Annotated in this window: 45 protein-coding genes; 22 read left to right on the top strand and 23 right to left on the bottom strand. The window is 58.1% G+C overall.

What is annotated here, in order from left to right:
* Positions 1-183: 183 nt before the first annotated feature.
* Both DW937_RS13180 and DW937_RS13175 read right to left on the bottom strand, forming a co-directional pair.
* Complete coding sequence (locus DW937_RS13180; protein WP_120121261.1) at positions 184-2,079, bottom strand: nucleoside-diphosphate sugar epimerase/dehydratase; 1,896 nt, start codon at positions 2,077-2,079, stop codon at positions 184-186.
* A 162-nt stretch (positions 2,080-2,241) separates the two neighbouring features.
* Positions 2,242-3,813 (bottom strand): oligosaccharide flippase family protein, encoded by a 1,572-nt coding sequence (locus DW937_RS13175; RefSeq protein WP_120121259.1) that lies wholly within the window; start codon positions 3,811-3,813, stop codon positions 2,242-2,244.
* A gap of 193 nt (positions 3,814-4,006) precedes the next feature.
* Between DW937_RS13175 and DW937_RS13170 the strand changes: the two genes are divergently transcribed.
* The 5 genes from DW937_RS13170 to DW937_RS13150 all read left to right on the top strand — a co-directional run bounded on the left by DW937_RS13170 (position 4,007) and on the right by DW937_RS13150 (position 14,594).
* Complete coding sequence (locus DW937_RS13170) at positions 4,007-4,840, top strand: Mrp/NBP35 family ATP-binding protein (protein WP_165852939.1); 834 nt, start codon at positions 4,007-4,009, stop codon at positions 4,838-4,840.
* Positions 4,841-5,267: 427 nt separating this feature from the next.
* Positions 5,268-6,620 carry an NADP-specific glutamate dehydrogenase gene (gene gdhA / locus DW937_RS13165; RefSeq protein WP_120121257.1) on the top strand — a complete coding sequence of 451 codons (1,353 nt, stop codon included), beginning with the start codon at positions 5,268-5,270 and terminating at the stop codon, positions 6,618-6,620.
* Positions 6,621-6,733: 113 nt separating this feature from the next.
* Positions 6,734-8,314, top strand: coding sequence for a hydroxylamine reductase (gene hcp, locus DW937_RS13160; protein ID WP_165852938.1), 1,581 nt, complete (start codon positions 6,734-6,736; stop codon positions 8,312-8,314).
* A gap of 252 nt (positions 8,315-8,566) precedes the next feature.
* A complete protein-coding gene (gltB, locus tag DW937_RS13155; protein ID WP_243111484.1) occupies positions 8,567-13,102 on the top strand; it encodes a glutamate synthase large subunit in 4,536 nt (1,511 codons plus the stop codon).
* Between the two features lie 13 nt (positions 13,103-13,115).
* Positions 13,116-14,594 carry a glutamate synthase subunit beta gene (locus tag DW937_RS13150; protein WP_118528835.1) on the top strand — a complete coding sequence of 493 codons (1,479 nt, stop codon included), beginning with the start codon at positions 13,116-13,118 and terminating at the stop codon, positions 14,592-14,594.
* Between the two features lie 76 nt (positions 14,595-14,670).
* Here DW937_RS13150 and DW937_RS13145 read toward each other — a convergent pair whose 3' ends face one another.
* The 18 genes from DW937_RS13145 to DW937_RS13060 all read right to left on the bottom strand — a co-directional run bounded on the left by DW937_RS13145 (position 14,671) and on the right by DW937_RS13060 (position 38,087).
* Positions 14,671-16,386 carry a PASTA domain-containing protein gene (locus tag DW937_RS13145; RefSeq protein ID WP_120121250.1) on the bottom strand — a complete coding sequence of 572 codons (1,716 nt, stop codon included), beginning with the start codon at positions 16,384-16,386 and terminating at the stop codon, positions 14,671-14,673.
* Positions 16,387-16,396: 10 nt separating this feature from the next.
* Positions 16,397-17,620 (bottom strand): U32 family peptidase, encoded by a 1,224-nt coding sequence (locus DW937_RS13140; protein ID WP_005941481.1) that lies wholly within the window; start codon positions 17,618-17,620, stop codon positions 16,397-16,399.
* 14 nt (positions 17,621-17,634) lie between these two features.
* Positions 17,635-18,774, bottom strand: a complete 1,140-nt coding sequence (gene mltG / locus DW937_RS13135) for an endolytic transglycosylase MltG (RefSeq protein ID WP_120121248.1) — start codon at positions 18,772-18,774, stop codon at positions 17,635-17,637.
* Between the two features lie 18 nt (positions 18,775-18,792).
* Positions 18,793-19,608, bottom strand: a complete 816-nt coding sequence (locus tag DW937_RS13130; protein ID WP_120121247.1) for a hypothetical protein — start codon at positions 19,606-19,608, stop codon at positions 18,793-18,795.
* A gap of 28 nt (positions 19,609-19,636) precedes the next feature.
* Positions 19,637-20,308 carry a deoxynucleoside kinase gene (locus DW937_RS13125; RefSeq protein WP_120121245.1) on the bottom strand — a complete coding sequence of 224 codons (672 nt, stop codon included), beginning with the start codon at positions 20,306-20,308 and terminating at the stop codon, positions 19,637-19,639.
* The gene (gene thyX / locus DW937_RS13120; protein ID WP_005941474.1) at positions 20,305-21,084 is read right to left on the bottom strand and encodes an FAD-dependent thymidylate synthase; all 780 of its coding nucleotides are present in this window, start codon (positions 21,082-21,084) and stop codon (positions 20,305-20,307) included. The genes DW937_RS13125 and thyX overlap by 4 nt, the downstream gene beginning before the upstream one ends.
* 7 nt (positions 21,085-21,091) lie before the next feature.
* On the bottom strand, positions 21,092-23,770 hold the full coding sequence (locus DW937_RS13115) for a UvrD-helicase domain-containing protein (protein WP_120121243.1): 2,679 nt from the start codon (positions 23,768-23,770) through the stop codon (positions 21,092-21,094).
* Positions 23,771-24,172: 402 nt separating this feature from the next.
* Positions 24,173-25,381 (bottom strand): sodium ion-translocating decarboxylase subunit beta, encoded by a 1,209-nt coding sequence (locus DW937_RS13110; RefSeq protein ID WP_120121241.1) that lies wholly within the window; start codon positions 25,379-25,381, stop codon positions 24,173-24,175.
* A gap of 15 nt (positions 25,382-25,396) precedes the next feature.
* Entirely contained in the window at positions 25,397-25,756 is a 360-nt protein-coding gene (locus DW937_RS13105) for an OadG family transporter subunit (RefSeq protein ID WP_005941465.1), read from the bottom strand.
* A gap of 163 nt (positions 25,757-25,919) precedes the next feature.
* Positions 25,920-26,945: a rod shape-determining protein gene (locus tag DW937_RS13100; protein WP_097775429.1), complete on the bottom strand. Its 1,026-nt coding sequence runs from the start codon at positions 26,943-26,945 to the stop codon at positions 25,920-25,922.
* 351 nt (positions 26,946-27,296) lie between these two features.
* Positions 27,297-29,519: an ATP-dependent RecD-like DNA helicase gene (locus tag DW937_RS13095; RefSeq protein WP_005941454.1), complete on the bottom strand. Its 2,223-nt coding sequence runs from the start codon at positions 29,517-29,519 to the stop codon at positions 27,297-27,299.
* 499 nt (positions 29,520-30,018) lie between these two features.
* Entirely contained in the window at positions 30,019-31,392 is a 1,374-nt protein-coding gene (locus DW937_RS13090) for an MATE family efflux transporter (protein WP_120121239.1), read from the bottom strand.
* A 191-nt stretch (positions 31,393-31,583) separates the two neighbouring features.
* Positions 31,584-32,366 carry an amino acid ABC transporter ATP-binding protein gene (locus DW937_RS13085; protein WP_120121237.1) on the bottom strand — a complete coding sequence of 261 codons (783 nt, stop codon included), beginning with the start codon at positions 32,364-32,366 and terminating at the stop codon, positions 31,584-31,586.
* Between the two features lie 21 nt (positions 32,367-32,387).
* On the bottom strand, positions 32,388-33,032 hold the full coding sequence (locus DW937_RS13080; RefSeq protein ID WP_005938622.1) for an amino acid ABC transporter permease: 645 nt from the start codon (positions 33,030-33,032) through the stop codon (positions 32,388-32,390).
* 170 nt (positions 33,033-33,202) lie between these two features.
* Positions 33,203-34,042: a transporter substrate-binding domain-containing protein gene (locus DW937_RS13075; protein ID WP_005938948.1), complete on the bottom strand. Its 840-nt coding sequence runs from the start codon at positions 34,040-34,042 to the stop codon at positions 33,203-33,205.
* Positions 34,043-34,273: 231 nt separating this feature from the next.
* Complete coding sequence (locus DW937_RS13070; RefSeq protein WP_120121234.1) at positions 34,274-35,308, bottom strand: hypothetical protein; 1,035 nt, start codon at positions 35,306-35,308, stop codon at positions 34,274-34,276.
* Between the two features lie 261 nt (positions 35,309-35,569).
* Positions 35,570-37,111 carry a cardiolipin synthase gene (gene cls / locus DW937_RS13065; RefSeq protein WP_120121232.1) on the bottom strand — a complete coding sequence of 514 codons (1,542 nt, stop codon included), beginning with the start codon at positions 37,109-37,111 and terminating at the stop codon, positions 35,570-35,572.
* 133 nt (positions 37,112-37,244) lie between these two features.
* Positions 37,245-38,087, bottom strand: coding sequence for a DegV family protein (locus DW937_RS13060; RefSeq protein WP_118528807.1), 843 nt, complete (start codon positions 38,085-38,087; stop codon positions 37,245-37,247).
* Positions 38,088-38,353: 266 nt separating this feature from the next.
* Between DW937_RS13060 and DW937_RS13055 the strand changes: the two genes are divergently transcribed.
* Positions 38,354-38,902, top strand: a complete 549-nt coding sequence (locus DW937_RS13055; RefSeq protein ID WP_005938962.1) for a DUF1836 domain-containing protein — start codon at positions 38,354-38,356, stop codon at positions 38,900-38,902.
* A 64-nt stretch (positions 38,903-38,966) separates the two neighbouring features.
* On the opposite strand, the gene prfB is transcribed toward DW937_RS13055, so the two are convergent.
* Positions 38,967-40,088: a peptide chain release factor 2 gene (prfB, locus tag DW937_RS13050; protein WP_097775423.1), complete on the bottom strand. Its 1,122-nt coding sequence runs from the start codon at positions 40,086-40,088 to the stop codon at positions 38,967-38,969.
* Positions 40,089-40,304: 216 nt separating this feature from the next.
* Between prfB and DW937_RS13045 the strand changes: the two genes are divergently transcribed.
* Both DW937_RS13045 and DW937_RS13040 read left to right on the top strand, forming a co-directional pair.
* Positions 40,305-41,279: an RING finger protein gene (locus tag DW937_RS13045; protein ID WP_118528805.1), complete on the top strand. Its 975-nt coding sequence runs from the start codon at positions 40,305-40,307 to the stop codon at positions 41,277-41,279.
* 80 nt (positions 41,280-41,359) lie between these two features.
* Positions 41,360-42,235: a UTP--glucose-1-phosphate uridylyltransferase gene (locus DW937_RS13040; RefSeq protein WP_097777715.1), complete on the top strand. Its 876-nt coding sequence runs from the start codon at positions 41,360-41,362 to the stop codon at positions 42,233-42,235.
* Positions 42,236-42,292: 57 nt separating this feature from the next.
* On the opposite strand, the gene DW937_RS13035 is transcribed toward DW937_RS13040, so the two are convergent.
* Positions 42,293-43,489 carry a cation:proton antiporter gene (locus DW937_RS13035; RefSeq protein WP_120121230.1) on the bottom strand — a complete coding sequence of 399 codons (1,197 nt, stop codon included), beginning with the start codon at positions 43,487-43,489 and terminating at the stop codon, positions 42,293-42,295.
* A 329-nt stretch (positions 43,490-43,818) separates the two neighbouring features.
* On the opposite strand from DW937_RS13035, the gene rpsF reads away from it, so the two are divergent.
* The 11 genes from rpsF to DW937_RS12980 all read left to right on the top strand — a co-directional run bounded on the left by rpsF (position 43,819) and on the right by DW937_RS12980 (position 52,999).
* Positions 43,819-44,103: a 30S ribosomal protein S6 gene (gene rpsF / locus DW937_RS13030; protein ID WP_005938979.1), complete on the top strand. Its 285-nt coding sequence runs from the start codon at positions 43,819-43,821 to the stop codon at positions 44,101-44,103.
* Between the two features lie 30 nt (positions 44,104-44,133).
* Positions 44,134-44,616: a single-stranded DNA-binding protein gene (gene ssb / locus DW937_RS13025; protein WP_118528801.1), complete on the top strand. Its 483-nt coding sequence runs from the start codon at positions 44,134-44,136 to the stop codon at positions 44,614-44,616.
* Positions 44,617-44,662: 46 nt separating this feature from the next.
* Entirely contained in the window at positions 44,663-44,920 is a 258-nt protein-coding gene (gene rpsR, locus DW937_RS13020; RefSeq protein ID WP_015538096.1) for a 30S ribosomal protein S18, read from the top strand.
* A gap of 155 nt (positions 44,921-45,075) precedes the next feature.
* The gene (locus DW937_RS13015; protein WP_120121228.1) at positions 45,076-45,792 is read left to right on the top strand and encodes a hypothetical protein; all 717 of its coding nucleotides are present in this window, start codon (positions 45,076-45,078) and stop codon (positions 45,790-45,792) included.
* A gap of 354 nt (positions 45,793-46,146) precedes the next feature.
* Positions 46,147-47,154, top strand: coding sequence for a LacI family DNA-binding transcriptional regulator (locus DW937_RS13010; RefSeq protein ID WP_120121226.1), 1,008 nt, complete (start codon positions 46,147-46,149; stop codon positions 47,152-47,154).
* 71 nt (positions 47,155-47,225) lie between these two features.
* Positions 47,226-48,566 carry an ABC transporter substrate-binding protein gene (locus DW937_RS13005; protein WP_118528795.1) on the top strand — a complete coding sequence of 447 codons (1,341 nt, stop codon included), beginning with the start codon at positions 47,226-47,228 and terminating at the stop codon, positions 48,564-48,566.
* Between the two features lie 104 nt (positions 48,567-48,670).
* Positions 48,671-49,522, top strand: coding sequence for a sugar ABC transporter permease (locus DW937_RS13000; RefSeq protein WP_118528793.1), 852 nt, complete (start codon positions 48,671-48,673; stop codon positions 49,520-49,522).
* On the top strand, positions 49,522-50,364 hold the full coding sequence (locus tag DW937_RS12995) for a carbohydrate ABC transporter permease (protein ID WP_120020175.1): 843 nt from the start codon (positions 49,522-49,524) through the stop codon (positions 50,362-50,364). Before DW937_RS13000 ends, DW937_RS12995 begins: the two co-directional genes overlap by 1 nt.
* A 15-nt stretch (positions 50,365-50,379) precedes the next feature.
* Complete coding sequence (gene malQ / locus DW937_RS12990; RefSeq protein WP_120121224.1) at positions 50,380-51,843, top strand: 4-alpha-glucanotransferase; 1,464 nt, start codon at positions 50,380-50,382, stop codon at positions 51,841-51,843.
* Between the two features lie 281 nt (positions 51,844-52,124).
* On the top strand, positions 52,125-52,583 hold the full coding sequence (locus DW937_RS12985) for a hypothetical protein (protein ID WP_097777666.1): 459 nt from the start codon (positions 52,125-52,127) through the stop codon (positions 52,581-52,583).
* 47 nt (positions 52,584-52,630) lie between these two features.
* Positions 52,631-52,999 (top strand): hypothetical protein, encoded by a 369-nt coding sequence (locus DW937_RS12980; RefSeq protein ID WP_120121223.1) that lies wholly within the window; start codon positions 52,631-52,633, stop codon positions 52,997-52,999.
* Positions 53,000-53,065: 66 nt separating this feature from the next.
* Here DW937_RS12980 and DW937_RS12975 read toward each other — a convergent pair whose 3' ends face one another.
* Positions 53,066-54,358 (bottom strand): galactokinase family protein, encoded by a 1,293-nt coding sequence (locus DW937_RS12975; RefSeq protein WP_120121221.1) that lies wholly within the window; start codon positions 54,356-54,358, stop codon positions 53,066-53,068.
* 230 nt (positions 54,359-54,588) lie between these two features.
* Between DW937_RS12975 and DW937_RS12970 the strand changes: the two genes are divergently transcribed.
* The 3 genes from DW937_RS12970 to DW937_RS15240 all read left to right on the top strand — a co-directional run.
* Positions 54,589-55,449, top strand: a complete 861-nt coding sequence (locus DW937_RS12970; protein WP_005939008.1) for an AraC family transcriptional regulator — start codon at positions 54,589-54,591, stop codon at positions 55,447-55,449.
* A 12-nt stretch (positions 55,450-55,461) separates the two neighbouring features.
* On the top strand, positions 55,462-56,835 hold the full coding sequence (gene rlmD / locus DW937_RS12965; RefSeq protein WP_120121219.1) for a 23S rRNA (uracil(1939)-C(5))-methyltransferase RlmD: 1,374 nt from the start codon (positions 55,462-55,464) through the stop codon (positions 56,833-56,835).
* A 227-nt stretch (positions 56,836-57,062) separates the two neighbouring features.
* On the top strand, positions 57,063-57,671 hold a 609-nt coding region (locus tag DW937_RS15240), incomplete at its 3' end, for a DUF6017 domain-containing protein (protein WP_243111483.1).

Here is a 57,671-nt window from a genome sequence, read left to right as displayed (position 1 = left end):
TTTTTGTCGCTTGCGCGACATCTGTTCCTCTCTTTGTCACCTGTGGTGACATTTCTCCCCGGCGCGGGGAGAATCTGTCCCGGCCGGGGGAAGTCTTTCTTAATGAGGGAGACTGAGGGAGGCTTTGCCGCACGGACAGGCTCCCTCTTTGAGGGGGCTGTCTGCGCAGCAGACTGGGGGAGTTTACAGCTTCAGATTCTGGCGGGTGGGGGTAAAGGTGGGGATCATCTTTGCCAGCTGCTGCACCACGCCCTCGTCGTTGTGCTCTGCCGCAGCGGCAAGCTCCTGCAGCTGCCCGTAGAACTCGGCCAGATCGATGCTGCGCGGCGAAGCCACAAAAATTTTATTGTGCTGGGTGCGGCGCATCTTATCCTGTTCCTCGTCCATCATCAGCTCTTCGTAGAGCTTCTCGCCCGGACGCAGACCCACAATCTTGATCTCCATATTCACGCCCGGCTCATAGCCGTAAAAGCGGATGAGCTGCTTTGCAAGATCCATGATCTTGACCGGCTCGCCCATGTCCAGCACATAGATATTGCCGCTTTCGGCCAGCGCACCGGCCTGCAGCACCAGCTGGGCCGCTTCCGGAATGGTCATAAAGTAACGCTCAATGTTGGGATCCGTCAGGGTGACAGGCCCGCCTTTTTTGATTTGAGCCTCAAACAGCGGAATGACGCTGCCGTGGCTGCCCAGCACATTGCCAAAACGCACAGCCACACACTTCATATCCGTGTTGCCTGCAAAGGTCTGGATGAGCATTTCGCAGATGCGCTTGGTACAGCCCATCACGCTGGTGGGGTTCACGGCCTTATCGGTGGAAAGCTGCACGAACCGCTCCACATCGTGTTCGCTGGCGCTCACCAGCAGATTTTTGGTGCCCAGAACATTGTTCTTGACCGCTTCTGCAGGGCTGACTTCCATCAGCGGCACATGCTTGTGTGCTGCCGCATGGAACACCACAGTGGGATGATATGTTTCAAAAACCTCATCCAGACGCTTTTTATCGCGGATGGAGCCAATGAGCACCGTTACCGGGATATCCCGGCCGTACTTCTGCTGCAGCTCCATCAAAAGCTCATAGGCGCAGTTCTCGTAGATATCAAAAATAAGCAGCTTGCCGGGCTTGAAGCGCATCACCTGACGGCACAGTTCGCTGCCGATGGAGCCGCCGCCGCCCGTGACCAGAACGGTCTTGCCGGTGAGGTAGCCGGAGATCTGATTGGTATCCAGAGTCACCTCATCGCGGGAAAGGAAGTCCGCCGGGTTCAACTCGCGGAAGGCTCCCTGCTGCGGTGTACCGCTGCCCACCAGCTGCGGGTCACTAAGCAGCTGCACCGCACAATGGGTGCTGACGCACAGGTCGATGACATGGTTCAGCTTGCTGCCCTTCAGGGTAGGAATGGCGATGATGATGCTGTGGATGCCGTAGCGCTTGCACAGGTCCGGGATCTCTTCCAGCGTGCCCTTCACCGGCACCCCGTGGATGGTCTGGTTGAGTTTTGTGGGATCATCGTCCACCGCCACCACCGCGTGGCCGTATTCCTTATTGGACTTGCACACGTTGATGGCCCATGCACCGGCCTCCCCTGCACCCACGATCATCACGGGCCGGTTGGGGTCCTTGCTTGCAGCGCCGCGCAGCCTTTCGCCCAGCGGATGGTTCAAAAACAGCCGCCATGCCAGACGGCTGCCGCCCACCAGCAGGAAGATGAGCACCGCCGCCATACAGTTGGCGGAGTTGAACAGCACTCCGTGGATGCACAGCCGGTTGACAAAGTACACAATGACGGTTGGTACGCCGATCATTCCGGCAAGGCGGATCAGATCGCGCTCACCGGCGTACTTCCACAGAACGGAGTACAACCCGCCTGCCAGAAAGCAGATAATATATACCGCCACGATCCACGGCAGGTTTGCGTACAGAATGGCACGGTTGTGGGGCCACCATGTGGCTTCCACTGCACCGTCTGCACGCAGCAGCAGCGCAAAATAAAAGCTGAATGCAACAATGGCTGCATCCAGCAGCACAAGCAACGCCCGGCGCGCAAGCACCTGCGGCGTGTTCTTTTTATCTTTCACAAAAAAGTCCTCTTTTTGCACACGGCGTAAAACGCCGCTGTTTTTGTCGGAAGGAGCTTCCGGCGTTCCGTCCTGCCCGGCGCACCGGACAGCCCTATCTTTATATTATACTCAGAACACTGCAGAATGTCCAGAAAATTTGAATCCGCTGCCAAACTCCCTCTATTTTTTCGGTCTGCCGGGCCGGTGCGCAGCCCAGAGCGCGGCTGCTTCCTCTCCAAGGCCCAGCGGCCATGCCGCCAGCAGGAACACTCCTGTGGTAGCGCAGCCGCCTACGCCCAACGCGGCCAGCTGCAAAGGCAGCCGAGCCGCAAACCCATCCGCAAGCAGCTTCCGCAACGCCATGCCAGCCGCCGCGGCCAGCACAGCTGCCAGTGCCGGTGCACCCAGCCAGCGGCGGAATGCATGCTGCGTGCCGCTGGAAAACAGCAGATGCCCGGTGTTGGCCGCGCAGGTGTACAGGCTGGAAAGCAGGATCACTGCCAAAAAGCCCTTCATGCCAAAGCGCGGCAGCAGCGCCACCACCCCGCCAATGCGCAGGATGGAATCCCACACGCTGTAGCGGAAGGCCGCCTTCTGCTCCCCTATCCCTTTCATGGCACCGTCCACCATGCTTTCCAGATACATCAGCGGCATGGCAGGAGCCAGCGTTTCCAGATAAAATCCGGCATCCGTACTTTGGTACAAAAGCTGTGCCAGCGGCCGTCCCCACACCCAGAACAGCACCCCTGCCAGCGCGGAAAAATAGCCGGTGAGCCGCAGCATCCGGTTCAAAAGTGCGTTGAGCCGTTCGGTTTGGCCCAGAATATGAGCCTGCGTGATCTCCGGCATCAGCAGCACCGAAAGACTGCCCAGCAGGCCAAATGGGAACGTAAGCAGCGGCAGAGCCATGCCTTTCAGTTCTCCGTACTGCTCCAGCGCGGTGGTGCGTCCGCCCGCGTTGATCAGATAGACCGCAAGGCAGGCGGGCACCAGCATGTTCTCTGCGGTATGCAGAGCGCTTGCCAGCACCCGCCCGCCCTCCACCGGCCACAGGATCTCCCACAGACGGCGGGCAGGGTCTGCCGGGCGGACGGCTTTTTGCCCCGCAAAGGCACTGCGGGCATCCCGCCGGTAAAAGACCAGCATGCACAGCGCCGACACCGCTTCGCTGACGGCGGTAGCTCCCAGCACCAGCATACAGCGCACGCCCACCGCAAGGCCCTCGGTGCGGGTAAGCGCCAGTGCCACCAGCGCGATGCGCACCGTCTGCTCCGTAAGCTGGCTGAACACATTGGGAGCTACATGCCGTCGGGCGATGAAAAAACCGCGCAGCACCGCCGAGACCGCCATCCATGGCATTCCCAGCGCTGAAACGCGCAAAGCGCCGGCAGCGCGGACATCGCCAAGCCAGCACCGGGCCGAAAGATCCGCTGTTGCCAGCTGCAGTGCGGCGGCAAACAGCCCCAGCACAAGCCCCGCCGCCAGCAGATGCCGCAGCATCCCCCGGGCCGCACCGCGGGCAGCGTCCGGGCCGCTGAGCTCCTCGGTCATGAGCCGGGTAGCTGCCACCGAGATGCCCGCCGTTGCCAGCGTGACGAACAGTGAATACACCGCCAGCACCAGCTGGTAAAGGCCCATCCCCTCGCCGCCCAGCTCGTTTGCCAGCCAGATGCGCAGGCCCATGCCGGCCAGCCGCAGCACCACGTCTGAGCCGGTAAGCAGCGCTGCATTTTTTAAATAGCTCTGCCGCATGGCACACACCCTCCTGACGGTCACAGTCTCCCTTTTCAGCCTATGCATCTGCGCTCTGAAAAAGACGAGCGGCGCGGCGGGTTGTTTCCCGCGCACTTTTATGGTATAGTAAAGGGGCGGCCTTTGCAGCCGTATTCTGATCAAGGAGGAAGCACACGGCAAACGCCCCGCGCCCGCCGTGCGCAAAAAGAGAATGAGCGAAGAATGCACCCATGACTGCTCCAGCTGCGGAGCAGCATGTTCTTCCCGCGATGCAGCGCCCAAGCATGACGCACCCAACCCCAACAGCAGCGTCAAAAAGGTCATCGGCGTTGTGTCCGGCAAAGGCGGCGTTGGCAAGAGCATGACCAGCGCCCTGCTGGCCTGCGCCATGGCACGCCGCGGCTACCACTGTGGCATTCTGGATGCCGACATCACCGGCCCTTCCATCCCCAAGCTCTTCGGCATCCATGGCCGCGCCATGGCCGACGACAAGGGCTGCTGGCCCATCCAGAGCCGCATGGGCATTGATGTTATGAGCATCAACCTGCTGGTGGAAAATGAGGAAGACCCCGTTGTGTGGCGCGGCCCGGTCATTGCCGGTGCTGTCAAGCAGTTCTGGACCGATGTGGTCTGGAAGGACGTGGACTTTCTGTTCGTGGACATGCCCCCGGGAACCGGTGATGTGCCCCTGACCGTGTTCCAGAGCCTGCCGGTGGACGGCATTGTTGTGGTGGCAAGCCCGCAGGAGCTGGTGAGCATGATCGTTGCCAAGGCCGTGAACATGGCTGAAATGATGAAGGTGCCCATGCTGGGCATCGTGGAGAACATGAGCTACATCGTCTGTCCCGACTGCGGCAAGCACATCAATGTGTTCGGCGAGAGCCATGTGGATGAGGTGGCTGCAAAGCATGGCCTGCCCGTGCTGGCCAAGTGTCCCATCGACCCGAAGCTGGCCGAGCTGTCGGACGCCGGTCTCATCGAGACCTACGGCGGCGAATTTTTGGAAGGTGCCGCAGATGCCTGCGAAAAGCTGCTGAAAAAGTAAAAATCGTTTCTCTGCCCTGTGCCGTTTGCGTGGTGCAGGGCTTTTTGGTTGCAGAAAATATGGCTTTCTGCGCCTGCAGAATGCAGCAAAATGGAGAAAAGACGTTCTTTTCCGTATTTCTTTTGTTCTGCCAGCGCTTTAAAAAACAAGGTTCTGTGCAGTTTTTTTCTTTTATTTTTCGTTTTGTGAAGCCGCCGCAACTTTTCATCTGTTTTTTTGAAGCATTTTCTGCTTTCTCTCTATTGTCAAACCCACAGAAATGCTTTATAATAATAAAGCGGTCTGCAGCCATAAGCTGGCCGGTGTGTAAGAATGGAAATCCGGGATCGTCCCATAGCGTTTTAGCAGCGCGTCCGCTGTGCGGTGTGCCGGGCGGTTTCGTCTTTTTCAAATTTTATAGAGTAATTGGGAAAAGGAGTATTCTACTATGCTGACGAATGAATACCTGAAGCGCGTTTACGAAGGTCTGGAAAAGCGCAATGCCAACGAGCCTGAGTTCCTGCAGGCTGTGCGCGAGGTTCTGGAGAGCATCCAGCCCGTTGTGGAGAAGCACCCCGAGTACGAGAAGGCCGGCCTGATCGAGCGCATGGTCGAGCCGGAGCGCATCATCACCTTCCGTGTGCCTTGGGTAGACGATCAGGGCAAGGTTCAGGTGAACCGCGGCTACCGTGTGCAGTTCAACAGCGCCATCGGCCCCTACAAGGGCGGCCTGCGCTTCCATCCCTCTGTCAATCAGGGCATCCTGAAGTTCCTCGGCTTTGAGCAGATCTTCAAGAACAGCCTGACCACCCTGCCCATGGGCGGCGGCAAGGGCGGCTCTGACTTTGATCCCCACGGCAAGAGCGACATGGAAGTGATGCGCTTCTGCCAGAGCTTCATGACCGAGCTGTACCGTCACATCGGCCAGTTCGTGGACTGCCCCGCCGGTGATATCGGTGTCGGCGGCCGCGAGGTCGGCTATATGTTCGGCCAGTACAAGCGCCTGACCAACAGCTTCCAGGGCGGCATGCTCACCGGCAAGGGCCTGACCTTTGGCGGCTCTCTGGCCCGTACCGAGGCTACCGGCTACGGCCTGTGCTACTTCACCGCTGAAGCTCTGAAGTGCATGCGCAACGACAGCTTTGAGGGCAAGACCGTGGTCATCTCCGGTTCCGGCAATGTTGCGATCTACGCCTGCGAGAAGGCTACCCAGCTGGGTGCCAAGGTCGTGACCATGTCCGACTCCAACGGCTATGTCTACGATCCCAACGGTATCGATCTGGCTTACGTCAAGGACCTGAAGGAAGTGCGCCGCGGCCGTATCAAGGAGTACGCCGAGACCCACGCAGGTGCAACCTATGTGGCAGACTGCACTAAGGTCTGGACTGTCCCCTGCGACATCGCCCTGCCCTGCGCAACCCAGAACGAGATCAACAAGGAGTCCGCTGAGGCTCTGGTGAAGGGCGGCTGCACTGTCGTGTGCGAGGGTGCCAACATGCCCAGCACCCCGGAGGCCATCGAGGTCTACCTGTCCAACGGCATCCTGTACGGACCTGCAAAGGCTTCCAACGCAGGCGGCGTGGCCACCTCCGGTCTGGAGATGAGCCAGAACTCTGAGCGTCTGAGCTGGAGCTTTGAGGAAGTGGATGCCAAGCTGAAGGGCATCATGGAGGGCATCTTCCATGCTTCCTACGATGCATCTGTGGCTGCCGGTTCCGAGGGCAACCTGATGGTCGGTGCAAACTGCGCCGGCTTCCTGAAGGTCGCTACCGCCATGATGGCTCAGGGCATCACCTACTAAGTCATACCGCATCGTCTAAGAGCCGCGCCCGCAGGGGTGCGGCTCTTTTTTGGTATAACCCCGCCCCGCTCTGCCCACACTGGCAGTATCTTATGGCAGAAAGGGAGTTTTGTATGGACGAGCAGATGTTTTGTTTTCAGTGTGAGCAGGCGGCGGGCTGCACCGCCTGCACCGGCGCAGCGGGGGTGTGCGGCAAGTCGGCCGAGACAGCCGCCGCACAGGACCGGCTCACCGGGGCGCTCATCGCGTTTGCCGGGCAGCTCATCGCGGCGGGGCGCGGCCCGACCCCGGAACAGGCCCGGCTGCTGATGCAGGGGCTGTTCACCACCATTACCAACGTGAACTTTGACACCGCCGCCGTGGACGCACTGACCCGCCGGGTGCACGACGCCAGCCCCGGCACCGGCCCGGACTACGACATGCAGGCCCTCTGGCGGGAACCGGACGCCGACCGGCGCAGCCTGAAATGCTTTGTGCTGTTCAGCCTGCGGGGCATGGCCGCCTACAACTACCACGCCCGAGTGCTGGGCCGCATCGACCCGGAGCTGGACCGGTTCTTCTGTACCGCCCTGCAGGCCGTGGGCGACCCCGGCCAGACCACCGACGCCCTGTGGCAGCTGGTGCAGGCCACAGGAGAAGCCAGCTACCGCTGCATGGAGCTGCTGGACGCGGCCAACACCGGCGCGTTTGGCGATCCGGAACCGGTGCAGGTGCCCCTGACCATTGAAAAGGGGCCGTTCATCGTGATTTCCGGCCACGACCTCTACGACGCACAGCAGCTGCTGGAACAGACCGCAGGCCGGGGCGTCAACGTCTACACCCACTCGGAGATGCTGCCCGCCCACGGCTACCCGGAGCTGAAGCGCCGCTACCCCCACCTCAAGGGCAACTTTGGCACCGCATGGCAGAACCAGCAGCGGGAGTTCGAGGACATCCCCGCGCCCATCCTGTTCACCACCAACTGCATCATGCCCCTGCGCGCCAGCTACGCCGACCGGGTGTTCACCACCTCGGTGGTGGCTTACCCCGGCGTGCCCCACATCGACGAAGGACGCGACTTTTCCCCGGTGATCGAAAAGGCGCTGGAGCTGGGCGGCTACGCGCAGGACACCCTCCTGCCCGGCCTGAACGGCGGCTCCACGGTGACCACCGGTTTTGCCCGCACCGCCGTGCTGCAGCACGCGGACGAGATCGTGCAGGCGGTGCGGGACGGTAAGCTGCGGCACTTCTTTCTGGTGGGCGGCTGCGACGGCACCCGGCCCAGCCGCCGCTACTACACCGAGTTTGCCCGCCTTACCCCGCCCGACACCATCCTGCTGACCCTGGCCTGCGGCAAGTTCCGCCTGAACGACCTGCCCCTTGGCACCGTGCCGGGCACCGGCCTGCCCCGCATCCTGGACGTGGGCCAGTGCAACGACGCCTACAGCGCCATCCGCATCGCATTGGCGCTGGCCGACGCCTTTGGCTGCGGCGTCAACGACCTGCCCCTCTCGCTGGTGCTGTGCTGGTTTGAGCAGAAGGCCGTGTGCATCCTCATCGCGCTGCTGGCGCTGGGCATCCGGAACATCCGGCTGGGGCCTACCCTGCCCCCGTTCCTCTCGCCGGGGGTGGTGCGCACCCTGCAGGAACGGTACGGTCTCAAGCCCATTGCCACCCCGGAAGCCGACCTGCAGGCCATTCTGGGCAGACATTGAGCCTGCACTGTTCTCACTATAGCTACAACTGACCGCCATACGCGGCGTTTCGCACAAGAAGCAGTGGAAAGCCGCTGTTATATTTGGTGCAGCTGTCACTTGAAGATTCTTCACGGCTCGCTATAATAATAAGTACCGGAACAAAGGCGTTCCGCAAGGGTAAAGTATGCCCTTGCGGGGCGCTTTTTCTTTTTTGTCAAAATGCGGAGGGTGCCGCACCGGTGAGGATTTTAGATAAGGATGGGAAAGTCTATGGAAAACTTTACAGAGCAGAAAAACACCCTTGGTCTGTACGATCCACAGTTTGAGCACGATGCCTGCGGCATTGGCGCTGTGGTGGATATCAAGGGCCGCAAAAGCCATCAGACCGTGGACGATGCACTGGCCATTGTGGAACGGTTGGAGCACCGTGCCGGCAAGGATGCCGAGGGCAAGACCGGCGACGGTGTGGGCATTTTGCTGCAGATCAGCCACAAGTTCTTCTCCAAGGTTGCTGAAGAGCTGAACATCAGCCTTGGCAACGAGCGCGAGTACGGCGTAGGCATGTTCTTCTTCCCCCAGAGCGAACACCTGCGTGCGCAGGCCATGAAGCTGTTCGAGGTGGTCACCCGCAAGGAAGGCCTCGAATTTCTGGCATGGCGCAAGGTTCCCGTGAACCCGGATGCCGTGGGCCAGAAAGCCCGCGACTGTATGCCTGCTATCTGGCAGTGCTTCATCAAAAAGCCCGCCAAGGTGAGCAAGGGCATCGATTTTGACCGCAAGCTGTACATTGTGCGCCGCGTGTTCGAGCAGGCCAGCAACGGCACTTATGTGCCCAGCCTGTCCAGCCGCACCATCGTGTACAAGGGCATGTTCCTTGTGCACGACCTGCGCCTGTTCTATACCGACCTGCAGGACGAGGATTATGAATCCGCTATCGGCATGGTGCACAGCCGCTTCTCCACCAACACCAACCCCAGCTGGATGCGCGCACACCCCAACCGCTTCATCCTGCACAACGGCGAGATCAACACCATCAAGGGCAACACGGATGCCATGCTGGCCCGTGAAGAGAGCATCTCCAGCTCCATCATGCAGGACGACATGAACAAGATCCTGCCCATCATCAACACTTCCGGCTCCGACTCCGCCATGTTGGATAACGCGCTGGAATTCATGGTGATGAACGGCATGGATCTGCCTCTGGCCGTGATGATCACCATTCCCGAGCCGTGGGAGAACAACAAGAACATCAGCCAGAAAAAGCGCGATTTCTACCAGTATTATGCCACCATGCTGGAGCCTTGGGATGGCCCCGCTGCCATCCTCTTCTCGGACGGCGACGTGATGGGCGCTGTGCTGGACCGCAACGGTCTGCGCCCCAGCCGCTATTACATCACCAAGGACGGCCGCATGATCCTGTCCTCCGAGGTGGGTGTGCTGGAATGCGAGCCGGATAATATTTTGGTCAAGGATCGTCTGCGCCCCGGCAAAATGCTGTTGGTGGACACCGTGAAGGGCGAAGTGGTGGACGACGAAAAGCTCAAGGAGTTCTACGCCAGCCGTGAGCCTTACGGCGAGTGGATCGACCGCAACCTTGTGGAGCTGGCCAGACTAAAAATTCCCAACGTGAAGGTGGAAAGCTATACCGGCGACCAGCTCACCCGCCTGCAGAAGGTGTTCGGCTACAAGTATGAGGATGTGAACACCATGATCCTCTCCATGGCACGGGCAGGCGCAGAGCCTTCCGGCGCTATGGGCACCGACACCCCGCTTGCTGTGCTGAGCAACCAGCATCCGCCGCTGTTCAATTACTTCAAGCAGCGCTTTGCGCAGGTCACCAACCCGCCCATCGATGCCATCCGCGAAAAGGTGGTCACTTCCACCAGCGTGTATATTGGCGCACACGGCAACCTGCTGGAGGACAAGCCCGAGAACTGCAAGGTTCTCAAGGTGCACAACCCCATCCTGACCAGCACCGACCTGCTCAAGATCAAATACATGAACGTGCCCGGCTTCAAGGTAGCCACGGTGTCCATCAACTACTATAAGAATACCAGTCTGGAAAAGGCCATCGACCGTGTATTTCTGGAGGTCGACCGTGCCTACAAGGATGGTGCAAACATCATCATCCTTTCTGACCGCGATGTGGATGAATATCACGTGACCATTCCCAGCCTGCTGGCAGTGTCCGCGGTTTCGCAGTACCTGATCCGCACCAAGAAGAGCACCGCACTGGCCCTGATCCTGGAAAGTGCAGAGCCGCGCGAGGTGCACCACTTTGCCGCTCTGCTGGGCTACGGTGCCTGCGCCATCAACCCCTATCTGGCACATGAGACCATCGGCCAGCTCATCGACGAAGGCCTGCTGGACAAAGATTACTATGCAGCCGTGGAGGACTACGACAACGCCATCCTCAGCGGCATTGTGAAGATCGCCTCCAAGATGGGCATTTCCACCATCCAGAGCTACCAGAGCAGCCAGATCTTTGAGGCTGTGGGCATCTCCAAGGATGTCATCGACAAATACTTCACCGGCACGGTGAGCCGTGTGGGCGGCATTACCCTTTCGGACATTCAGGCCGATGTGGAAGCCCAGCACAACGCAGCCTTCGACCCGCTGGGTCTGGACATCAACATGGAGCTGGCCGACAGCGGCGCACACAAGTTCCGCAGCGGCAAGGAAGAACACCTGTTCAACCCCCAGACCATCCACCTGTTCCAGAAAGCCTGCTGGACGAACGACTACTCGGCTTTCAAGCAGTTCACCAGCACCGTGGACAATATGGGTGCTGACGGCGTGCATCTGCGCAGCCTGCTGGACTTCAACTACGCTCCTGACGGCGGCATCCCGCTGGAAGAGGTGGAGCCGGTAAGCTCCATCGTCAAGCGGTTCAAGGGTGCAGCCATGAGCTACGGTGCCCTGAGCAGTGAAGCCCATGAGACCATTGCCATTGCCCTGAACCGTCTGGGCGGCCGCAGCAACACCGGCGAGGGCGGCGAACCCGAAGAGCGCTACCACAGCGAGAGCAATTCCAAGATCAAGCAGGTGGCTTCCGCACGCTTTGGTGTGACGAGCAAATACCTCGTTTCTGCGGAAGAGATCCAGATCAAGCTGGCACAGGGTGCAAAGCCCGGTGAGGGCGGCAACCTGCCCGGTGCCAAGGTATATCCGTGGATCGCAAAGACCCGCCACAGCACCACCGGTGTGGGCCTGATCTCTCCCCCGCCGCACCACGATATCTACTCCATCGAGGACCTTGCAGAGCTGATCTACGACCTGAAGAACGCCAACCGCAGCGCCAACATCAATGTCAAGCTGGTCAGTGAGGCCGGCGTTGGCACCATTGCGGCCGGTGTTGCCAAGGGCGGCGCACAGGTCATTCTGGTGTCCGGCTACGACGGCGGCACCGGTGCAGCACCGCGTACTTCCATCAAGCACGCTGGCCTGCCGTGGGAGCTGGGCATCGCCGAGACCCATCAGACCCTGATCCTGAACGGCCTGCGCACCCGCGTGCGCATCGAGAGCGACTCCAAGCTGCTCTCCGGCCGCGATGTTGCCATCAGCTGTATGCTGGGCGCAGAGGAGTTCGGCTTCGGCACTACCCTGCTGATGGCCGAGGGCTGCGTGATGATGCGTGTGTGCAATCTGGATACCTGCCCCATGGGCATCTGCACCCAGAACCCGGAGCTGCGCAAGAACTTCAAGGGCAAGCCGGAATACATCATCAACTACCTCACCTTTGTGGCCGAGGAGCTGCGCGAGTACATGGCAAAGCTGGGCGTGCGCACCATCGATGAACTGGTGGGCCGCACCGACCTGCTCAAGGTCAAGCCTGCCGCACCCGGCAGCCGCGCTTCCAAGATGGATCTCGACTGCATCCTGCACAACCCTGCCATCGAGAACAGCAATGTTCACTTCGTGAAGGAGGATACCTACGACTTCCATCTGGAAAACACCCTCGATATGAAGGTGCTGATGAAGAAGTTCAAGCTCAGCAGCAAGAATGCCCAGAGCGTGACGCTGGATGTCTCCAACACCGACCGCGCCTTTGGTGCCATCTTTGGCAGCGAGATCACCCGCAAATACGGCAACAGCCTGCCGGATGATGTTTACACCGCCCACTGTGTGGGTGCAGGCGGCCAGAGCTTTGGTGCGTTCATCCCGGGCGGCCTGACGCTGGACCTTGTGGGCGACTGCAACGACTACATGGGCAAAGGCCTTTCCGGCGGCAAGATCGTCGTGCGCCCGCCCAAGGACATCACCTTTAAGCCGGAAGAGAACATTATCACCGGCAACGTGGCCCTGTACGGTGCTACCAGCGGCAAGGCGTTCATTTCCGGCGTGGCCGGTGAGCGCTTCGCCGTGCGCAACAGCGGTGCCACCGCCGTTGTGGAGGGCGTTGGCGACCACGGCTGCGAGTACATGACCGGCGGCACGGTGGTGGTTCTGGGCCAGACCGGCAAGAACTTTGCAGCCGGTATGACCGGCGGCATCGCCTACGTGCTGGACGAGAACTGGGACTTCTACCAGCGCGTGAACAAGGAGACCGTCAGCCTGGAGCCTGTGGAGCACAAGTACGATGTTGCCACCCTGAAAGAGCTGATCCGCGAACATGTGGAGGCCACCGGCTCTCCCCGCGGCAAAGAGATCCTCGACAACTTCAGCGAATTCCTGCCCAAGTTCAAGAAAGTTCTGCCCTACGATTATGACCGTATGCTGCGTGTGATCGCATCCGTTGAGGAGCGCGGTCTGGACGGCGAACAGGCACAGATCGAAGCATTCTACACGGTGCAGAAGAAGAAGTAAGGAGGGCAGCGTTATGGGTAAGACAACTGGATTTATCGACTATACGCGCAAAACCAGCACGGATGTTCCGCCGCTGGAACGCATTGAAAACTTTAACGAATTTCACGTCTGGCTCTCCCGCGAGGAGCAGCAGACGCAGGCAGCACGCTGCATGGACTGCGGTGTTCCCTTCTGTCAGGCCGGCATGATGATCGGCGGCATGGCCTCCGGCTGCCCGCTGAACAATCTCATCCCGGAGTGGAACGACCTTGTTTATCATGGCAAGTGGGAGCTGGCCATGCATCGGCTGATGGCCACCAACCGTTTTCCGGAGTTCACCAGCCGGGTGTGCCCTGCCCTGTGTGAAGCGGCCTGCACCTGCGGCGATGTGACCGGCAGCAGCGTGACCGTGCGCGAGAACGAGCACGCCATTATCGAAACGGCTTACGCCAAGGGCTGGCTGCACGCCGCACCGCCGCCCTCCCGCACCGGCAAGAGCGTAGCTGTGGTGGGCAGCGGCCCCTCCGGCCTTTCGGTGGCTGAATACCTGAACAAGCGCGGCCACGCCGTGACTGTGTTCGAGCGTGCAGACCGCGTGGGCGGCCTGCTGATGTACGGCATCCCCAACATGAAGCTGGACAAATCCGTCATCGAGCGCCGCATCAAGATCATGCAGGCTGAGGGCGTGGAGTTCCGCACCAACATGGATGTGGGCGGGGCGGTTGCCGCCGAAGAGCTGCTGAACGGCTACGATGCCGTGGTGCTGTGCTGCGGTGCCAAGAAGGCCCGCGACCTGAATGTGCCCGGCCGCGATGCAAACGGCGTGCACTTTGCCGTGGACTACCTGACCAGCGTGACCAGAAGTCTGCTGGACAGCCAGTTCGCGGACGGCAAGGCCATCGATACCAAGGGCAAGAATGTTCTGGTGATCGGCGGCGGTGATACCGGCAACGACTGTCAGGGCACGGCCCTGCGGCAGGGCTGCACCGATCTGGTGGCACTGGAAATGATGCCGCAGCCGCCCAAGGAGCGTGCAGCCTCCAACCCGTGGCCGGAGTGGCCCCGTGTGCTGAAGGTGGACTACGGCCAGACCGAGTGCCTTGCAAAGTTTGGAAAGGACCCGCGCGTGTACCAGACCACCGTGAAGGAATTTTTGAAGGATGATGCAGGCAATCTGACCGGTGCTATCATCTCCTACCTGAAGCCGGAACGGAACCCCGAGACCGGCCGTACCAGCATGGTGCCCACCGGTGAAGAATTTACCTACAACTGCCAGCTGGCGTTCATCGCCGCAGGCTTTACCGGCTGCGAAAGCTACGTGGCCGATGCATTTGGCGTGGAGCTGACCGCACGCGGCAACGTGGCAGACCACAGCTTCAAGACCAACGTGGAAAAGGTGTTCGTTTGCGGCGATATGCGCCGCGGCCAGAGCCTTGTGGTGTGGGGCCTGCGCGAAGGCCGCGACTGCGCCGCCGAGGTAGACCGCTACCTGATGGGCTACACCAACCTCTAACTAAGCTATTCTCTTTCCTATCCTAAACAAGCAGAAGCGGGGGCCTTTGCAAGGCTCCCGCTTCTGCTTTTGTTTTTTAGTCTGTATTGTATTCCGGTTCCGTGGGGGTAGGATCTGTTGTTTCCGGAGGGGCCGGCTCTGTCGTGGTGGGTTCGGTAGCGGCGGGTTCCTCCGGTGTTACCGTGATTTGCACACTGGGGTCTGCCGCAATATACACGGTGATCACCGTGCCCACTTCCACCTTGGTGCCCGGCTCCTCGCTGGTACGCACCACGCAGCCGGATGCATAGGAGCCATCGTTCACCACCATAAAGCAGCTGGCCACAAGGCCCCGGGCTTCCAGTTCCTTTACCGCGCCATCCTGCGTAAAGCCGATGATATTGGGCATCTCGGCCATCTGCGGGCCTTTGCTCACCACCAGCCGTATGGTCTCCCCTGCCTTGAGCACAGTGTCCGCGCTCGGCTCCTGCTGGATGATCTGGCCCGCCGGGGCGGTATCGCTGTATTCCTCGGTGACGTAGAACAGATACATACTGGTATATTCCCGGTTGTTCTGCACCTGCGTGTAGTCCATGCCAATAAAGTTCGGCACAAGGTTCTGCGGCACCATCACCTCGCTGCTGGCCGGTTCCGACTCCGCAGCCGACGCAGCAGGCTGGTGAATGTGCTGGCTCAGCACGCTCCACAGCGTGAGCAGAATGAGGATGGACAGCAGGATCACGATGCCTGCCAGCAGCGCTTTTAAGCTGAGCAGATGCTCCTTGCGTTCCGGCTCCGGCGGGGCTGTGCGCACCGGAGTCTCCGGCTTCATGGTGCGGGTCAGCTCGGCGGTGTATTCCTTGGAAGAAAGGGCCTGATACAGCTGCGGCACGGTCTGGATGCGCTCCATGGGCCGCAGGCGCAGGCCCAGCTGCAGCACCTGCGAGACGTACAGCGGCAGGCTGCCGTTCACCGATTTTGCGCGTGGGTTGGAGTCTGCCACCATGCGCTGCGCTGCAGGCACCGGGGCCTGCCCGCACACCATGCGGTAGAACACGGCCGCAAGGCTGTATTCATCGGTATAGCGGCCCTCGAACTCTGCGGTGGAATACTGCTCCGGGGCGGAATAGCCTTCGTACAGCTGTTCGTGCAGGCCGCTGCCCGCCGTGCGCAGGCCCACCGTGGCATAGCCTGCCAGACGGCAGCGGTCGTTTTCCATCACGCGGATGTTCTCCGGGCAGATACCGCGGTGCACCAGACCGATCTTGTGCATGGCGGCTACGCCTTCAAACACCGGCTGCAGCATGGTGCAGGCATCGTCCGGGCGGATGGTGCCGGGGTGGTTTTCCAGCCACTGATCCAGCGGGGTGCCGCCCAGATTTTCCAGAATGGCGTAAACGCTGTTATTGGCTTCCACCACATCCAGCACGGCTTCCAGACCATTGGCCGGAGTGATGCGCTGGATGGAGCGGTACAGGTCCGCAAAATCCATGCGGGTGGTCTTGAACAGCACCTCACTGCCGGTCTTGGGCCGCAGGGTGCTTTCTGCCGTGCGCTCCGCCGTGAGGGTAATGGGCAGATATTCCTTGATGGTCACCCGGAAACGGCCCAGATTCTCTGCGCCGCGGTAGAGGATGCCCTCGCCGTCGATGCTCAGCATTTCCCCTACGGTGTAGCGCCCGGCCAGCACGGTGCCCACCGGCAGGGTGCCGCCGGGGTTGCGCCCGGCAAAGCTTTTGCCGCAGTGCGGGCAGCTTTGTGCTGCTCCGGGCAGCGGCTGCAGGCAGTATGGACACAGGCGTGTTGCTTCCATTGTGGTCTCCTTATACCGTTTTGCGCCGCAGCAGGCTCATGGGCGGCAGCTCCGGCGTGGGAATGGTGTATTTTTCCATGGCATGCGGGGTGCTCTCCACCCGTTCACCGGCTTCGTTTTCGATCCACTCAGGGTTCAGCGGAATGCTGCGGCCATCCGGGCAGAGGGCTTCCAGAGTGTCGCCCAGGCTCCACTTGCCGCGCTGCTGGCAGGAGGCAACGCCGTTCTCCCAGCCGTCTACCGTGCCCACAAACTCCCACTCGCGGATGTAAGTAGCGCTGTCGGTGGCCTGTCTGGCCTGCTCGCGGCCAAAGTAGAAGCCCGGCGAGTAATGGCGGTGGCTGGTACGGGTAAGCTCCTCGTACACTTCAGCAGGCAGCTCAAAGTTGTCGTTGAGCGGGTCGGCCAGATAAGCGTCCAGCGCCCTGCGGTAGGCGGCGGTAACGCTTGCCACATAGTAGAAGGTCTTGGCACGGCCCTCGATCTTCAGGCTGTCCACACCTGCCTTGCAGATCAGATCAAGGAACGGCGCGGTGCACATATCATTGGCGTTGAGGATGTAGCTGCCGTTCTCGTTCTCGCCGATCTCGTACAGCTGTCCCGGACGGGTCTCCTCGCTGAGATAGTATTTCCAGCGGCAGGGCTGGGCGCACTGGCCGCGGTTCGCGTCGCGGCCCGCCATGTAGTTGGAAAGCAGGCATCGGCCCGAAACGCTCATGCACATAGCACCGTGCACAAAGGCTTCGATCTCCAGCTCCGGCGGTGTTTTATCGCGCAGGATCGCAATATCCTGCAGGGTCATCTCACGGGCCAGCACCACGCGCTTTGCGCCCATGTTGTAGGCAGCGCGGGCCGCAGCCCAGTTGGTGATGCCTGTCTGGGTGGACATGTGCACATCGATGTCCGGTGCAAAGGTCTTGCAGGCATCCAGCACACCAAGGTCTGCCACGATAAAGGCATCCACACCGGCCTTGGCTGCTTCCTTAATGGCCTCGGGCAGGCGGTCGGCTTCCTCGTTGGTGGGCAGGGTGTTCATGGTCAGGTAGACCTTGCGGCCGCGGGCGTGAGCGTAGATGACACCCTCGGCCAGCTGTTCCGGCGTAAAGTTGGCCGGAGCAGACCGCATTCCAAATTCAGGCAGGCCGCAGTAAACGGCATCGGCACCGTAGTTGATGGCATAGCGCAGGCGTTCCAGATCGCCTGCCGGGGCCAGCAGTTCCGGGATTTGCAGCATAGTTCAAATTCCTCTCATTTTTCCGTATTCACAGTTTTGTTCACTTGTGCTGCCTTCTGGCAGTTTGCGTTGTGTTCGCTCAGGGTGCGGGCATAATAATAGCTGCCCTTGAGGTCGGTCACAAAAAAATAGGCATCCTTGGCTTCCTCATTGGGCTGGGGGGCCAGCGCTGCCTTGATGGCCGCAATGCCGGGGTTCGAGATCGGCCCAGCAGGCAGACCCTTGCAGCTGTAGGTATCATACGCAGCCACGATATTTCCCGGGATATTATCCCAGCCGCCATAGTAGGGTGCCACCCAGTTCCAGAGGTAATTGTTGTCACTGTCGCTCTGGATATAGCTGGAGGTGTTGCTCTGCAGGCGCGGGTAGGGTGAATCCGCAGCCAGACGGTTGCGGAACACCTGTGCCACGTTTGAGTCCTGACTGTTGCCTGCTTCCTCCTGCACAAAGGATGCCAGTGTGATCAGCTGGGGCAGGGTCATATCCTGCTTTTTAAGTTCTGCATACATCTCATCGGTGATCTGTGCATCGAACTGGGCATAGAAGGTGGCTACATAGTTGTGCACGGTGTCATCCTTTAAAAATTCGTAGGTCTCCGGGAAGAGATAGCCCTCGCACTTCATAAAGCGGTCCGGCGCGTCGGCATCGTCCGGCACGTGCTGCCAGAAGGTGTATTCGCTGAAATCGCCCTCGTTGGCTTCCTTCAGGAAATCCTCGGCGCTGCACAACCCGGCGGCTTCCATCTTCTGGGCAATGGCAATGGCCGTGGTTCCCTCTGGGATGGTCACGCGCACCGTTTCGGCCTTGGCGTAGGTGGACAGGACCGCAATAATGGCATCGTAAGAACAGGCGCTCTTCTGCAGGGTAAAATCGCCATACTGCAGCTTTGATGCCGCGCCCTTTTGCCCCACATACCAGCGGAACAGATAGGCCGAGCGGATCACACCCGCATCCTTGAGCTTTTGCGCAATGACGGAAACGCCGCTGCCCTGCGGGATGCTCACCGTTACCTCCGTGCCGGGTCTGCCATTGCCGCTGATCTCGTTGTGCGCAAACAGCAGCGCCCCGCCAACGGCCAGCGCCAGCAGTACCACCAGCACCAGCAGGATCTTCCCTACACCGCCTTTTTTGCGGGTGTTTTTTTCGTGTGCCATAAGCACCTTCCTTTTATCTTAGTTTTCCAGCATCAGGCGCATGTAGCTTTCGGCTACATCAAAGGGTTCAGCATCAAAGCGGATCATGCCGTAGTCCTGCCGGGTGCCCTCGCCGAGGAACAGCGGCTGGGATGCGCCCACGGTAATGACCGCCTTTTCCACGATGACTTCCTTTTCGCGGGCGGCTTCCATCAGTACTTCGGCGGCGCGGTCATTGTCGGCCTGCAGCTCCACAAAGTAAAGCGTATCCTCCTTGCGGAAATAAATACCATAGCCGTGGGCGCTGGAAACGATGGTGGCACCGGAGGAGTACAAATCTCCCAGCACCACGGCCATGCGTTCCGGGGTCAGCTGCACGGTATCGGGCCAGAAGCGCTCCCGCAGCTCACACAGCTTTTTGGCGGTGACGGAGTCAAACTCCGCCTGACTCCACAGGTTGCGCTCCACCTCGCGCGGCAGGCAGCGCAGGGCGAAGGCCCATGCAAAGCCCTTATCCTGCAGCAGTGCGGCCTGCTCCGGGCTGGTGGGCACTGCCACCGTAAACCCTGCGCCGCGCAGCTTCTGCTGGGCACACAGATAGTCCACAAGGCCCGCCAGAATCAGGCTGCCCTCGCCGCACAGACCGTACAGGTAGGTGCCGCTGCGGCCCTGCAGCGTGACCGGCACAGCCAGCACCACCGCAGCGATCTCGTCATTTTCCTCGGCCACATAGACGTTCTGCTCGCCTGCAAACTGCTCAATGGCCTTTTTGGCAAATTCTTCTGATTCATTGCGCTGGCTCTGCCATAAAACCAGCACTGCCGGTTTATCTTCCGGCTGCATCAAACGATACATCTGTCAGGATGCCCCCTCTTATCGAAAATTATGTCAGCTGCTTCAACACGATCTCCTGCACTTCGGCCTGAATGTCTTCGATGCTGCGCATGTTGTCCCCGCTGGTGCAATGCACGACGGCCCAGCCAAGGTGCGCGGCACAATACTCGGCGGCGCGGCGGCTGCGGGCAAGATACTCGGTGTCCTTCTCATGCACATCCTTCCTGCTCTCGTCGCCGTGGTAACGCTGGGTCATAAGCTTCTGGCTCACGGCGGGGTCTACCTGTAAGTAGATCACCTCATCCGGCGCAGGCAGGCCCAGCAGATGGAATTCAAAATCAAACAGCCAGCCGAGAAAACTCTCCCACTGCTCCGGCGGCAGCTTGGAGCACTGGTGCACCGCGTTGGAGGTGGTGTAGCGGTCGGCAATGATGATGCCGCCATTCTCGTAAAAACTGCCCCAGTCCTTTTTGTAGCTGGCATAGCGGTCCACCGCATAAAAGCTGGAGGCTGCATAGGCGTTTACATCGTCCGGGTGCTGGCCGAACTGCCCTGCCAGATACATTTTTACAAGGGCGCTGGAGTCGCTCTCATAATTCGGGAAGGTGATCTCCCGCACAGAAAAGCCCTGCTCCTTTAAATATGCTGCCAGCAGCTTTGCCTGCGTGGCCTTGCCGCTGCCGTCCAACCCTTCCAGTACGATCAGTTTTCCCTTGCTCATGCTTCGGCACCTTCTTTGATCGCGGCATATTTTGCACGCACCTCGGCGGTTTTGCCGCAGCACATCCTGCCTTCCGGGCAGGGGCCGGATACACAGGCCGGGCCGGACTTTGCAAAGATATGCGGTGCCACCGGGTACACCAGCTCGAACATCTTTTCGGCCAGCTCCCGGATCTCCCACTGGGCGCGGCTGCAGCAGCGCAGGTGGAAAAAGTTCTGCAGGCTGCGGGCATTCATGGTGACCACCATCTTGGTCTCGCAGGCGTTGGGCAGTACAAAGCGGGCATCCTCGTTGGCCTGCTTGCTGGCCTTGGCGCGGGCCTGCTTTTCCGGCATTCCTTCAGCCATCAGGCGGGCGGTGTGGCCTTCTTCCAGCTTGTGGGCAAGGTCGAGGTAGCGCTTTGCGTCCTCTTCCATGCTGGCAAGGAAAGCTTCCTTTGCTTCCGGGATGGCTTCGATCTCGGGCGGTACCACATAGCGGAAATCGTCCAGCCGCACATAGCGCTGGCTCTGCACACTGAAGGATGCAATGCGGTGGCGGGTGATCTGCGCCAGCAAAGTGCGGCTGACCCCCTCAATGCCAAAGGTGAAGCTGGCATGTTCAATGGGGCTGGCATGGCCCAGATCGCTGAGCATGGTCAGGAACTTCGCGGTCTTTTCCTCGGTCAGGCCGTCCAGCAGGTCGGTGATGTGCGCATCGGAATAGCAGAGCTTTGCCGCTGCAGCCACCACTTTTTCCGGTTCCGGGGTATGTGCGATCAAACGAACAGTCATCATAAGTGTGTTATTCCTCCGCAGTGATTTTGGTCAGGGGCGCAAAATTGGCCATGGTCTTTTTGATGCCCACCTTTTCAAAGTTGATCTCCACGATCTGATCTCCGGCGGCAGGCTTCACAGCCACTACCTGACCGCGTCCGAACACCTTGTGCTCCACAAGATCGCCCGGCTCATAGTGTTTTGCGCCTTTTGCAGCGGTTTTTGCTGCCGGTGTGCCTGTAAAGTTGATTTGCTTTGCAGATTTTTTCTGCGCTGTTCCGTCAGAATATGCAGAACTATAACCAGAACCATATCCAGTACCTGCGCCGCTGCGGCCATAGCCGGAACCGTATCCGCTCTGGCTCTGGCCCCGGTTTGCATAGGCCGAGCCAAAGCCGCGGCCCTCGCCCGCGTTGTATTCGCGGTTCAGGTAGCCGCTGCGATTGCTATAGCCGCTTCCGTAACCGCCCGAACCGTACCCACTGGCGCTGCGGCCCCATCCGGACGGCCCGGAGTAACCGGACGCACCACCGGGCACCGTATCACGATAGCTGTCGCCCCAGCCGCCAAAGCGGGAGCGCTGTTCCAGTACCGGGCTGCGGGTCTCCTCGATATACTCCGGCTCGATCTCTCGCAAAAAACGGCTCGGCTCGTTGCGCTGGGTGCGGCCATACAGCATCCGGGAAACGCTGTTGGAGATGTACAGCTCCTTCTTGGCGCGGGTGATGCCCACGTAGGCAAGGCGGCGCTCCTCTTCCAGATCAGCTTCGGAATACTTGCTCATCTCGCTGGGGAACACGCCCTCCTCCATGCCAATCAGGAACACATACGGAAATTCCAGACCCTTGGCGGAGTGGATGGTCATGAGCACCACCTGATCGGCGCTCTCGTTATAGCTGTCGATATCGCTGATGAGGGCGATATCTTCCAGATAGCCTTCCAGCGTGGCTTCCTCACCGTGCTGGTCGCAGTAGTTCTTGACGTTGTTGACCAGCTGACCAAGGTTCTGCAGGCGGTCAGCCGCATCCTCGTGGCCCTTGGCTGCATCGGCTTCCAGCATGGCCTTATAGCCGGTCAGCTCGATCACATCGGCTGCAAACTCGTCCAGCGTGCGGGTCTCCAAAGAATCCTGCAAGCGCTGATAGATCTGCCAGAACTTGAGCAGCGGCATTACGGCGCGGCTGAGCTTTGCATATTGGTCGGCATGGCCGATGATGTCCAGCATGCTCACGCCCTCCTGCGTGGCCAGATCGGCAATGACCTCCACGGTGGTGGCACCGATCTTGCGGGCAGGCTCGTTGATGATGCGGCGCAGGCGCACATCATCGCGGGGGTTCGCCACGATGGACATGTAGGAATGGATATCCTTGACCTCTTTGCGGTCGTTGAAGCGCTGGCCGCCCACGATCTTGTGGGGGATGCCTGCACGGGTAAAGTAGCTTTCGATGGGGGCCGATTGGGCGTTCATTCGGTAGAGGATGGCGTGGTCGGCCAGATGTCCGCCCTCTTTCAGGTGCTGGCCGATCACATCCGCGATGTGGCTGGCCTCGTCCTGCTCGTTCTCGGCGGTGTACACCTGCACCTTATCGCCCTCGCCATTGCTGGTCCACAGGGTCTTGCCCTTGCGCTCGGTGTTGTGCTGAATGACACAGTTCGCAGCGTTCAGGATATTGGACGTAGAGCGGTAGTTTTGTTCCAGACGGATGGTCTTGGTGCCCGGGTAAATGCGCTCGAAATTAAGGATGTTCTCAATGGTAGCGCCGCGGAAGCGGTAGATGCTCTGGTCATCATCGCCCACCACGCAGATGTTCTTTTCCGGGCCGGTGAGCAGGCTCACCAGACGGAACTGCGCCACACTGGTGTCCTGATACTCGTCCACCAGCAGATAGCGGTATTTGTTCTGGTAGAAATCCCGCACATCCTTGTGCTCGGCCAGCAGCTGCACAGTCTGGTAGATCAGGTCGTCAAAGTCGAATGCTCCGGCTTCCTTCAGGCGCTTTTCGTAGGCCGCGTAGATGCGGGCCGTCAGCGCGCCTTTGGTATCCTTTGCGGGGCTGGCAAGGGCCTGTTCCGGGCTGACCAGCTGATCCTTCCATCGGCTCATCTGGTTGATTGCAGCCTTGATGGGCAGGAACTTATCGTCCACATTCAGGTCTTTGTAGACAGCCTTCATCACGCGCTGGGAATCATCGGTATCGTAGATAGTAAAACTGCGCGGATAGCCGATCTCCTCCGCCCAGCGGCGCAGGATGCGTACACAGGCCGAGTGGAAGGTGGAAGCGAACACTTCGTCGCCCTCCTCGCCGCCCAGCATCCGGCGCAGACGCTCCTTCAGCTCTCCTGCTGCCTTGTTGGTAAAGGTAATGGCCATCACGTTCCAGCTGCGCACAGCGTTCTGGCGCAGCATCCCGTCCAGCCAGCTGGGGGCGGCAGTGCCGGTCATGATGGCGTTGCGCAGAGCCTTGATATCGTCCTCCGTGGCCGGACGCGGTGTCTGTTTGGAGCCGTGGGCCGAGCCGAACCGGATGAGGTTTGCAATGCGGTTTACCAGCACGGTGGTCTTGCCGCTGCCTGCACCAGCAAGGATGAGCAGCGGGCCATCGGTGGTGAACACTGCCTGCCGCTGCATATCGTTCAGGCGGCCAAACTGTTTTTCAATATAGGTATCGCGCAGAGCGCAGAATTCCTGTGTGAGATCTGTTGCCATGGTTTCCCCTGTTCCTTTTATGTTTATACTATCAAAGTACAGTATACCACATTTCAAAACGATTGAGAATAGCCGCCGCGTTCGCTCTGGCTATTTTCAGCGGAAAAAATATTTTTATAATTTATAACTCCGAAAAGCCTGCGGGCTTTTCGGAGTTACTTTTTCACGAAAGAGGTCGTAGAGAAAAATTGCATCTGATAAAACAGCAGCCGTTTTTCGTTACGGCCTTTTTGTGAAAATGTGTTTGGAGCAGCCCGCAGGCTGCGACAAACACGAAATAAATAATATAATTTCCTTACTTTATGCCCAAAGCAAACGCGGCGGGCATTTCAAATCGTAAAACAAAAACCGCCCGGCAGCTCTTGCGAACCGACGGGCGGAAAAATGCTTTTCAGAAAGCGCTTAGCTGAAAATGTTGATCAGGATACCAGCAGCAACGGCAGAGCCGATAACACCGGCCACGTTGGGGCCCATTGCGTGCATCAGCAGGAAGTTGGAGGGATTCTCGCTCTGGCCAACCTTCTGGGAAACGCGAGCGGCCATAGGCACAGCGGAAACGCCTGCGGAACCGATCAGCGGGTTCACCTGACCACCGGTCAGCTTGTACATCACCTTGCCGCACAGCACACCGGCAGCAGTGCCGAAGGAGAATGCGATCAGGCCCAGCACGATGATGAACAGGGTGCGGGTGTTCAGGAAGGTATTTGCAGAGGTGGTGCAGCCAACGGACAGTGCCAGGAAGATGGTGATAATGTTCATCAGCTCATTGCCGGCAGTCTTCTGGATGCGATCCACAACGCCGCACTCCTTCATCAGGTTGCCCAGCATCAGCATACCCACCAGAACGGCGGCATCCGGAACGATCAGGGAAACGATGATGGTGACCATGATGGGGAAGATGACCCTCTCGGTCTTGGAGACGGTGCGCAACTGCTTCATCACGACGGTACGTTCCTTCTTGGTGGTCAGTGCCTTCATGATGGGCGGCTGGATCACGGGCACCAGAGCCATGTAGCTGTATGCTGCAACGGCGATGGAGCCAAGCAGCTCAGGAGCCAGACGGGAGGTAACGAAGATAGCGGTAGGACCGTCTGCACCGCCGATGATGGCGATAGCAGCGGACTGCTTCTGGGTGAAGTCCACCAGACCGGTAGCGGTCAGCAGGCGAGCGCCCATGTAAGTACCGAAGATGCCGAACTGAGCGGCAGCGCCCAGCAGCAGGCTCTTGGGGTTGGAGATCAGGGGTGCGAAGTCGGTCATGGTGCCGATGCCCAGGAAGATCAGCGGCGGGTAGATGCCCAGCTTAACGCCCATGTAGAGCATATCGGCCAGACCACCGTTGTTCAGGATCTCCACCCACATGGGGTGTTCCAGACCGTCACCGACGAAATATTGCATGTGGATAATGCCGCTGCCGGGCAGGTTTGCCAGGATCATACCGAATGCCATGGGCAGCAGGATCAGCGGCTCAAACTCTTTGACGATGGCCAGGTACAGCAAAAAGCAGCCCACGCAGATCATGATCGCGTACAGGTAGCCGCCCGGCTCACCAAACTGCGCAAAGCCGGAGCTTTGGAAAATACCGACCAGAGTATCAATAAACTGTGTCATGCTCTTCCTCCTCTGTTAAAACGGTGCGGTGGTGTCGTTTACACCCGCATTGCCCCAGCCGTTCTTACTGCGGCGCACAGCCTTGAGGGTGTACTTGCCGTTGCCCATTGCATGGATTGCTGCCATAATGGCGGCGATCACATCACCGGGAATGCCCTCTTCCACCTGAGGAGCGGGAGCAGCTGCGGCCTGCTGCACAGGTGCAGCGGGCTGTGCAGCGGGAGCCTTGGCGGCTTCCTTGGCAGCCTTCTTCTTTGCGTTCATCGAATCGAAGATCTTGCCTTCCAGCGTGATAATCGCCATCAGCAGGATAAGGATCAAGAACACCAGTACGATGCCGGTAATGGTAACGACCACGTCAAAACCTAAATCCATGGTTTTCCTCCTGTTTCTTGTATACTGCGTCCGATACAAGATCGTCAGCAGAAAATCAATTTGGGTACATTATACCTTATTTTCCAATTTATTTCAACAAAAATAGATATTTTTTCTTTTTGGCGCTTTTGTTCAGATTCATGGATAAATGGTGCAGCTTTGATTATCTGCGGCCAATGCGGGGCGTTGCATCCAAAAAGCCGGTTTCCAGCTTGTCGTTCAGGCCAAGGCTCATGGCAGTGCCCAGTGCCACACAGTTGACGGGATCGGGCGAAACCGTCACCTCCACCTTCAGCTCTTCGCTCAGGTATTCGGTAAGGCCATGCAGCTGTGCACCGCCGCCGGTCAGCATGACACCATTGCGGAAGATATCGCCTGCCAGTTCCGGAGGGGTCTTTTCCAGCACCTGATGGGCTGCGGTGCCGATCTGCTCGCTGAGCATCATGACCGGTTCGTACAGGTCGTCAGTGGAAACATTCACACGCACCGGCAGACCGGTGAGCAGGCTGCGGCCCTTGATCTCCATGGTCTCGTGGAAATCAGTCTTCTGGGGGCAGCAGGCCACGTTCTTTTTCAGCTCTTCGGCGGTGCGCTGGCCAATGGCAACGCTGTACTTGTTGCGCACGAACTTGAGGATCTCCTCGTCGTAGTGGTTGCCTGCCACGCGTACGCTGGTGGCCTTGACCTTGCCGCCCAGAGAAAGCACTGCGATATCGGTGGTGCCGCCGCCGATATCAATGATCATGCGGCCCTCCGGCTGGGTGATGTCGATGCCCGAGCCAAGGGCAGCGGCAATGGGTTCGTCGATCAGGTACACCTGACGGGCACCAGCGGCCACCACAGCCTCCACTACGGCATCACTCTCAATGCCAGTAATAGCGGCGGGCACACAGACGGCCACGCGGGGCTTGACCATGTGGGAGCTGTACACCTGCTTGACAAAACGGCAGATCAGCTCACGGGTCATGGTATGGTCACTGATCACACCGTCCTTCAGCGGGAAGATGGCAGAAATATAGTTCGGGGTGCGGCCCACCATAGCAAGGGCCTTATCGCCTGCTTCCAGCACGGTCTTCTTGCGGGTATCCATTGCCACAACGCTGGGCTGGTTGAGCACAACGCCCTTGCCCTCCTGCGCAATGATAATGGTAGTGGTACCAAGATCGATACCGATATCGTTCTGTGCCATAAGTTCTTTTTCCTTTCTCTGGTTCCTCTATCGAAACAACGGCCTGTTGATGCAGGCCGGAAATCATACCAGTCTACAGTATAGCATAGTTGCCGTAAAAAGTATACCGGTTTTGAACTCCTTCCGTCTGCTCACTTTGTTCGCATCCACCTGTTCCCCTTTTTGTCACTTACGTGACATCTGTTCCTCTCTTTGTCACCTGTGGTGACATTTCTCCCCGGTGCGGGGAGAATCTGTCCCGGCCGGGGGAAGTCTGTCTCCCGGAGGGAGGCTTTGGCAGTGCAGAAAGCTTTTCCTCTTCGCCAGAGGCTCCCTCTCCGAGGGAGCTGTCACCGAAGGTGACGGAAGGAATTATTCTGCTTCCGTCTGTTCCGGCGGCAGCTCTGCCTGCAAAAGATAGGCAAGGCCGCTGTAGCGCAGGTTCTGGCGGATGTTGCCCATCATACGGTTCACAACGTCCCTGCGGCCCGCCACGATGCACAGCTTCCGTGCACGGGTAACGCCGGTGTAGAACAGGTTGCGGTAGCACAGCCGCGGCGGCACCTGCGCCACCGGCAGGATCACCGCCGGGAACTCGCTGCCCTGACTTTTGTGTACCGTGATGGCATAGGCGATCTCCAGCTCGTTGAGGTTTTCTGCCGGGTAGACCAGCCGCTTGTCATCCATACGCACCACCATGGAGCGATCCCGCGTGTTGATGCTCTCCACAATGCCGATGTCGCCATTGTAGGCACCCACGCCCTGCTCCCCGCCAATGCGGTTCCAGATGATCTCGTAATTATTGCGCACCTGCATCACCTTATCGCCCACGCGGAACACCCGGGCGGCGCTTTGCAGCTGGGGCTTGCCCGTCTGTTCCGGGTTCAGCAGGTTCTGCAGTTCCACATTCAGTGCCTGTGTGCCGGTAGGGCCAAGCTTGGTGGGGCACAGCACCTGAATGTCCCGGATCGGATCGAAGCCGTAGCTGCGCGGCAGGCGGGTGGTGACCAGATCACACACCAACCGCTGGGCCGCATCGCCGTCCGATTCCAAAAAGAAGAAGTCGTCGGTCTTACCGCCCTTCTGCAGCGGTTCACCTGAGATGATGTGGTGGGCGTTCTCCACGATCAGGCTGCGCTTTGCCTGCCGGAAGATCTCGTTCAGGCACACGGTGGGCACCAGCCCGGAGCGGATGATCTCGCCCAGAATATTGCCGGGGCCGACGCTGGGCAGCTGGTCGGCATCCCCTACCATGATAATGCGGCAGCTGTAGCGCAGCGCTGCGATCAGGGCCTGAAACAGCTTCACATCCACCATGCTCATTTCGTCCAGAATGACCACATCGCACTTGAGCAGGTTCTTGTCGTTGTGGATAAAGCTGACCACGCCGCCGGTGTAATCCACCTCCAAAAGACGGTGGATGGTGCTGGCCTTGCGGCCGGTCAGCTCACTCAGCCGTTTAGCCGCGCGGCCGGTGGGCGCACACAGGGCCACCCGTTCCGCCTGATCTTCCAGCAGCTGCAGAATGGCGTTGACGGTGGTGGTCTTGCCGGTGCCGGGGCCGCCGGTGAGTACAAGGCAGTTCTCGGTCATGGCTTTGCGGATGGCTTCCTTCTGCAGGGGCGCATAGGCAAAGCCCTGCGTCAGTTCCAGAATTTGAATGTTTTTATCCAGCCCGTGGGCGGTATTCTTGCCCCGTTTTGTCAGCATGGCAAGCCGGGCGGCAATGTCCTCCTCGGCTTCCAGCAGGTCGGGCAGATAAATATACGGTGTGCCGTCAAACAGCTTCACCCGCAGTTCTTCGGTGCGGATGCACTCGTCCAGCGCAGCAGCCAGCTTTTCCGGCGGCTGATGGATAAAATTGGATGCCGTTTCCAGCAGCTGGGTGCGCGGCAGGCAGGTGTGGCCGTTGCCCGCGTTGTGGCGCAGGGTGCGCAGCAGGGCCGCTTCCAGCCGCTGGGCGCAGTCGCCTTCCATGTGGTAATACTGGGCAATGCTGTCCGCGTGGCGGAAATCCAGCTGCAGCGGTTCGCCGCAGAGCAGATAGGGATTTGCCGCAATGGCCTGCATGGCCCCGGGGCCGAAGGTGCGGAACACCTCCATCGCGCGGCGCGGGCTGATCTCGAACTGCGCCAGATAGGCGATCAGCTCCCGCATCCCAAACATCCGCTTGAACTCCTGCTGGATGCGGTCGGCTTTGTCCGCCGAGATGCCGGGCACCTGCGTGAGCCGGGCCGGGTCGTTGGCGATCACCTCAAGCGCTTCGGCACCGAACAGGTCGATGATCTTATCCGCCGTCTTGGCCCCGATGTACGGCAGCGACCGGCTGGCAAGGAAGGCGTACACCGCTTCCAGATCCTTTGGCATGTCGGTCTCGCACTCCTGTGCGTGGAACTGGCGGCCATAGGTGGCGTGGTTCTCGTAGCGGCCGCGGCAGACCACGCTTTCGCCCGCGTGCAGTTCACCCACAATGCCGCACACCACTGTGACCACACCGCCGCCGGACACCTCGAACACCATATAGCCGTTGTCGGTGTTCTCGTAGATGATGTCCTCCACGGTGCCCTCGATCTGTTCCAGCTGCTGCTCTGCCATGCGCTCACCTCCTGCCAAATTACACAATTATAAGTAGTATAACGCTTTTGGCGGGATTTGTAAATCATCCGGGCAGACTGCAGTGCAGCCCTACCGTGGAGAAATATGTGCGCAAGTTCAAAATTATAAGCATACATACGTTCTATTTTGATTGTTTATCAGGTTGCGCAAGTTCTACTTCGTGCGCAAGTTCAAACTTATGCAGCCTTTGGAACTTACGCAGCTTGCCGAAGTCACTTTTTAATCGTTGTATCGTTTAAAAGTTTAAACTTGCTCAGATAACGCTCCTACAGTAGCACCTGATAAAGTTCCCTGAAACCAAGGGCTGTGGGCTGGGAGTTTCTCCAGCGAATGTCCGGGAAGTGGGGCCCCGTGCGTAAGCACAGGGGCGGAACCGTGGGTTCCGGGCTGTTCGCGGAGAAAGCTCCCAGCACGCGGCCTACCCTACAGCCCGAACATCAAAAAAGCTCCCCTTTGCAGGAGAGCTTGCGAACATTCTTTAAGCGTTTGCGGTGCGGGCATCGTGTTCCTTCTCGATATCCTTTTCCTTCTGCAGGCGTTTGCGCACCACAAAGTAGGCCGGAATGAGGAAGAAGCAGGCAAAGAACCATGCCACCGGGCTTGCGATGCAGGCCGCAAAGTAGCCCCACAGCGGCACGAACCAGAAGCCCACCATAGCGCGGGCCACCATCTCGGCCACACCGGCAAACATGGCAAGGCCGGAGAAGCCCAGGCCCTGAATGGTGTAGCGGTAGATAATGAGCACCGCCAGCGGGATGTAGAATACGCTGTTCCAGAAGATGAAGCTCTGGGCATTGGCCATGATGGCGGTCTCGCTGGCATCCAGGAACAGGCCGATGAGCAGCTTATCCGTCACGCGCAGGATGAGGAAGGACGCAATGCTGTATACGCAGCCGATGCCGAGGGCGGTGTTCACGCCGCGGTCCACACGGCCAAGGTCTTTTGCGCCCATGTTCTGGCTGGTGTAGGTGGTCATGGCGGTGCCGATGCTTTCCAGCGGCACACTCAGGAACTGTGCGGCCTTGCTGCCTGCGGTCTGTGCAGCCACGATGTCGCTGCCAAGGCCGTTCACGGCACCCTGCAGCACCACGCTGCCAATGGCCGTAATGCTGCACTGCAGGCCCATGGGAATGCCCATGCTGCACAGCTTTGCGCAGTGGGCCAGGCTGAAGCGGCCCTCTTCCCTGCTCCAGCGCAGCTCCGGGTAGTGGCGCAGGATGTACAAAAGACTGCCCAGACCCGCCACAGCCTGACTGAACACGGTAGCAAAGGCTGCACCGAACGCGCCCATATGGAACACGATGATGCACACCAGATCCAGCCCGATGTTCAAAAAGCTTGCCACCAGCAGGAAATACAGCGGGCGCTTGCTGTCGCCCAGCGCACGCATCAGCGCGCTGGTAACATTATAAAGCAGGGTGAACGGGATGCCCCAGAAGATGGTGCGGATGTAGATATCCGCAAGGTCGATGATGTTTTCCGGGGTGTTCGTCCACACCAGCACCGAGCGGGTCAGCGCCACAGTAACAATGGTCAGCACCACGGCAAAGAAGATGGAAAGCCACACGGTGTTGGCAGTGTAGCGGCGCATCTCCTTGTAGTCCTTTGCGCCGAAAGTCCACGAGATGGGGATGGAAAAACCGCAGGCGATGCCGTTCACAAAGCCCAGCACCAGATAGTTCAAACCGCCCACGCTGCCTACCGCCGCCAGCGCTTCCACGCCCACAAAGCGGCCCACGATGATGGTATCGGCCAGATTGTAGAACTGCTGGAACAGGCTGCCCAGCATCAGCGGCACCGCAAACGCAAGGATCAGCTTGAGCGGACTGCCTTGGGTCATATCCTTTGTCATCGTATAAAAACCTCCTGCCACACTGGGAACCGGCTTGATGTCGTGATTTTTGCCGTGAAAAACGCCCTGCCGGAAAGGGCAGGACGTTGGTTTCATTCATGAATGGTATTATAGCGGACAGCCACGGGTTTTACAAGATTTGCATTGCATCAACATTTCCAAATTTTTGCCGCAAGAATTGGTGATTTTGCTTATTCTCCGTAATGCGAAAGGAACTGTTTGGTGCGCTCCTCCTGCGGGTGCTCAATGAGCTGCTTGGCAGGGCCTTCCTCCACCACCACGCCGCCATCCATGAACATGATGCGGTCGGCCACGTCACGGGCAAAGTGCATCTCGTGGGTGACGATAATCATGGTGGTCTTGCGATCAGCAAGGTCACGCAGAACTTTCAGCACCTCGCCGGTCAGCTCCGGGTCGAGGGCCGAGGTCGGCTCGTCGAAGCAGAGAATGTCCGGGTGCAGAGCCAGTGCGCGGGCAATGGCCACGCGCTGCTGCTGACCGCCGGAAAGCTGGTGCGGGTAGTGGCCTGCCCGGGCAGAAAGGCCCATCTGGGCCAGAAGTTCCTGTGCCTGCTGCTCCAGCTCGGCATGGATGGCCTTTTTGTTGGCCTTGTAGTCCGGGCACTCCTTCGCCAGCAGTTCACCCGCCAGCATTACGTTCTGCAGGGCGGTGTACTGCGGGAAGAGGTTGAAGTTCTGGAATACCAGACCAAAGTGCAGCCGCTTTTTGCGGATCTCGCTCTCGCGCTGGGTGGCGGGGTCGGCAGCGTCCCACATGGTCTCGCCGTTCACCTTGATGATGCCGGTGTCCGGCCGTTCCAGAAAGTTCAGGCAGCGCAGCAGGGTGGTCTTACCGGAGCCGGACGAGCCGATGATCGCCAGCGCTTCGCCCTGTTCCAGCGTGAGTGAGATATCCTTGAGTACTTTGGTATCGCCAAAGTTTTTGCCGATGCCGGAGGCTTCAAGCAGTGCCATGATCTAATTTCCTCCCTTTCATCAGCGGAAATAATCCAGTTTCTTTTCGGCCCAGCCAAACAGCAGGGTAAGTGCACCCACGAACACCAGGAAGAAGATGGCAGTGGAGAACAGCGGCCAGATCAAGCCCTTTGCACTGTACTCCTTGGCCATCATGATGATCTCCTTGTTGGCAATGGTGTTTGCCAGCGAGGTATCCTTGACGAGGGTGATCACCTCATTGCCCATGGGGGCCAGAATGCGCTTGACCACCTGCAGCAGCGTCACCTTGAAAAAGATCTGGGTCTTGGTCATGCCCAGCACCTGACCGGCCTCGGTCTGGCCCTTGGGAACGGCTTCGATGCCGCCGCGGTAGATCTCGGAGAAGTAGCAGGCGTAATTGATGGCAAAAGCCACCACCGCCGCCACCATGCGTCCGCCGGAGCCGGAGGGCCACGGGTTATTCATGCCCAGCAGGCCGGGGCCAAGGTAGATCACGATGATCTGCAGCATCAGCGGCGTGCCGCGGATGACCCACACAAAGGTCTTTACCGCGCCGGAAAGCGGCTTGCACCGGCTCATGGAGCCGAAAGCCACCACCAGACCCAGCGGCAGCGCAAACAGCAGGGTCAGAGCGAACAGCTCACAGTTGAGCAGAAACGCGCCGGAAAGGCGACTCAGAATCACAGACACAAGAACACACCCATCAATCCGTTTTTTGAACTCCTTCCGTCACCTTCGGTGACAGCTCCCTCAATGAGGGAGCCTCACGCATATCGGCAACAAAAAGCCTCCCTCACCGAGGGAGGTGGCATCGCGCAGCGATGACGGAAGGAGTAATTACATTCTTATAGAACTCAGTCGGCCAGAGCCAGATCGTACTTGTCGGCCAGAGCCTGCATGGTGCCGTCAGCCTTCAGCTCATCAAAGGCGGCATCCACAGCTGCGGCGGCATCGCTGCCCTTGCGGAAGGCCACGCCGTACTCTTCAGCGTTCAGCTCGTCCACGATCTTCAGGCTTGCATAGTCGGTGCCCTCACCGATCATGGCGTTGGCCAGAGTCAGATCCAGCACAGCGGCATCAGCAGTGCCTGCGGCAACTTCCATCAGGCAGTCGGTCTGCACGCTCTTGGAGACGTAATCGGCCTGTGCAAGGTTCTCGTCGCCCTCAATGGCGGCTTCACCGGCAGAGCCAGCCTCGGCAACCACGGTCTTGCCCACCAGATCCGCAGTGGAGCTGTAGTCGGTGCCGTCCTTCACGACCACGACCTGTGCGTTCTTGGCGTAGGCCTTGGTGGTGGCGGTGTTGGCCATGATGTCATCGGTCAGGGTCATACCGTTCCAGATGCAGTCGATGCTCTTGGCATCCAGCTCCACCACCTTGGTATCCCAGTTGATCTCCACGAACTCCGGCTCGACTCCCAGCTTTTCGCACACGGCAGTTGCCAGCTCGGTATCAAAACCGGTAAAGTTGCCGTCGGCATCGGTGTAGTTCATCGGCTCATAGACGGTGTAGCCAATGACCATCTTGCCCTTTTCCTTGATGTAGTCCAGATCGCTGGCTGCGGTCTCGGAGGCGGCTGCGCTCCCGGAGGCAGAGGCAGAAGATGCCACGGTGGAAGTGGATGCGGCACCGCCGCAGGCGGCAAGGCTCAGTGCCATGGCACCAGCCAGAAAAGCAGAGACAAGACGTTTCATAAAAGGCTCCTCCCTTTTTTGTTTCCCAAATGTGTTCCCTCTCGGTTTAGCATTTTATCATGCTAAAGTGTTAAACTGTGACTATAGAATAGCGCGTTTGCAGCCATTTGGCAAGAGGAAATGCAAAAGTTAGTGCAGTTCGTCTTTTTCAAGGCTTTTCTGCGCCAATTCTTTGGTCTGGTTGCACAAAGAAAAGAGGAAAAGCTTTGCGCCTTTCCTCTTTTCTCCGCTTTACTCTTCCGCAAACGCCGCCAGCGCAGCCTTCTGCAGCTCCGTCACCGAGATGGTGCACAGTGCCGCAAGGTCGGCATCCGAACCATCGTCCGGGATGCCTGCGATCTCAGTACGGGTCTTGCCCTTCAGGTAATCGCACCAGCCCTCGCTGTGCTCGTACCATTCCTTGTCCAGACTGGATGCCCCGCGCATCCCGTAGCTGTCGCCCAGTTCCACCTTGGTTTTGACCATCTCCGGTGCCGACACCGTACCATCCGCGCCCACGGTAAGGGCAGGCTCTGCCACATCCGCCACTGCACCGGTCACACGGCCGTCAGCATCCAGCGTCAGGGCTGCCACTGTGATGTCCACCTGCGCGGTCACATCGTGGTCATCGTCGGCGGTCAGTTCCTTGGTGTCATTGCGCACTGACACGCCCAGCACAGCGCGGTCGCCGCGGGCCGAGCCGACTGCCTTTGCATTCTCGCAGGCGCGCACCACAGCATCCCGATAGCCGTCCACCGCAATGGTGCAGGTGGAGAGCAGGTCAGCATCCTTCGGCTTGCCGTCATCGTCGGTGGCAAGCTTCTTCACCTCATCCGGGGTTTTGCCGGTAAGATAATTGCCAAAGGCATCCGCCTGCTCTGCCCAGCCCTTTTTCAGCGAGGACACCGCCGCCAGCGGGTAATCGTCGCCCTTCTGACGCTTGGTGCGATCATCGGTGGGCATCGTCACCTTGCCGGTGCTGTCCCCCGTGACCGAGATCTCCACCTCGTCCAGCATCACATCTGCCACCCTGCCCTCGGCATCCAGCAGAACGGCAGCTGCGATGGTATCGATCTTGCCCGCGCGTTCCTGATCAGACGCTTCGGTCAGGATGCCAAGGCCGGTGCGGTATGCAGCGTTCTGGCCCGCCTGCCCCGTCTGCGATGAACTGCCGCCCATGTTCGTGCTCATGCTGCCGGAGGAACCGGGATCGCTTCGGCTGCAGGCGGTCAGGGCCAGAGCTGCCGCCAGCGTGCAGCCCAGGATCATGCGAGGTATCTTTTTCATTATAATAAAACGCTCCCTTTCCTGCCCCGATCGTGAAGGGGCTTTGGGCTAGTTTGCCCGGAAAAGGAACGTTTTATGAAACGGAACTCCTTCCGTCTGCTCACTTCGTTCGCATCCACCTGTTCCCCTTTTTGTCACTTACGTGACATCTTCCCCCGGCCGGGGGAAGTCTGTTTCCCGGAGGGAGGCTTATCGAAACCACCGCGCCAAAGGCTCCCTCCCAGAGGGAGCTGTCACCGGAGGTGACTGAGGGAGTTTTTATCACATCAAGGGGCTCAGCAGCCGCAGCACACTGTCCAGCACCGTGCCGGGCAGGCTGGTGCGGCATTCCGTCACCTGTATCTCGCGGCACTGCGGCAGCGTGGCCCGTACATCGTCCCGCAGAACTGCCACCTGACTGTTCTTTTGCAGCAGTACACCGCACTCAAAGTGTAGGAACAGGCTGCGGTAGTCCATGTTGATGCTGCCCACTACGGCAGTTACATCGTCGCTTACCCAGCACTTGGCATGCAGAAAGCCGGGCGTATATTCGTAAATGCGTACACCTGCCTTCAAAAGCGGCAGATAGTACGACCGGCTCAGCCGGAACACCAGCTTTTTGTCCGGGATGCCCGGCAGCACCAGCCGGATGTCCACCCCGCGCTTGGCCGCGTTTTTCAGTGCGTCCAGCATTTCCTCGCCCACGGCAAGGTAGGGCGTGTAGATATAAACATACCGCTGTGCCTGCGCAAGGATGTTCAGGTACACCGTCTCGGCCATCGGTTCCTCGTCCAGCGGGCTGTCCGCGTAGGGCTGCACGATGCCGTCCGATACCGGCGGCACCAGCGGCATGGGACGAAATGCATCATAATCCGTCTCGCTGGGGCGGAAGGCGTTCCAGAAGTTGAGGAACATCACCGTAAAGTTCCACGCGGCATCGCCTTCCACACGCAGGGCTGCATCCTTCCAGTAGCCAAAGCGCTGCTCCGCATTGATATACTCATCTGCCAGATTCACGCCGCCGGTGTAGGCCACCGTACCGTCAATGACTACGATCTTGCGGTGGTCGCGGTGGTTCATCACCAGCGAGAGCAGCGGCACCACCGGGTTGAACGGGATGCAGCGGATGTGCGCCCGCTCCATGCGCACGATGAAATCGGCGGGCAGACCCAGCAGACTGCCAAAATCATCGTAGATCAGGCGCACATCCACGCCCTGCGCAGCCTTGCGGCGCAGGATTTTTTCAATGCCGTTCCACATGCAGCCGTGGCTCACGATGAAAAATTCCAGAAAGATGCTCTTTTCAGCCTTTTCCAGATCGGCCAGCAACTGCGGATACATGGCTTCGCCGCAGGCAAAATACTGCGTGCGAGTGTTCTGCCACGCCGGATAGGGGCCGTACTTTGCCACATATCGGCTCTGCCCCTGCTCGCGGGCATCCAGACCTTCCAGCACACCCGGCTCCTGTACAAGGTCTTTTTTGTGGGCATCCTCCACCGCCTGCATTTTCAGGCGCAGACGCTTGGCCGGGCGTTTGTTGCCAAAGGCCAGATACAGCGCACCGCCCAGCAGCGGCAGAATACCGATCAGCGCGATCCAGCCCACCTTGTAGGCGCTGTTCTCATCCTTGCGCACAAGGTACAGGACGATGAGCAGGCTCAGTGCGTTGAGCAGGCCGTTTACCCACACGCGGCCCGTGCCGGTGGTGATGGCAAACGCCACCCAGCACAGCCATAGCAGCTGCAATGCCACCAACACAACCGTGATGGTGACGCGGTTCAGAATGCGGCTGAAAAAGCGCACGATCGGTGAACGAAAAAGCATGGGCCTGCCCTCCATTCCCATTTATAATATGTGTAAGTATAGCGCGGTTTTACAACTTTTTCAAGTTTTGCATTGTTCAAAAAAAGCAAGCCAGACCCACAGGCCCGGCTTGCTTGCAATATCAAAAACTCTTTTACTCTGTTTCTCCGTCCTCAAAGCCCACCATCAGCCCGCCCAGCTCAGCATAGTAGCTGCACAGGCCGCCGCACTCGGTCACATCCACCTGCGCCCCTGCAAACACCGCGTGGATCATCAGCTTCAGGCGCTTGGCCGCTTCCGGGTTATCACAGTGGGCAATATGCACTTTGCCATCGGTAAAGCCGTGATCCTTCAATTCCAGCACGATGCGCTCCAGTGCACCGTGCTCGCCGCGGGTCTTGCACAGTACCTCCAGCTCGCCGCTCTCACTGGCCTGACCAATGACCCGGATGCCCAGCATCCGTGCCACAGCGGCAACAGCAGGCTTCACACGGCCATTGCGGGCCAGATTGGCCAGCGATTCCAACGAAAACAGCAGATGTGTGTGCTTGTGGTAAGCCAGGATCGCCTCGCAGATCTCGTCAAACTCCATCCCGATCCGGACGAGATCCCGCAGACGCTCTGCCAGCAGACGCAGCTCCGGCCCGGCGGACAGGCTGTCCAGAACAAAAACACGGGCCTCCGGGTGCGTTTCCTTGTATTCTTCCGCTGCCAGCAGTGCAGCATTGTAGCTGCCGGACAGTGTGCCCGTGATGGTGGCAACAAAGATCTGCTCCGCACCCTCATAAGCAGCCAGCCAGTCTGCCACATTGGGGCAGGAGGTGCTGGTCTTGCCCTTGTAAGTACGCAGAGACCGGGCCATGTCCACAGCATCCAGAGTACCGTCATCCAGATATTCCTGTTCATCCGTGACGATCTTCAACGGCACACAGGCAAAATCCACGCCCGGCAGGGCATACAGGCTGGACGAAGAATCCACAACGATCTTGGTTTTCATAAAATGCACGCTCCAAATCTATTTTGTGATAGCAGGTCATTTTTTTATTTTCCGTGCCTTACACGCACTTCCGCCTGCATGGTTTTCGGTTCACTGCAGACATCATAGCAGTTTTTCAAAAACCTGTCAAGGGATTTTATGCATTCTTTCAAAAGTTTTAAAAATCCGTTGACCAGAGAACCGATTTGCGCTATAATACCGCCAGAAAACCATTTTCTGTATCCCGCGCAGCCCAGCTGCGCCAACCTTAGAAAACTGCTTACGATATGAAAACTGAAACCAAATGCCGCGTTGCGGCCTGCGCCGCCGGGTTTGCCCTGCCCCGGTACGCCGATCTCCCGCAGATGGGGCTTTATCTTGACCAGACCGTGCAGTACGTCAACAGCTATTTCCGCACCTTCTGCGGCGTGGAGCTCACCTCTTCCATGGTAAGCAACTACGTTAAAAAGGGCATTTTGTCCCACCCGGTGCGCAAGAAGTACGCCCGCGATCAGATCGCATCCCTGATGTACATTGCAGTCTCCAAAACGGTGCTCTCAATGGAAAACATCGATGCCCTGTTTAAAATGCAGCGGGCGCACTGTTCCGCCGGGGCAGCTTACGACTACTTCTGCGACGAGATGGAGAACTGCCTGCCGTTTGTATTCGGCTGCACCAGGGAGATCCGCGACCTTGCCGTGGATGCCGCAGATGAAAAGCTGCTTCTCCGCAGCACGATCCTTGCAGCGGCAAACAAAATGTACTTGGACTGCTGCTTCAACGCCCTGCGGCAGGAGGAAAATCTCTGGGATACCATTCTGCCCGATCTGGCGTAAGAACACAAAAAAGGCCGTGCCTCCATAAAAGGAAGCACGGCCTTTGCATTTTATACGTTCAAGATCAGGTATCCTGCAGTTCCCCGCGGCTTGCAGCCTTGAGGTATGCGAAGATGAAACCGTCCAGATCGCCGTCCATCACGGCATCCACATTGCCGGTCTCGTAGTTGGTGCGGTGATCCTTGACCATGGTGTAGGGCATGAACACATAGCTGCGGATCTGGTGACCCCATGCGATCTCGTTCTGCACGCCCTTGATGTCGTCGATCTTATCCATATGCTGCTGCTTTGCGATCTGATACAGCTTTGCCTTCAGCATTTCCATGGCGTAGTCACGGTTCTGGAACTGGCTGCGCTGGGTCTGGCAGCTGACCACGACGCCGGTGGGCTTGTGGATCAGACGGACAGCGGAAGAGGTCTTATTGATGTGCTGGCCGCCTGCACCGGAGGAACGGTACACCTGCATCTCAATGTCCTCGGGGCGGATATCCACCTGAATGGTGTTATCCAGCTCAGGCATCACTTCCAGCGAAGCAAAGCTGGTCTGGCGGCGGGCGTTGGCGTCAAAGGGCGACACGCGCACCAGACGGTGCACACCGTTCTCGCTCTTGAGCAGGCCGTAGGCGTTGGCACCCTTCACCATCATGGAGGCGCTCTTCATGCCGGCTTCATCACCGTCCTGATAATCCAGAACCTCCACGGTCATGCCGTGGTTGGAAGCCCACTTGTTGTACATGCGGTACAGCATTTCGGCCCAGTCCTGTGCCTCGGTGCCGCCGGTACCGGCATGGAAGGTCAGGATGGCGTTGCTGTGGTCGTACTCACCGTTCAGCATGGTCATCAGCTGCAGCTCGTCCACAGCCTTGCCCACAGCGTTCACAGACTCCTCTGCTTCGGGGATCATGGCGGGGTCGTATTCTTCATCCAGCATTTCCAGCATGGTCTCGGCATCATCGTACAGGCCCTGCAGCTTTTCAAAGCGGCTCAGCTTGCCCTTCAGGTCGCCCACTTCGTCAAAGACCTTCTTGCTCAGGTCTGCATCATCATAAAAGCCGGGGCGGCTCATGGTGTGCTCCAGCTCCTGCACGCGCTTGCGGGAGGCATCAATGGCAAGAGCTTCTTCCAAGTCCTTGACCGCCTTGCCGTAATCGGCAAGCTGCACCTTCAGTTCGTCAATCGTGATCATTCTCTAAATCCCTCTCGAAATGATAAATAAGGTAAAGTCCTTTGTACTTGCCAAAAGACACAGTTTATACACAGATACTTCATTAGTATACCGAGAATCTATGCTAAAGTAAAGGGGTAAATGGATTATCCTGCTGGAATTTTGAAGATTTTCACCTTTTCTTTTCTCTTTCAGGGGAGTATAATACCAGTATGAACCATACAACAGGAGGAAATCATGCCGAAATATTATGGCTGTCCCTGCGAAGGCTGCGGCAGACCGCTGGCGCTGACCGATGATATCGTGGTCTGCCCGGACTGCGGCGCACCCTATCACCGCGAGTGCTACGAAAAGCTTGGCCGCTGCATCCACACCCCCGCCCATGGCGCGGGCTATGAATGGACGTTCCCGTACAAAGACGATGCTCTGCGCACCTGCCCCAGCTGCGGTGAGCGCACCCTGCGCACCGAAGAGCGCTGCCGCTGCTGCGGTGCCGTTCTTCCGCCGGAGAGCCAGTGCCCGGAGCCGCCCACCCAGAGCCAGCCCGGCACCGACGCAGACGGACGCTTTGATTACAACGACCTTTACCGCCAGTATCAGCAGACGGTGGAGGAACCCACCCGCCGCAACGTGCAGGCGGCCTTTGGCAAGGAAGAGCTGATCGACGGCATCCCTTACAGCGACTGGAACGATTATATTGGCAAGGCCGCGCCCGTCTACCTGAACGATTACAGCCGGATGCAGCTGCAGCACACCAAAATTTCCATGTGCTTCTCGGCGCTGGTGTTCGGCCCGTTCTATTTCTTCTACCGCAAGGCGTGGAAGCCGGCCTTTGGTTTTCTGGCCGCAGAGCTGGTGGTGGCCCTGCCCACCCTGCTGAGCATGATGCAGGCCACCGGCAGTCCGCTCACCGCGGGCATCAGCAGCACTGCCATCGTCGTGCTTTCCCGCATTATGACGGTGTTCAGCTTTGCACTGGTGATGCTGCGCACCCTGTACGCCAAGTGGCTGTACCGCAAAAGCGCAGCCGAGCGCATCCGCCGCATCCGCGCCGAGTTCCCGGACGCTGCCCAGCGCCGTGCGGTCCTGTCTGCGCAGGGCGGCGTGAGCATCGCCGGTGTGATCGGTGCCTTTGTACTGCTGATGGTGCTGGGTGCCTGTGCTACCGTGCTGATGGGTCCCAACCTGGATGCACTGGCCGGCATGATCTGAAAACGCATTGGGGTCCTGCGGCGGTCGGCCTGCACGGCCGGTGTCGCAGGCATTGAAATAGTAAGGAGAAACGAATCATGATGAAGAAAGTCACCAAAGCCGTCATCCCTGCCGCCGGTCTTGGCACCCGCGTGCTGCCCGCCACCAAAGCTATGCCCAAGGGCATGCTGCCCATCGTGGACAAGCCCGCCATCCAGTATCTGGTGGAAGAAGCCGTGCGTTCCGGCATCACCGATATCCTCATCATTCTGGGCCGCAACCAGAGCATCATTGAGGATCACTTTGACCGCAGCCCTGAGCTGGAAGAAAAGCTGGCAAAGCCCGGCAAGGAAAAGGCTCTGGAAGAGTGCCTTGGCATCGCCAACATGGCAAACATCCTCTTTGTGCGCCAGAAGCAAACGCTGGGTCTGGGCCATGCCGTGAATACTGCCAAGGCTTTCACCGGTGATGATCCCTTCGTGGTGATCTATGGCGACGACGTGATCTGGGGCGAGGACCCGGTGTGTGCCCAGCTGATCCGCGCCTATGAGGAGTTCGGCCGCCCGGCGGCAGGCGTTTCCGCAGTGCCATGGGAAGATGTGAGCCGGTACTGCAGCCTGAAGACCACCCCCATCCACGACAACTATTTCTTTGTGGACGACATGATCGAGAAGCCCAAGAAGGGACAGGAGTTCAGCAACTACTCCATTCTGGGACGCGTGCTGCTGACCCCGGAGATCTACGATATCCTTGCCCACACCAAGCCCGGCGCAGGCGGCGAGATCCAGCTGACCGATGCCATGGCCGAGTATGCCCGCACCCGCGGCGGCATGACCGCCGTTGAGTTCACCGGCAAGCACTACGACATGGGCAACAAGCTCAAGGTGGTAGAGGCGCAGGTGGAGCTGGCTCTGCAGCATCCTGAGATCGGCGAAGAATTCCGCGCTTACCTGAAGGAGTTCTGCAAGACACTGTAACTTATCCTGAAAATAAAAGATCCTCCGGCAGACCTGTCGGAGGATCTTTTTTGTTGTTTACTCATTTACCTGACTGGGGTGCTTCTGCGGCGGCATCTTGGTAAAGAGCGCCTTCAGCACCAGCGGAGTTGCCACGCTGGACACCACGATCAGCAGGATCACAGCGGTAAAGTAGACCGAGTCCACCACGCCGACATCCAGGCCCTTCTGGGCCACGATCAGCGCCACCTCGCCGCGGGTCATCATGCCAACGCCGATCTTGAGGGAGTCGCCCCAGTTGAAGCGGCAGATCTTGGCCGCAAGGCCGCAGCCGATGATCTTGGTGATAAGTGCTACAATGACGAAGCAGACACAGAACAGGAAGATTTCCGGCGTCAGGCCGCTGATGTCGGTCTTCAAGCCGATGGATGCAAAGAAGATGGGCGCAAAAATGATATAATTGCTGATATCCACGCGGCGCTCCACGTAGGAGGCATCGTCCATGGTGCACAGCACGATGCCTGCAATGTATGCGCCCGTGATATCGGCAATGCCAAAGTATTCCTCGGCGATGTAGGCCATGGCAAAGCAGAACGCCATGCTCACGATGGTGATGCGCTGGGTGTGGGGATTGCGCTTGTCCAGCCATGTCATAGCAAAGTGAGCCACAACGCCCACGCCCACGGCAGTGGCAAAGAACAGCACCGTATTGATGAGCACCTTGCCCAGACCCGTGCCGGTGCCGGAGCTTGCGCCCAACACGCAGGTCAGCACCACAATGCCGATGACATCATCAATGACGGCGGCACTGACGATGGTGGTGCCGAGAAAGCTCTTCAGGTGGCCCATCTCCTGCAGCGTTGCCACCGTAATGGACACGCTGGTGGCGGTCATGATGGTGCCGATGAACAGGGCACGGTAGAACTCAGGGCTGCCCACGGCAGAGAAGCCGTAGAACGCACTGTACAGCAGGGTGCCGCCCACCAGCGGAACGGCTACGCCCACGCAGGCGATCAGGGTGGCGATGGGGCCGGCTTTGATCAGTTCCTTCAGATTGGTGCCAAGGCCCGTGGTGAACATCAGCATGACCACGCCGATCTCCGCAAAGGTGGAGATGGCGTCACTGGTCTGCACGAGGTTCAGGATGCACGGACCGATGATCAAACCGGCAAGGATCTCACCCACCACCTGCGGGGCCTTGCACTTGCGGGCCACCAGGCCAAAGAACTTTGCGCTGAGGATGATGATTGCCAGGTTACGGAAAACCGAATACACAAAGAATCCTTCCTTTACTATAAAATTCCCAGAACCATATATACATTCCTTTCGAAGACGGATAACAGAGAGCAGAGAGACGGCCGATCCCCGGCTGCTTTGCCGTTCATCCTCTGAAAGCTACTATATTATAGTCCTCTTTCACAAAAAAATCAAAATATTTTTTATTATATCTTTTTTCGGAAAAAGCTTGACAGAATCCACACAGCTTGCTATAATAAATTGCTGTCTGAACAGACACGCCGCACACAAGGCGCGATGCCGCGTTTTGTGTGTACCCTTGGTCCTGTGATTGCAGGACCCTTAAGTCCAAAAGGAGGTGCTACAAAATGGCAAAGTACGAAACCATGCTGATTACCAGCGCCGCTCTCGACGAGGAGGCTACCGCCGCTCTGGTTGGTAAGTTCAAGTCCCTGATCGAGGCTAACGGTACGATCGATTCCATCGACGAGTGGGGCAAGCGCCGTCTGGCCTACCCCATCAACGACGAGGAGGAAGGCGTTTACACCGTGATCGACTTCACCAGCGAGCCCAGCTTCCCTGCTGAGCTGGACCGTGTGTACAAGATCACTGAAGGCGTTATGCGCAGCCTGATCATTGCTCACGAGGAGTAATCCTTCTGTGACAGAAAGGGAGACCGTAAAATGTTGAATGTTGTTGCCATCATGGGCCGTCTTGTGGCGGATCCCGAACTGCGCACCACCCCGCAGGGTACCAATGTGTGCAGCTTCCGCATTGCCTGTGACCGCAATTTTGCGCGTCAGGGCGAGCAGCGTCAGGCCGATTTTATCGATATCGTTGCATGGCGTCAGCAGGCCGAGTTTGTTTGCAAGTATTTCCAGAAGGGCAGTCTGATTGCCATTGAAGGCAGTCTTCAGACCCGCCAGTATCAGGATAAGAACGGCAACAACCGCACCGCTGTGGAAGTGGTAGCCAACAATATCAACTTTGCAGGCTCCAAAAACAGCAATGCAGGCGGCGGAGCAAATTATCAGAATAATTCTGCTCCCGCCTACCAGAACGCAGCGCCTGCCCGCCCGGCCGCTGTGGAGGCAGCTCCCAGCTACTCTGCCGGCAGTGCAGACGACTTCGCCGTCATCGACGACAGCGACGACCTGCCGTTCTGACACGAAACGGTCAATCCGTTAAAAATCCAATAGGAGGTAATAAGCAATGGCTTTTGAAAGAACCGAAGGCTCTCGCCCCGCACGCCCCATGCGTCGCGGCCGCAAGAAGGTTTGCAGCTTCTGTGTCGATCGTATCGACACCATCGATTACAAGGACGTGCCCCGTCTGCGTAAGTACGTCTCTGAGCGTGCAAAGATCATTCCCCGCCGTGTGACCGGCACCTGCGCTTATCATCAGCGCGCACTGACCATCGCCATCAAGCGTGCTCGTCACGTTGCTCTGATGCCCTACGTCAGCGACTAATCAAAATAATCAAACCCGATCAGAATAATCAGCAATCAGCAAAGCGCTCTCACCGATGACAAGGTGGAAGCGCTTTTTTTGTCTTTTCCTTCCGGCCCAGATGTGCTATACTGAGTTCAGGGCGCGTTTTATTTTTTCTGAGGAGGTTTTCTGTCATGAAAAAACGGTATCTTAGACTTGCGGCGCTTACGGCCGGTGTGCTGCTGGCTGCACAGACCGGTCTTTCCGCTGCTGCGCTTTCTACCTTTGATGCAGCATACTACGCTGCACAGTATCCGGATGTTGCAGCCGTATGCGGCAATGACGAAGATGCGCTGCTGCGTCATTATCTGGACCACGGCATTGGCGAAGGCCGCAAACCTTCTGCGGACGGCATTGCCGGTGATGACGAGCTGTCTTTGACCGAAGCGCAGTTTTCTTCTCTCTGGTCGCCGGTGGCCATCAACAAGCTGGCTCACTACAAGTCTCTCAAGCGCAAATGCACCGATGAGGAGTTTGCGCAGGCATATCAGGAAGCGCTGAAGGTGGTCACACCGCTGGCGCTCATGAGCCGGGAAGACCAGCTTTACGGCATTGCCTCTGCCCTGCGTGCGGTGGTGGATGATGGCTCCATGGCTTACTCTATGGAAGCCAACCATTACAACGACCCCTACGGTTATTTTGTACTGCGCACAGCATCCTGTGCCGGGTGTGCCCGGGCCACCGCTCTGTGTCTGGACATTCTGGGCATCCCCTATGAGCATGTGAACGAGAACCAGTACAGCCACCAGTGGTGCCGCGTGCCCATGGAGGACGGCAGCTACTGGATCTGCGATGCGTTTGGCCTGTACTGCGGCCCGGAACCCGAACCCTATCAGCACCCGTATTTTTGAAAAAGCGGATAAACCATTTCAAAACCATGCAATGCCCGGCAGGCTGTGTTATCTGCCGGGCATTGCTTTTTTCTTTCTCCTTTTATAAAACCACTGCTCTATGTTGAAAAGTTACAAATTGGTACGGTTTTACCGGTTGTTTCTGATTCGTACCGGGAATTTGCGGAACTGTCGGCATATTTTGATTTGTACGCAATTCAATCTGCACAAAAACAGCTCAAGATGCTGTGCAATTTTCACGAAAACACTTTTAGGTTATTGATTTTTTATACAAATTATGCCATACTATAGCCACTGAAAACGTTCCCGACAACGTTCCCGAATTTATTACCGAAAGTGAGGTACTCCGACAAAATGCCGAATCTGACCATTAAGGACATTGCCCGGATCAGCGGCTGCTCGGTGAGCACCATTTCTCGTGTCATCAACGACCGGCCCGATGTCCGGCCCGAGACCAAGGAACATGTACTTAAGGTAATGCGGGAGGCCGGGTTCGTGCCCAACACCAATGCACGGCAGCTGAAGATCCAGCAGTCCCGCAGTCTGGTGTTCGTGGTCAAAGGCACCCGCAATCTCTTCTTCTCGGACTTCTTAGTCCAGCTGCAGCGGGCCGCTACCCTGTATGGCTACAATGGCATCGTTTCCTATCTGGATGAAAACGCCAACGAGATCGATGCCGCCGAAAAGATCCTGCGGGAGATCAAGCCCAAAGGTATGATTTTTCTGGGCGGCAGCGTAGCCAACTTCAAAAAGGGCTTTGCCAATATCACAGTCCCCTCGGTGCTGACCACACTGGTCTCCGACGAGCTGGACTTTCCTAATCTTTCCATGGTGGGCGTGGATGACCGCGCCGCAGCCTACGCTGCTGTGGACTACCTTATCCAGCAGGGGCACCGCAAGATCGCAGTGCTGGGCGGTCCTGTCACCAGCTATCCCAGCGTGATGCGCCGCGAGGGTGCACAGCAGGCGATGCGGGACGCAGGCATCCTGTTCAGCGACAAGCTGTACGGCCTTTCCAACTACGATTTTGAGTCTGCCTATCACGCTGTGAACAGCCTGCTGGCCCGCCGGGCCGACTTCACCGCCCTGTTCGCCATGAGCGATGTGATCGCCTTAGGTGCCATCCGCGCGTTGGTGAGCGCCGGGCTGCGGGTGCCGGAGGATATTTCGGTGATCGGCTTTGACGGCATCACGATGTCCCGTTACTGTGTGCCTGTTCTGACTACCGTTGTGCAGCCCAGCGAACAGATCTCACTGCAGAGCATTGAGCTGCTGGTGCGGCAGATCGAGCACGGTGCCCCGGCCCAGACCATCACCTTGCAGCCGGAGCTGCAGCAGGGTGAGAGCGTGAGGAGCATCTAAACTTTGTATTCCCTCCGTCAGGGGACGGAGATTTTAAAATTGTTTATTTTTAATAAGAAGGAGAACTTATTATGAAGAAAATGATCACTCGTCGTAACTTCCTGAAGGCCGCTGGCGTTTCCGCCGCTGCTCTGGGTCTGGCTGCCTGCGGCGGCTCTTCCAACAGCACCGCTTCCTCTGCTGCCGGTTCTGCTGCTGCTTCCAGCACTGCTGCAAAGGCTGACGGCAAGGTCTACTACCTGAACTTCAAGCCCGAGCAGGATCAGGCTTGGCAGGATCTGGCCGCCGAGTACACCAAGGAGACCGGCGTGCCTGTGACTGTCGTTACCGCTGCTTCCGGCCAGTACGAGACCACCCTGATGAGCGAGATGGAAAAGAGCGAAGCTCCCACCCTGTTCCAGGTGAACGGCCCTGTGGGTCTGGCAAACTGGAAGGATTACTGCTACGATCTGTCCGGCAGTCAGGTCTATGGTGAGCTGACCAGCGACTCCTTCGCACTGAAGGATGGCGACGCTGTTACCAGCATTGCATATGTCATCGAGACCTACGGCATCATCTATAACAAGGAACTGCTGAGCGCCGCCGGCTACACGCAGGACGATATCAAGGGCTTTGCTGATCTGAAGAAGGTCGCTGACGATATTCAGGCACGCAAGGCTGAGCTGGGCGTGGACGGTGCTTTCACTTCTGCCGGCATGGACGGTTCTTCTGACTGGCGCTTCAAGACCCATCTGGCAAACCTGCCCATCTACTACGAGTACAAGGCAGACGGTATCAGCTCCACCGATGCCATCAAGGGCACCTATCTGGACAACTACAAGCAGATCTGGGATCTGTACATCACCGATTCCACCTGCGACCCCACCCTGCTGGCTTCCAAGACCGGCAACGACGCTGTGGCTGAGTTCGTGGGCAAGAAAGCTGTGTTCTACCAGAACGGTACCTGGGCTTACAGCGATGTGAAGGATCTGGGTGACGACAATCTGGGTATGCTGCCCATCTACATCGGCGTGGATGGCGAGGAGAATCAGGGCCTGTGCACCGGTTCCGAGAACTTCTGGTGCGTGAACAACACCTCTTCTGATGCCGACATTCAGGCTACTCTGGACTTCCTGTACTGGTGTGTCACCTCCGAGGCCGGCACCAGCGCAATGGCCGACGACATGGGCTTCGTGATCCCCTTCAAGGCTGCCAAGGACTCCACCAATCCTCTGATCGCCATTGCAAACGACTACGTTGCTGCGGGCAAGACCAGTGTTGACTGGTGCTTCTCCACTATGCCTTCTGAAGAGTGGAAGAACGGCGTTGGTTCCGCTCTGACCGCTTACGCAGCAGGCACCGGCGACTGGGATGGCGTTGTGACCGCCTTCGTCGATGGCTGGGCCAAGGAATACAAGCTGGCAAACGGCTAAGCTCCTGATCGCTCCATAAAAAAAGAACTGAACAGGGAGGCGGGCGAAGAAGTTCGCCCCGCCTCCCCTTTTTTGTTAACCACTCCGCATATAGGAGGTACATCATGCAAAAAGCCATCAGCAAATATTGGCCAGTGTTCGTGCTGCCCACGCTGCTCGCGTTCATCATCGGCTTTATCTGGCCCTTTATCTGGGGCATTTACCTTTCGTTCCAGCGGTTCACTACTGTTAGCAAGACCACCTTTGTGGGCATCCAGAACTACATCAGCGTATTTCAGGATTCCACCTTCCTGCACGCCTTCGGCTTTACCGCAGCCTTCACTGTAGTATCCACCGTGCTCATCAACGTCTGCGCCTTTGCCATTGCGCTGGTGCTCACCCGCGGCATCCGCGGCACCAACATCTTCCGTACCGTCTACTTCATGCCCAACCTGATCGGCGGCATCCTGCTGGGCTACATCTGGCAGATCCTGCTCAACGGTGTGCTGGCCAACCTGCAGAAGCCCCTGCTGGCGCTGGATGCCAAGGCCGGTTTCGTCGGTCTGGTCATCCTGATGTGCTGGCAGCAGATCGGCTATATGATGATCATTTACGTTGCCGGCCTGCAGAGCGTGCCCGGCGACCTGATCGAAGCCGCTAAGATCGACGGTGCCAACGACCGCGAGATCCTGTTCAAGATCAAGATTCCCATGGTCATGCCCAGCGTGACCATCTGCACCTTCCTGACCCTGACCAACAGCTTCAAACTGTTCGACCAGAACGTTGCCCTGACCGCAGGCGAACCCGCCAACGCCAGTGAAATGCTGGCCCTGAACATCTACAACACCTTCTATGGCCGTTCCGGTGCCCAGTGGAAGGGCATTGGTCAGGCGAAGGCTGTGGTGTTCTTCCTGATCGTCGTGGTCATTTCTCTGATCCAGCTCCACTTTACCCGTTCCAAGGAGGTGCAGCAGTAATGCCTAAACAAAAAAAAATGTGGGATAACATCCTCACCGTCATCATGACGCTGCTGAGTCTGCTGTGGATCTACCCCATCGTGCTGATCCTGCTGAACAGCTTGAAGATCGAGGGCACCTTTACCACCTCCACTGTGTTCAAGCTGCCCACCGCCGAGACCTTTGCGGGCCTGAGCAACTACGTTTACGGTGTCACCAAGATGGGCTTTCTTTCCAGCCTTGGCTACAGCCTTGTCATCACCGTTACCAGTGTGGCGCTGATCCTGCTGTGCTGCTCCATGACCGGTTGGTACCTCACCCGCGTGAACAATAAGCTGAGCAAGTTCATGAACCTGCTGATCGTGTTCTCCATGGTCGTGCCCTTCCAGATGGTCATGTTCACCCTGTCCAAGACCGCTGACCAGCTCAATCTGAACACCCCGTGGAACATCTGCATCATCTATCTGGGCTTCGGTGCTGGTCTGGCCGTGTTCATGTTCACCGGCTTCATGAAGAGCGTGCCCATGGAAATTGAGGAAGCGGCCATGATCGACGGCTGCAACCCCATTCAGATCTTCTTCAAGGTCGTATTCCCCATCCTCAAGCCCACCATGATCTCCACCGCCATCCTCGAGACTATGTGGGTGTGGAACGACTACCTGCTGCCCACTCTGGTGCTGGACATCAAGAAATACCGCACCATTCCCATGGCCATCCAGTACTTCCGCGGCGGCTACGGCCGTGTGGAGCTGGCTCCCATGATGGCCTGCATCATCATTGCCATCATCCCCATCATCATCCTGTACATCACCTGCCAGAAGTACATCATCGAGGGCGTGGTTGCAGGTGCTGTGAAGGGCTAAGGAGGTGCGCACACTATGCGTGCAAGCGGCATTCTGATGCCCGTTTTCAGTCTGCCGGGGCCTTTTGGCATCGGTACGCTGGGAAAAGAGGCCTTTGCATTCGTGGATTTTCTGGCCGATGCAAAGCAGACCTACTGGCAGATCCTGCCCATCGGCCCCACCGGCTACGGCGACAGCCCTTACCAGAGCTTCTCCGCCTTTGCCGGAAATCCCTATTTTATCGATTACCGCCTGCTGGCTGCGGACGATTTGCTGACCGCCGACGAGATCCCCGCTGAAAAGCCGGTCGGTTCTGTCGACTACGGTGCCCTTTACAACGAGCGGCCTGTTGTCCTGAAAAAGGCTGCTGACCGTCTGCTGGCAGCTTTCTCCCCCGCCTACAAAGCCTTCTGCAAAGAGCAGGCTTTCTGGCTGGAGGATTACGCCCTGTTCATGGCTGTGAAAACTGCACAGGGTCAGGCCGGCCTTGCTGACTGGCCGGATGCACTGCGCTGCCGCCAGCCGGAAGCCATTGCCGAAGCCAAAGCAGCGCTTGCCGGAAGCATTGGCTACTACAAGGCGGTGCAGTTCTTCTTCTACACCCAGTGGAACGCCCTGAAGGCTTACGCCAACAGCAAGGGCATCAAGCTGGTGGGCGATATTCCCATCTATGTCAGCCCGGATTCCAGCGATCTGTGGACCCACCCGGAACTGTTCCAGACCGATGGCCAGATGCACCTGACGCAGGTTGCCGGATGCCCGCCGGATGCCTTTGCAGCGGATGGTCAGCTATGGGGCAATCCGCTGTACGATTGGCCTGTTCACAAGGCCACCGGCTTTGCGTGGTGGAAACAGCGCATGAAGCACGCCACCTCCATTTACGATGTGGTGCGCATCGACCACTTCCGCGGCTTCGAGAGCTATTACTCCATTCCCGCCGGGAACAAAACGGCGGCGGGCGGCCACTGGGAAAAAGGCCCTGACCGCGATTTTATCAACGCCATGCACGAAAGCCTTGGCGAGGGCGGCATCATTGCCGAGGATCTTGGCTACCTGACCCCGGAGGTCAAGGCCATGCTTTCTGCCAGCGGCTACCCGGGCATGAAGATCATGCAGTTTGCCTTTGACAGCCGGGAATCCGGCAATTACCTGCCCCACACCTACCACCGCAACAGCGTGGTGTACACCGGCACCCACGACAATGTGACCACCGAAGGCTGGCGTACCAACGCCAGTGCCGAGGATGTGGCCTATGCCTGCCGCTACCTGCGCTGCCAGCCGGAAGAGCTGACCGAGGCTATGATCTGTGCCTGCCTTGCCAGTGTATCGGATACCGCTGTGATTCCTCTGGCGGACTGGCTGCATCTGGGCAGTGAGGCCCGCATCAACACTCCCAGCACCCAAGGCTCCAACTGGCAGTGGCGGCTCACCTGTCCCCTGCCGGAAGCACTGGCCGGGCACATTGCGCAGCTGACCGTGCTCTACGAACGGGCACAGTAATTCCCCGATCATTTTCTCCCCATAAAAGCGCCTGCACCCGGAATCTGCAGGCGCTTTTGCTTTTTCTACAGAACATTTTTTCAGGACCAGATTATGGACATATTGCGCATTTTTGGGCTGATATCCGTGATTTTACCGTCTTTCCGCAACAGTTTATTCACAAATGTATCATGATTTTGCACATCTCTGCTCTTGTTATTTGGACACAGTTATGTTACAATTCAGATAGTATTATTGTCTGCCTTTGTGCAGATTCCACTACGGAAAGGAGTTCTTCCATCATGGATCATCCCAATCAAAATACCATGCTTTTACCGGCTTCCTATGCCGTTATCTCCGAAGAGGAAATGACCTATCTGGATGGCGGTCAGTCCATCTACCTTGGCTCAGCCTTTAATCACGATATTTATTTCAACACCGATCAGTTTGCTACATTCTGCCAGAATGCAGCGATCAACCTGTTCGTGCTGATGACCAACTATTCCTTCCGGTACATCGCAGGCCGTGTGCAGTCCGGTCTGTCGAATGGTCTGAGCCTGTCCGGCACCTTCTATCACACTTGGGATAAGATGAACACCTGGAGCCGTATCGCTTCTGTGGGCGTTGCCGGTCTGGCCGGTGTCTATGTCTATTCGCAGGTCATGAACGTCATTCGTACCGTTACAAGCATCTACGATCAGATCGTGAACCCCATGCCGAGCTTTGATGCCGCTCAGGCCGAGGGAACCGCTGCCGCCTGAGTTTGATCCCATTCCCGGAACGATCTTGTCAGAAAGGAGCTTTCTCCATGAAAAACCTTCAGATGCCGCATTCATACATTTCTGTTTCCGAAGAAGAGCTGCGCAGTATTTCTGGCGGCGGGCCGCTGGGCGATGCACTGGATCTTTTCTTCAGCAATCTGCGTCTGGACGATCTTTTCTTTAGCGGCGGATTGATTTCACTTTCTTTCACCTTTGTGCCCATGCTGCTGTTCAATGTGGTAAAGACAGGCTTCAACTTCGTGGTGAGCGCCTACGATACCATCGCAGACCTGTTCCATTTTTCCCACGAGGAGCGGGACATGGTGCAGTATATCTCGGATCAGCAGCAGCGCCGGGAAGAGGAAAAAGAGCAGGAGCAGGCTCAGTCCGCTCCCGGCCCGAAACCGGTTTTCTGAACCTTCCCAGCAGTATAAAGCATAGCAAAAACGCATCTGCAAAATCTTGCAGATGCGTTTTTGTTTTCAGATCACTTTCACTGCCCCCTGCTCCCGCAGACGCAGAATGTAGCAGCTGCCCTTGCCGAATATCCGCTCGATCTCGCTGTGATAGCGTTCCAGCAGGCTCTGGGGAACATACGCCTGAATGGTGCCTGCAAAGCCGCCGCCCTGCATCCGCCAGGCTCCCGTGCTGCCCTGCAGGATACTCTGGCTCAGCGCCAGTGCCACCGAAAGCCCCTGATGCCGCACATCGGTGCTGCAGTAGACATTCTGGCATAGCGCAAAGGATGCGCGCCCGCTTTCCAGCACCAGCGCTGCAAAGGCAGCAAACTGTCCGGCCTGCAGCGCGTCCCTCTGGGCAAGGGTGCGAGCGTTCTCTTCAAAATAGTGGATGGCGCGCAGCACCGCGCGGTCGCCGCAGGCTTTGCGCAGTGCAGGCAGTGCTGCCCAGAATGCGCTCTCCGTCACCTGTCCCAGCACCTTTTTGCCAAGAAACGCTGCGATCTGCTCCATCTCCTGCCGGATGGCTGCAAACTCACCGGTCAATTCGCTGTGGCTGCCGCGCGTATCGGTAACGCACAGGCTCATGCCCGGCGGCAGCAGACCGTCGGCGTGGATCTTTTCCAGAACCGGCTGCTGGGGATCTGCAAAATCCGCAAAGATAATGCCGCCCACTGCGCTGGTCAGCTGATCCAGCAGGCCGCTGGGCTTGCCAAAATAGGTATTCTCCGCATACTGACAGATCTTTGCCAGCTCCGCCGGGGCCAGACCGCAGCCATATTCTCCGTTCCAGATGGCAGCCATGCCCATTTCAAAGGCAGCAGAACTGGAAAGGCCGCTGCCGCGCAGCACATCACTGGCCGTGTATGCATCAAAGCCGCCCACCACTTTGCCTGCCGCGCGGAAGCCCTCGGCAATGCCGCGGATCAGGCTGGCCGAGTGGGTGCTCTCCCCTTCCTGCGGCCCCTCCACGGTCAGGTCGATCACATCCAGCTTGTTGAACCCGCGGGATTTGACCCGCACGTAGCCGTCTGTATTGTGCGCAGCCACGGCCACAAGATCCAGCGTGACAGCCGCCGCAAGGCCATAACCGTGCTGGTGATCAGTGTGGTTACCGCCCAGCTCTGCGCGGCCCGGTGCCGAATAAACCTGCACCTGCCTGCCCGGCCCAAAGTACAGCTCAAACTGTTCCAGCGCAGCACAGTAGCGTGCCCGCTGCCGACAGATCTCCTGCGCCGCATCGCCATACAGTGCCCGGAGCTTATCGTCCCATTTGCCCGCCGCGATCTCATTTCGGAGCTGCGCACTGTTTGCCATAACGATTCCTCCCTCAATATGCTGCTTTGGGATAGATGGGTATGTTACGTCTATTGTAATGCATCCAACCGCTTTTTTCAATTTCCAACGCTGAAAAAGCGCGAATTTTGGCACCCAGTTCAAAGAATAAGATGTACTTTTGTTGAATTTGCGGGCAGATGTGTGGTATACTATACCAAAGATCGGGCACAAAGCTGCCCGCAACGTGACAGAGCGGAGGAAACGCGGCTATGGCAGATGTATATAAGCAATCCTTCAAACAAAATTATACCAATAATATTGAGCTTTCCATCTTCAATTGCGGCATCGAACGCTGTGCTCCGGGCCAAACATGGGGGCCGGGTATCCGCGACCATTACCTGATCCATCTGGTACTTTCCGGCAAGGGCGTGTTCGAGGTGGGCGGACGCACCTGGGAAGTGAGCCAGGGTCAGCTGTTTTTTGCCCGGCCAAGCCAGCTGATCCGGTATACTGCCGATGAGCAGCAGCCTTGGGAGTACAGCTGGGTAGGCTTCAACGGTGCGTGTGCCCACAAACTGGCCGCACAGCTCCCTTTCACCGACGACTCGCCGGTGCATCACACCCACGACCCCGATGGGATGCGTGCCGCTCTGGCCAACATTTATTCATCCCGCGGGCTGCAGCCGCAGGATGAAGCCGCCATGGTGGGCTACCTTTATCTCTTCATCGCCTCTCTGATGAAGGAGACCAGCGCTGGCAAGCCGCACACGGCTTCCTCTTCCAGCCAGTATGTGCTCAACGCCATCAAGTACATCCAGTTCAATTATTCACACGATATTTCCATTGATGATGTGGCAAAAAGCGTAGGTGTCTCCCGCAGCCACCTGTACCGCGTGTTCATGCTGAACGTAGGCAAAAGCCCCATCGATTACCTTACCGAATACCGCATCAACGAAGCCTGCAAGCTGCTGCGCGCAGGCAACCTTTCCATTGCCGAGGTCGCGGTGTCGGTAGGCTTCTTTGACCAGTTCTATTTCTCGCGGGTATTCAAGCGCGCCAAGGGCGTGCCGCCCAGCAAGTATTTTGCGGCGCAGGCTGATGCTCCCGCCGACGGCCCCGACCACCAGTAAAGGAGACCCTTCATGCCCTTACAGAAAAATCAAGTTCTCACCCTGCGCGTAGAGCGTCTTTCCAGCGATGGCAGCGGCGTAGCACACAGCCCCGACGGTGAGACCGTGTTTGTTCCCGGTGCCGCCCCCGGCGACGAAGCCCGGGTGCTCATCGTCAAGGACTGCAAGCGCTACGCCTTCGGTATTCTGGACGAGGTGCTCACTCCTTCGCCGGACCGTATCCCGGTGGATTGTGCCGTGGCAGGCCCCTGCGGCGGCTGCAGCCTGCGGCATCTGGACTATGCTGCCGAGCTGCGCGCCAAGCAGGAGAATGTTGCAGATGCCTTTGCCCGCATCGGAGGATTGGATGTGCCTGTGCTGCCCATTGTGGGTTCGCCGGAAGTGAACCGCTACCGCAATAAGGTGCAGTTCCCGGTGGGCGTGGACAAAAGCGGTAAGCCCTGTATCGGCTTCTACGCCGGGCGCACCCATCGTATCGTCCCCTGCCCGGACTGCCGCCTGCAGCCCGGTGTGCTGAATGAGATCGGCAACGCATTGTGCGCTTTTTTTGCAGAAAAGGGCATTCAGCCGTACGGCGAGGAGACCGGAAAGGGCCTTGTGCGTCATATCTTTCTGCGTCGCGGCGCTCACAGCGGCCAGATCATGGTCTGCCTTGTCTGCACCTGTGCCAAGCTGCCCTGCGCCGAGGAGCTTTGTACCCGGCTGAAAGCTCAATTTGCAGAGATCACCACGATCCTGCTGAACGTAAATGCAAAAAACACCAACGTGATCCTTGGCACCGAGACCCACACCCTGTATGGGCAGGGGTATATTGAAGACACCCTGTGCGGTGTTCCGGTGCAGCTTGGCCCGCTTTCCTTCTATCAGGTCAATACCCTTGCTGCCGAGCAGCTTTACGGCATTGCCGCCCAGTATGCTCAGCTTACCCCGGACGACCTGCTGTTGGACCTCTACTGCGGCATGGGCACTATTGGTCTTTCCATGGCAGCACACTGCCGTGAGCTGATCGGTGTGGAGATCGTACCGGAAGCCATTGAAAGTGCCAAGGCTAACGCTGCCCGCATGGGTGCAGATGTGGCCGCAAAGAGCCGATTTTTCTGCGCAGATGCCGGTCAGGCCGCCACCCGCCTTGCCGCTGAGGGCCTTCACCCGGACATCGTAATGCTGGATCCACCCCGCAAGGGCTGCGACGAAGCCACCCTTTCCGCCGTGGTGCGCATGGCTCCCCGCCGGGTGGTCTACGTCAGCTGCAACCCCGCCACCGCCGCAAGAGATGCTGCATGGCTGGAACAAAATGGATATCACGCAGAGAAGGTGCAGCCGGTGGATCTGTTTCCAAGAACACGGCACGTCGAAGCGATAGTTTCGCTACAAAGAGAAATCTAGTAGAAATCCTCCGTTTTACGTTATTTTCTCGTCACGTTGTGTTCGATGGCGAGGGCGATAAACTCCGCAATAAACGCATTGAAAATCACATCACCGTTTCGGTGGTAATTGATATGGAGTGCGGAAACACAAAGAATTGAATATCTAACAATCGGCATAGCCGCAGACTTTCACAAAAAGCCTGCGGCTTTTTCTTTGCCCAAAAACAGAAAGGAGGCATCCGTGAAATGGCAGTTTTTCGGGTAGAAAAGAACAGCGGCTACACGGTCATGTCAAACCACCACCTGCGGAACCGGGCCTTGTCCCTGAAAGCCAAAGGTCTTTTATCCCAAATGCTCTCCCTGCCGGAAGATTGGGACTACACCCTGCAAGGGCTGGCCCGTATCAACCGGGAAAGCATCGACGCGATACGGCAGGCCATCCGGGAACTGGAACAGACGGGCTACATCCAGCGTTCCAGAGAACGGGACGAGAAAGGGCGGCTGCGTGGTGCAGACTATGTGATTTTCGAGCTGCCGCAGCCCGTTCCTGCATCGGTTTCACCTACATTGGAAAATCCAACGTTGGAGAATCCCACGCAGGAAAACCCTACGTTGGAAAATCCAATGCAATTAAATAAAGATAAACTAATTACAGAAAAACAAAAGAAAGAGGGATTAAATACCGATTCCATTCCTATCCATTCCCCAAACCCCTTGCCTTTGGACGAGGACGAGGCAGCGGCAGCGCCGCCGGAACGGACAGGAAGCCGAAAGGAAACGGCCTATCAAATCTACCGGGACCTGATTTTGGAGAACATCGAGTATGACACCCTCACCCAGAATCCCCGGATAGAC

This window comes from Faecalibacterium sp. AM43-5AT (genome assembly GCF_003603345.1).
In the GTDB taxonomy this organism is placed as follows: Bacteria; Bacillota; Clostridia; order Oscillospirales; family Ruminococcaceae; genus Faecalibacterium; species Faecalibacterium taiwanense.
This window is presented reverse-complemented; position numbering and strand designations above follow the sequence as displayed.

What these genes read in the sequence shown, in the direction of transcription:
- DW937_RS13175 (WP_120121259.1), bottom strand. Translation starts at nt 3,813, where the DNA reads ATGCGGCAGAGCTATTTAAAAAATGCAGCGCTGCTTACCGGCTCAGAC.
- DW937_RS13170 (WP_165852939.1), top strand. Translation starts at nt 4,007, where the DNA reads ATGAGCGAAGAATGCACCCATGACTGCTCCAGCTGCGGAGCAGCATGT.
- gdhA (WP_120121257.1), top strand. Translation starts at nt 5,268, where the DNA reads ATGCTGACGAATGAATACCTGAAGCGCGTTTACGAAGGTCTGGAAAAG.
- hcp (WP_165852938.1), top strand. Translation starts at nt 6,734, where the DNA reads ATGGACGAGCAGATGTTTTGTTTTCAGTGTGAGCAGGCGGCGGGCTGC.
- gltB (WP_243111484.1), top strand. Translation starts at nt 8,567, where the DNA reads ATGGAAAACTTTACAGAGCAGAAAAACACCCTTGGTCTGTACGATCCA.
- DW937_RS13150 (WP_118528835.1), top strand. Translation starts at nt 13,116, where the DNA reads ATGGGTAAGACAACTGGATTTATCGACTATACGCGCAAAACCAGCACG.
- DW937_RS13145 (WP_120121250.1), bottom strand. Translation starts at nt 16,386, where the DNA reads ATGGAAGCAACACGCCTGTGTCCATACTGCCTGCAGCCGCTGCCCGGA.
- DW937_RS13140 (WP_005941481.1), bottom strand. Translation starts at nt 17,620, where the DNA reads ATGCTGCAAATCCCGGAACTGCTGGCCCCGGCAGGCGATCTGGAACGC.
- mltG (WP_120121248.1), bottom strand. Translation starts at nt 18,774, where the DNA reads ATGGCACACGAAAAAAACACCCGCAAAAAAGGCGGTGTAGGGAAGATC.
- DW937_RS13130 (WP_120121247.1), bottom strand. Translation starts at nt 19,608, where the DNA reads ATGTATCGTTTGATGCAGCCGGAAGATAAACCGGCAGTGCTGGTTTTA.
- DW937_RS13125 (WP_120121245.1), bottom strand. Translation starts at nt 20,308, where the DNA reads ATGAGCAAGGGAAAACTGATCGTACTGGAAGGGTTGGACGGCAGCGGC.
- thyX (WP_005941474.1), bottom strand. Translation starts at nt 21,084, where the DNA reads ATGATGACTGTTCGTTTGATCGCACATACCCCGGAACCGGAAAAAGTG.
- DW937_RS13115 (WP_120121243.1), bottom strand. Translation starts at nt 23,770, where the DNA reads ATGGCAACAGATCTCACACAGGAATTCTGCGCTCTGCGCGATACCTAT.
- DW937_RS13110 (WP_120121241.1), bottom strand. Translation starts at nt 25,381, where the DNA reads ATGACACAGTTTATTGATACTCTGGTCGGTATTTTCCAAAGCTCCGGC.
- DW937_RS13105 (WP_005941465.1), bottom strand. Translation starts at nt 25,756, where the DNA reads ATGGATTTAGGTTTTGACGTGGTCGTTACCATTACCGGCATCGTACTG.
- DW937_RS13100 (WP_097775429.1), bottom strand. Translation starts at nt 26,945, where the DNA reads ATGGCACAGAACGATATCGGTATCGATCTTGGTACCACTACCATTATC.
- DW937_RS13095 (WP_005941454.1), bottom strand. Translation starts at nt 29,519, where the DNA reads ATGGCAGAGCAGCAGCTGGAACAGATCGAGGGCACCGTGGAGGACATC.
- DW937_RS13090 (WP_120121239.1), bottom strand. Translation starts at nt 31,392, where the DNA reads ATGACAAAGGATATGACCCAAGGCAGTCCGCTCAAGCTGATCCTTGCG.
- DW937_RS13085 (WP_120121237.1), bottom strand. Translation starts at nt 32,366, where the DNA reads ATGGCACTGCTTGAAGCCTCCGGCATCGGCAAAAACTTTGGCGATACC.
- DW937_RS13075 (WP_005938948.1), bottom strand. Translation starts at nt 34,042, where the DNA reads ATGAAACGTCTTGTCTCTGCTTTTCTGGCTGGTGCCATGGCACTGAGC.
- DW937_RS13070 (WP_120121234.1), bottom strand. Translation starts at nt 35,308, where the DNA reads ATGAAAAAGATACCTCGCATGATCCTGGGCTGCACGCTGGCGGCAGCT.
- cls (WP_120121232.1), bottom strand. Translation starts at nt 37,111, where the DNA reads ATGCTTTTTCGTTCACCGATCGTGCGCTTTTTCAGCCGCATTCTGAAC.
- DW937_RS13060 (WP_118528807.1), bottom strand. Translation starts at nt 38,087, where the DNA reads ATGAAAACCAAGATCGTTGTGGATTCTTCGTCCAGCCTGTATGCCCTG.
- DW937_RS13055 (WP_005938962.1), top strand. Translation starts at nt 38,354, where the DNA reads ATGAAAACTGAAACCAAATGCCGCGTTGCGGCCTGCGCCGCCGGGTTT.
- prfB (WP_097775423.1), bottom strand. Translation starts at nt 40,088, where the DNA reads ATGATCACGATTGACGAACTGAAGGTGCAGCTTGCCGATTACGGCAAG.
- DW937_RS13045 (WP_118528805.1), top strand. Translation starts at nt 40,305, where the DNA reads ATGCCGAAATATTATGGCTGTCCCTGCGAAGGCTGCGGCAGACCGCTG.
- DW937_RS13040 (WP_097777715.1), top strand. Translation starts at nt 41,360, where the DNA reads ATGAAGAAAGTCACCAAAGCCGTCATCCCTGCCGCCGGTCTTGGCACC.
- rpsF (WP_005938979.1), top strand. Translation starts at nt 43,819, where the DNA reads ATGGCAAAGTACGAAACCATGCTGATTACCAGCGCCGCTCTCGACGAG.
- ssb (WP_118528801.1), top strand. Translation starts at nt 44,134, where the DNA reads ATGTTGAATGTTGTTGCCATCATGGGCCGTCTTGTGGCGGATCCCGAA.
- rpsR (WP_015538096.1), top strand. Translation starts at nt 44,663, where the DNA reads ATGGCTTTTGAAAGAACCGAAGGCTCTCGCCCCGCACGCCCCATGCGT.
- DW937_RS13015 (WP_120121228.1), top strand. Translation starts at nt 45,076, where the DNA reads ATGAAAAAACGGTATCTTAGACTTGCGGCGCTTACGGCCGGTGTGCTG.
- DW937_RS13010 (WP_120121226.1), top strand. Translation starts at nt 46,147, where the DNA reads ATGCCGAATCTGACCATTAAGGACATTGCCCGGATCAGCGGCTGCTCG.
- DW937_RS13005 (WP_118528795.1), top strand. Translation starts at nt 47,226, where the DNA reads ATGAAGAAAATGATCACTCGTCGTAACTTCCTGAAGGCCGCTGGCGTT.
- DW937_RS13000 (WP_118528793.1), top strand. Translation starts at nt 48,671, where the DNA reads ATGCAAAAAGCCATCAGCAAATATTGGCCAGTGTTCGTGCTGCCCACG.
- DW937_RS12995 (WP_120020175.1), top strand. Translation starts at nt 49,522, where the DNA reads ATGCCTAAACAAAAAAAAATGTGGGATAACATCCTCACCGTCATCATG.
- malQ (WP_120121224.1), top strand. Translation starts at nt 50,380, where the DNA reads ATGCGTGCAAGCGGCATTCTGATGCCCGTTTTCAGTCTGCCGGGGCCT.
- DW937_RS12985 (WP_097777666.1), top strand. Translation starts at nt 52,125, where the DNA reads ATGGATCATCCCAATCAAAATACCATGCTTTTACCGGCTTCCTATGCC.
- DW937_RS12980 (WP_120121223.1), top strand. Translation starts at nt 52,631, where the DNA reads ATGAAAAACCTTCAGATGCCGCATTCATACATTTCTGTTTCCGAAGAA.
- DW937_RS12975 (WP_120121221.1), bottom strand. Translation starts at nt 54,358, where the DNA reads ATGGCAAACAGTGCGCAGCTCCGAAATGAGATCGCGGCGGGCAAATGG.
- DW937_RS12970 (WP_005939008.1), top strand. Translation starts at nt 54,589, where the DNA reads ATGGCAGATGTATATAAGCAATCCTTCAAACAAAATTATACCAATAAT.
- rlmD (WP_120121219.1), top strand. Translation starts at nt 55,462, where the DNA reads ATGCCCTTACAGAAAAATCAAGTTCTCACCCTGCGCGTAGAGCGTCTT.